We start from the raw sequence: 54352 nt of genomic DNA on the forward strand, positions 1-54352 counted from the left end.
AAGCCAGGTTCCTCGAACTGCAAAAAGCCAGCAAATCATGGCTTGTCGCATCTCGAAATAGAACCCACCCAAGGGCAATGCATCCTTTAAATAATCTGTATTATGGAACATATGCGGGTCCGACCATTGCCGCACTTGTTCCGGCCCGCATCATTTTCCAGACTGACCTTGCCGCGACAAGGAGAACTTCATGGCTGTCTCACCGCCTGTCTGCGATTTCGGCACACCCTTGCATGATTTCCATCTGCCGGGAACCGACGGACGTTTCCACAGCTTGGAAGATGCACGAGGCCCGCGCGGCACGCTGGTCATGTTCATCTGCAACCATTGCCCTTATGTCCAGTCGATCATCGACAGGATCGTGCGCGATGCCAGGCAGATGCAGGCCGCCGGGATCGGCGTCGTGGCGATTTCCGCCAATGATGCGGACCAGTATCCGCAGGACGGTCCCGGCCCCATGAAGACCTTCGCCGATCGTCATGCATTCAGCTTTCCCTATCTTCATGACGAAACGCAGCAGGTCGCGCGCACCTTCGGCGCCGAATGCACGCCCGATTTCTTCGGCTACAACGCTGCCGGAGAGCTGCAGTATCGCGGACGTTTCGATTCCTCGGCCCGAACTGCCGGACCTGCGGATGCGCGGCGCGAACTGCTCGAGGCGATGCTGCAGATCGCCGAAACCGGCAAGGGACCTCGGCACCAGGTTCCATCAATGGGATGTTCGATCAAATGGAAAGCCGCATGAACGTCTGCCTTTCGCCCTGTCCCATCGTCTTCGACCTTGACGGAACGCTGATCGACAGCGCCCCCGACATCCATGCCTGCGTCAACACGGTGCTGGGGCAGCACCAGACGCCTCTGCTGACGCTGGATCAGGTCCGCAGCTTCATCGGCGGCGGCGTGGATGTGCTGTGGCAAAAGGTCATCGCCGCGCGGGAACTGCCCGACGACAGGAAGCCCGATTACATCGAAGCCTTCATGCTGTGCTACCAGAATGCCACGCAGATGACCCGGCTGTTCCCCGGCGTGACCGAAACCCTGGAACTGCTGGCGGCCCGAGGGCACCCCTTGGGGATCTGCACGAACAAGCCGCACGCGGTCACCAGGATCATCCTGGAGCATTTCGGAATCGCCCGCTTGTTCGGCTGCGTCATCGGCGGCGATTCGGTTCCTGAACGCAAGCCTCATCCCGCGCCCCTGCGGGCGGCCTTGGCCGAACTTGGGGCCGATCCGCAGCGTCCCAAGGCCTTCTATGTCGGTGACAGCGAATTCGACGCGGCCTGCGCGGGGGCGGTGCCGGTGCCGTTCCTGATCTTCACCCAAGGTTATCGCCAGGCGCCCTTGTCCGATCTGCCGCACCTGGCCTCCTTCGACCATTTCGCGGACCTGCCTGCCCTTGTCGAATTGCAGGCCGCAGCGTGATCAAGGCGCTGATCCGGACGGCATCCCGGGCCTGGTTGCGGGTGCTGCCCGACCTGATGGCCCCCCTGCCCGATCCGCTGGCGGCCATCCTTGCGCGCGCTTGACATTCCCCACCGCTTCGCCCCAATCGGGAGGTTGTCGTCACCAAAGGGCTTGTCATGGACCTGCGCCAGCTTACGCCGAACCTTGCCGTCGCGCCACAGATCGCCATCGAGGATGTGGCCCTGCTGGCGGCTTCGGGCTTCAAGACGCTGATCAACAACCGCCCCGATGACGAAGCGGGCGCCGTTGACCACCAGCTGATGGCCAAGGCGGCGGCGGATGCGGGGATGGGCTATCACTACCTGCCGTTCACACCGGGCCAGATCACCCCTGACCTGATCCAGGGCTTTGCCGCCGCGCTGGAAGGGGAAAAGCCCGCCCTCGCCTATTGCCGGTCGGGCAACCGCTCCACCGTCCTTTGGGCGCTGAGCCAGGCCGGCAAGCAGTCCGAGGACGAGCTTCTGTCCACCGCCGCCGATGCAGGCTATGACCTGTCCGGGATCGTGCCGCTGATGCGGTCGCTGGCGGGCGGCAACCGCTAGGCGGGAACGCCCAGGGCGCGCTTCACGTTCGCGGTCCAGCCCAGCAGGCGCAACTCGCCCGCCACGATGGCCGGGCGCTTCATGACGCTGGGCTTGGCCCCCATCATCACGACCGGATCGGCGGCGCGCTCGTCTTCGGACATCGCGCGCCATGTCAGGCTGGCGCGGTTGACGATCTTGTCGCCGAAATCGCTTGCCAGGGCCGCGCGTTCCTCATCGGTCAGCGGCTGCTTCTGGACATCGCGGAACGCGACCGTCCAGCCGTGGCTTTCCAGATTGGCCTGCGCCTTCTGGCAGGTCGAACAATGCGCAAGCCCGTAAAGGGTCAGGGTCCCGCCCATCAGACGAAGGGCACCAGCGGCACGCCGCAGGCGGACAGCGTCAGAAGGGCGGCAAGGGCAAGAAGCAGTTTCACGGCAGATCCATTGGTCAGGAGTTTACCATCTTATCCGCACCCTGCCCTGCGCCTTCAAGTCACAAATCGCCCGCAGGCCCATGCTTGTGCAGGCTGCGGCGGACCTGCCGCATCGCCCACCACACGACCAGCACCGCCACGGGCGTCAGGCCCGCGATCAGATAGGCCTTGTCCACGTGCAGCTTGGCCGCGACCGGATACAGCGCATAGGACAGCAGCCCCACGACGTAATAGCTGATGGCCACGACCGACAGCCCCTCGACCGTGTGCTGCAGGCGCAGTTGCAGGTCGGCGCGGCGGTCCATGCGCTCCAGCAGCAACTGGTTCTGGGCCGAGCGTTCGACATCGACCCGGGTGCGCAGCAATTCGCCCGCCCGCGCGGCGCGTTCCAGCATCGTCTTCAGCCGCGTCTCGGCCGAGGCTGCCGTGCGCATCGCCGGCTGATAACGGCGGCGCATGAATTCCGTCAGCATCTGGCGGTCCCGAAAGCGGCTTTCGCGCAGGGCGGTGATGCGGTCCATCACGATGGCCTCGTATGCCTTGGTCGCGCCGAAGCGGAAGGAATGCTGGACCGCCTGCGCCTCGAGTTCGGCCGATACCGCCAGCAACTCATGCAGGACGGTTTCAGCCGGGCGGTCCTCGTCCGTCATGCCCTCGACGATGGCGGACAGGCGCGGCTCAAGCTCGTTCAGGCGGTTGCCAAGGTTGCGGGTCCGGCCAAGGCCCAGCATGGACATCGCGCGATAGGTTTCCAACTCGACCAGACGATGAACGACGCGGCCAATGCGGCCTTCGCCCACGCCGGGCCGCACGAACAGCGCGAACCGCATCCAGCCGTCCGCGTCGATCCTGAAATCGCCCGCGATCAGGGCCGCTTCCTCCAGCACCCAGACGGCAGTCAGGCTGTCGCGGGCAAACCAGGTGCCGATGCGGTCCAGCGCCTCGGCAGGATCCTCGGGCAGCAACTCGATCTGCACCATGACGGCAGCCACGCGCTTGCCGGGCGCGGCCTGCTGCCAGTCCTGCGGAAAGATGGCGGCGGCGCTCGGGTCAAAGGGCCGGATCGGCAGGCCCGGCGTCAGCGCCATGTAGGTCACGAATTCCGTATGGCTTTCCCATTTCAGGTCATGGCGGCCCAGCTTGCCCTGGTAATGGCTTTGGCTGGGATCGGGGCGCGGCCCGCCATGCCGGCTGGTCAGCTGCGTCAGATGCGCCAGATCCGCGCCCCGGTCGCGGTTGGCCGCGTCGCGCGGCTCCTTGAAGGCGACGAAGACGCAGGTGGCCGGGGCGGACAGGCGGGGCGAGGGCCGGGCGTGCAGTTCGTTGACAAGATCGTATCGCAACGGATGTTCAAGTTCCGGCCCCACGGCGTTCTTCCCTTCATGGCCGGGTCGAACCGGCGTGCCCGATGCGGAAAGGGGCGCGATTGCCCGCGCCCCGTGCCCTTGTTCCGCTGGCCGATCACTCGATCATCGGCAGCAGCTTGTTCAGGCTGTCCTTGGCATCGCCATAGAACATGCGGGTGTTTTCCTTGAAGAACAGCGGGTTCTCGATCCCGGAATAGCCGGTGCCCTGGCCGCGTTTGGACACGAACACCTGCTTGGCCTTCCAGACTTCCAGCACCGGCATCCCGGCGATGGGGCTGTTCGGATCGTCCTGCGCCGCCGGGTTCACGATGTCGTTCGAGCCGATCACGATCACCACGTCGGTATTCGGGAAATCCTCGTTGATCTCGTCCATCTCCAGCACGATGTCATAGGGCACCTTCGCCTCGGCCAGCAGCACGTTCATGTGGCCCGGCAGACGCCCCGCGACCGGGTGGATGGCAAAGCGCACCGTCTTGCCCGCCGCGCGCAGCTTGCGGGTCAGCTCGCTGACCGCGCCCTGCGCCTGCGCCACCGCCATGCCGTATCCCGGCACGATGATCACGCTGTCGGCGTCGTTCAGCGCCGCCGCCACGCCCTCGGCGTCGATGGCGATCTGTTCGCCGGTGATTTCCGCCGCCGGTCCCGTCTCGCCGCCGAAGCCGCCCAGGATCACGCTGACGAAGTTGCGGTTCATCGCCTTGCACATGATGTAGGACAGGATCGCACCGCTTGAGCCGACCAAGGCACCCACCACGATCAGCAGGTCGTTGCCCAGGGTAAAGCCGATGGCCGCCGCCGCCCAGCCGGAATAGCTGTTCAGCATCGACACGACGACCGGCATGTCGGCCCCGCCGATGCCCATGATCAGGTGATAGCCGATAAAGAAGGCCAGCAGCGTGATCAGGATCAGCCAGAAGATCGCCGGGCCGACCCCGGTGAAGTAGAGGATGCCCAGCAGCACCGACAGCGCCAGCGCGCCCGCGTTCAGCATGTGTCCGCCCGGCAGCTTCTTCGGCTTGCCGTCCACGCGGCCCGCCAGCTTGCCGAAGGCCACGACCGATCCGGTAAAGGTCACGGCGCCGATGAAGATGCCCAGGAAGACCTCGATCTTCAGCATGGCGATCTCGGCGGGGGTCTTGTGGGCCAGCACGGCGGCAAAGCCGTGAAAGACCTGCACGCCGCCCTCGGCCTTGGCGCGCAGCACGCGGGCCAGTTCGATCTGGGCGTTGAAGCCCACGAAGACCGCGGCCAGGCCCACCAGCGAATGCATGGCGGCGACAAGCTGCGGCATTTCCGTCATCTGCACGCGCTGCGCCACGACCCAGCCGATGGCCCCGCCGATGGCGATCATGACCAGCGACAGCAGCCAGTTGCCCGCCCCCGGCCCGAACAGCGTCGCCAGGACGGCCAAGGCCATGCCGACGATCCCGTACCAGATCGCGCGCTTGGCGCTTTCCTGTCCCGACAATCCCCCCAGCGAGAGGATGAACAGCACGGCTGCGACCACATAGGCCGCGGTGGTGAATCCGTATTCCATTGCTGTCCCCTTACGACTTCTGGAACATGGCAAGCATCCGGCGCGTGACCATGAAGCCGCCGAAGATGTTGACGCCCGCCATCAGCACGGCCAGCGCGCCCAGCAGGACGACCCACCAGCTGCCCGACCCGATCTGCATCAGCGCGCCCAGGATGATGATGGAACTGATCGCGTTGGTGATCGCCATCAGCGGCGTGTGCAGCGAATGGGCGACGTTCCAGATCACGCGGAAGCCGATGAAGCAGGCCAGCACGAAGACGATGAAGTGCTGCATGAAGCTGAAGGGCGCAACCAGACCGATCAGCAGCAGGACAACCGCGCCCACCGCCAGCAACCCGACTTGCCGGCGTGTTTCGCCCTTGAAGGCCAGGGCCTCGGCGGCGCGGCGTTCTTCCACCGTCAGGGCCTTGGGCTTTTCCTTGGGCTTCTGCGCCGCGATGGCCGCGATCTTGGGCGGCGGCGGCGGCCAGGTCACGTCGTGATCGCGCGTGACGGTCGCGCCCCGGATCACGTCGTCTTCCATGTTGTGCTGGATCACGCCGTCCTTCCTGGGCGTCAGGTCGGACAGGAAATGGCGGACGTTGTTGCCGTAAAGCTCGGACGCCTGGGCACCCATGCGCGACGGAAAGTCGGTATAGCCGATGATCGTCACGCCGTTTTCGGTCACATGGCGTTCGTCGGGAATGGTCAGGTCGCAGTTGCCGCCGCGTTCGGCGGCCAGGTCCACGATCACGCTGCCGGGCTTCATCGCCTCGACCATGTCGCGGGTCCACAGCTTGGGTGCATCGCGGCCGGGGATCAGCGCGGTGGTGATCACCACGTCCATCTGCGGCGCAAGCTCGCGGAACTTGGCAAGCTGCTTTTCGCGGAACTCGGGGCTTGAGGGCGCGGCATAGCCGCCCGTCGCGGCGCCGTCCTGCGCCTCGGCGAAGTCGAGATAGACGAACTCGGCCCCCATCGACTCGATCTGCTCGGCCACCTCGGGGCGCACGTCGAAGGCATAGACCTGCGCGCCCAGGGACACCGCCGTGCCGATGGCGGCAAGGCCAGCAACGCCCGCGCCCACGACCAGCACCTTGGCCGGCGGCACCTTGCCCGCCGCCGTCACTTGGCCCGTGAAGAAGCGGCCGAAGTTGTTCGCGGCCTCGATCACCGCGCGATAGCCCGCGATGTTGGCCATCGACGACAACGCGTCCATCTTTTGCGCGCGGCTGATGCGCGGCACCATGTCCATGGCGATGGCGGTGATGCCCTGTTCCTTGGCAAGGGCCAGCATCTCGGCATTCTGGGCGGGATAGAAGAAGCTGATCAGCGTCTGCCCCGGCTGCATCTGCCGGATCTCGCCCTCGGCAGGCTGGCGCACCTTGGCCACCACATCCACCGACCGGATCAACTCGGCCGCCGTCGGCACCACCGTCACGCCGGCGGCGCGATAGCTGTCGTCCGAAAACCCGGCCCGCGCCCCCGCGCCGCTTTCGACAAAGACCTCGTGCCCCAGTTTCGTCAGGTGCCCGGCAGAGGATGGCGTGATCGCAACCCGTGCCTCACCCTCGAAACTTTCCTTCAACGCGCCAATCTTCATGGCTGTGTTGTCCCCCCGCTCGTTCCGTTTCGGTTGGGTGACAGATAGCACCGCGAAAGATTTGTTCACAAGTCTGCGAATTGACCTTGCGGGACGAATGTCTGGGGCGCGCGACGCGACAAAAGAAAACGCCCGAGGGATGACCCCCCGGGCGGAAGACGCAAGGCCTGTGTCTGCCTCAGTTCGCCGGAGCGGGCGTGGCAGGTGCCGGAGTGGCAGGCGCCGGGGTGACAGGGGCCGGAGTCGTGGTGGCTGCCGGCGCGTTATCGACGGTGACGGCGTCGTCCACGGCCTCGCCCGCATCGCTGGCCGCCTGGGCCGCGGCGTTCGCAGCATTGTCTGCAGCCTCGCTGGCGGCGTTCGCGGCGTCCTGGGTCGCGGTGCCCACGGCATCGGCGGCATTGTCGGCAGCCGAGGCCGCGCTTTCAGCCGCATTCTCGGCCGCATCGGCGGCGTCCTGCACGGCGCCTCCGGTTGCCGCGGCGGCATTTTCGGCCGCGTTTTCGGTCGCTTCGGTGGCGCTTTCGGCGGCATCCTCGGCATCGGCTGCCGCGGCTTCGGCGTCAGCGGCGGCCTCGCTGGCCGCGCCCGTGTCGCCGCCCTCGGTGGTGGTCACGGTGGTGGTGTCGCCATCGACGGCCGCGGTGTCGTCGCCGGTGAACCGCTGCAGCACGAAATAGGCCAGCGCCAGCGCCAGAAGGACGCCGATGATCAGCGGCAGGGGCGAAGAACGACGTTCGACCGGCTCGACATAGGTTTCGTTGCGCACAAGCGGATCCACCGGCTTGGTGCGGTTCGGATCGTTCGGGTCATGGGTCATTGCTGGCCTCCAAGTCCAAGGTTGGCAAGCCGGTTCAGTGTCGCCAAAGCTGCGGTCTTCCCACAACCCTTGCCATCGGCCAGGCTGCATAGGGTAAACCAGCCGACTTGCGACCCGGCCTTCGTGCGACTAACACATTGGACAGGATGAAGTTCCGCCCGGCGGAGCAGCTTTCTTCATGCCGAGGATGCGATGACCCAGACCAACGGCCAGACTGTGCAATATCTTGCCGACTACCGGCCCTATCCCTTTGTCCTGTCGGCGACGCGGATGACCTTCGACCTGAAGCCGACGGCCACCCGGGTCCGCACGGCCCTGTCCCTGGCGCCCCGCGATCCCGGCGCGCGGCAGGATCTGGTCCTCGACGGCGGCAAGGGGGTGGAGCTTCTGTCCCTGACCATCGACGGCCAGGCGCCCGACGCCGCCCATGTCACCCGCCAGGACGAGACGCTGACGATCGCCGCAGCCGCCCTGCCCCCGCACCCCTTCCTGCTGGAAACCGAGGTTCGGATCGACCCGTCGGCCAACACCGCGTTCGAGGGCCTCTATATCTCGAACGGGATGTTCTGCACCCAGTGCGAGGCCGAGGGGTTCCGCCACATCACCTTCTATCCCGACCGCCCCGACGTGATGGCGACCTTCCACGTCACGGTCGTCAGCGACCTGCCGGTGCTTCTGTCGAACGGCAACCCCGTGGGCCAGTCCCAGGGCCGCGCCGAATGGCACGATCCCTGGCCCAAGCCGTCCTACCTGTTCGCGCTGGTCGCGGGCGATCTGGTGGCGGTCAGCGACAGCTTCACCACCCGGTCGGGCCGCAAGGTGGCGCTGAACGTCTGGGTCCGTCCGGGCGATCAGGACCGCGCGGGCTTCGCCATGGAATCGCTGATCAAGTCGATGAAATGGGACGAGGATGTCTATGGCCGCGAATACGATCTGGATGTCTTCAACATCGTCGCGGTCGATGACTTCAACATGGGGGCCATGGAAAACAAGGGGTTGAACATCTTCAACTCGAAACTGGTCCTCGCCAGCCCCGAAACCGCGACCGACGGCGATTACGAACGGATCGAGGCGGTGATCGCCCACGAATACTTCCACAACTGGACTGGAAACCGCATCACCTGCCGCGACTGGTTCCAGTTGTGCCTGAAAGAAGGGCTGACGGTCTTCCGCGACCAGCAGTTCACCTCCGACATGCGGTCGGCCGCCGTCAAGCGGATCGAGGATGTCCAGGCCCTGCGCAGCCGCCAGTTCCGCGAGGACCAGGGTCCGCTGGCCCATCCCCCGCGCCCGGACCGGTACGAGGAGATCAACAACTTCTACACCGCGACCGTTTATGAAAAGGGCGCCGAGGTGATCGGGATGCTCAAGCGCCTCGTGGGCGACGACGGCTATCGGCGGGCGCTGGATCTGTATTTCGACCGCCACGACGGCGACGCCGCCACCATCGAGGATTGGCTGAAGGTGTTCGAGGACGCGACGGGCCGCGACCTGGCCCAGTTCAAGCGGTGGTACACCGACGCCGGCACCCCGCCCCTGACCATGGCCGAGGATTGGCGGGACGGCACGCTGACCCTGACCTTCACGCAAGACACGCCCCCTACACCCGGCCAGCCGGAAAAGCTGCCCCGCGTGATCCCGATCGCCGTGGGCCTGATCGGTCCCAACGGCGACGAGGTCGCGCCCACGCAGGTTCTGGAGATGACCGAGGCCCGCCAGTCCTTCCCCTTCGACGGGTTAGGGGCGCGCCCGGTCGTGTCCGCCCTGCGCGGCTTTTCCGCCCCCGTGATGCTGTCGCGCCCGCTGGACGACGCCACCCGCGCCTTCCTGCTGGCGCACGACACCGACCCCTTCGCCCGGTGGGAGGCTGGGCGCGACCTGGCCCTGTCCGCCCTGACCGCAGCCGCGCAGGGCCAGGCCAGCAGCGGCGATTACGTCGAAGCCATCGGCCGCCTGATCGCGGACGAGGACGCCGATCCCGCCTTCCGTGCCCTCTGCCTCAACCTGCCGGGAGAGGAGGAGATCGCCACCCGCCTGTCGTCCGCGGGGATCACTCCCGATCCCGACGCGATCCATGGGGCGCGCGAAGCCTTGGCCCGCCGGATCGCCGAGGCGCATCTGGATCTGTTGTCGCGCCTTTATGACGACATGACGGTGGCCGGACCCTATCGCCCCGATGCGGCGGACGCGGCGCGCCGGTCGCTGCGCAATGCCGTGCTGGCCCTGCTGACCCGCATCGACGGCGGCGAACGGGCCGAGATCCTGTTCGGCGTCGCGGGCAACATGACCGAACGGATGGCCGCACTGACCGCCCTGCTGCGGCGCGGGCGCGGGCAGGCGGAACTGGCGGCCCTGCATGACCAGTTCGCCGACAACCGGCTGGTCATGGACAAGTGGTTCGCGGTTCAACCCATGGCCGCGCCCCCCGCGCAGGCCGCCGCCATGGCCCGCGCACTGTCGCAGCGCAAGGATTTCGACTGGAAGAACCCCAACCGCTTCCGCGCGCTGATCGGCGGGCTGTCGGCCAACCATGCCGGTTTCCATGCCGCCGACGGGTCGGGCTATGACTTCACCGCCGACTGGCTGATGCGCATGGATGCGGTCAACCCCCAGATCGCCGCGCGCATGTCCACGGCCTTCGAGACCTGGACCCGCTATGACCCCGGCCGCCGCGCCAAGGCCCTGGCCGCCCTGGAACGAATCGCCGCCGTCCAGGGTTTGAGCAAAAACACCCGCGAGATGGTGTCGCGGATGATCGCCGCAGGCCGATGATGCCGCTTGCGGACGCCCGCGCGCCCGGGCAGAAAGGCCGGAATGACTGACAGACACGCCGACGCCAAGGCCGAGATGCAGGCCCGTCTGGACCCGCTGATCGCCGAGCGGGCGCCCTGGCTTTATTCCGGCAAGCCCCATCACCGGCTGGCGAAATGGGCCATGATGGGCCTTCTGCGCTATCCCACCACCATCCGTCTGGGGGCCGAGTTCCGCGACGCCCCCACACCCGAGATCATGCGCCGCATGACCGACCTGATCGTCCGCGATGTCCGGGTCGAGGGGATGGAGCATATCCCCGCCATCGGCCCTGCCCTGATCGTCGCCAACCATCCGACCGGCATCGCCGACGGGATCGTCGTCCACGCCCTGATGTCGCATCTGCGCGACGACCTGTTCATCTATGCCAACCACGACATGATCCGCGTGCTGCCCCAGACCGCCGACCTGATCGCGGGCGTGGAATGGCGCGTGGAAAAGCGCAGCCACGCCAAGACCAAGGCCACGATGGACTATACCCGCGAAGCCTTGGCGGCGGGACGGATCGGGCTGATCTTCCCTTCGGGCCGGTTGGCGAAACGCCACGGCCTGCGGCTTCACGAACGCCCCTGGATGGCCAGCGCCGCGATGATCGCGCGCAAGTTCGGGGTGCCGATCATCCCCATGAACATCCGTGCCCGCAATTCGGCGCTGTTCTATCTGCTGGACGCGATCCACCCCACGCTGCGCGACGTGACCCTGTTCAACGAGGTGCTGAACAAGCGCCGCCAGCCCTATCGCATCACCGTGGGCGCGCCCATCGACCCGGCCACGCTGCCCAAGGGCGAGGACGCGATCACCGTCCTGCGTGACAGCGTGCTGGCCCTGCCCGCGCCCGGTCCCGGTGCCGCGCGCCTGACGCAGGATCGCGGCAGGGCGCGGCTGGTGCGCGGGTCCGAAGGCCTGGCCTAGCCCCCCCCCTCAGATCGCGGTCTTGCGGCTTTCCTCAAGATAGATCTCGCGCAGGCGCGTGGCGACCGGTCCCACCTGCCCCGTCCCGATGGCCGCGCCGTCGATTTCCACCACCGGCATCACGAAGGCGCTTGCCGAGGTGATGAAGGCCTCGTCCGCCTCTTGTGCCTCGGCAATGGTGAAGCTGCGTTCCTCGACCTGCATCTGCGCCTCGGCCGCGAAGCGCAGCACGGCGGCGCGGGTGATGCCGTGCAGGATGTCGTTCGACAGCGCGCGGGTCACGATGGTGCCGTTCCTGACGATATAGGCGTTGTTGCTGGTGCCTTCGGTCACCATGCCGTCCTCGACCATCCAGGCGTCGTCCACGCCGCGGGCCTTGGCCTCCATCTTGGCCATGGACGGGAACAGCAGCTGCACCGTCTTGATGTCGCGGCGCGCCCAGCGTTGGTCCTCGATGCTGATGACGCGCCAGCCGGTCTTCGCTGCGGGTGCATCCGCCAGGCCTGGCTTGGATTGCGTGAACATCACCACCGTGGGCCGGGTGCCCGCCGGGGGATAGGCGAAATCGCGGTCGCCCGGATTGCCGCGCGTGACCTGCAGATAGATCATCCCGTCGATGATGGCGTTCTGGTCCACCAGGGCGCGGAACGCCGCCAGGTAATCCTCGTCGGACAGCGGATTGTCCATCGACAACTCGCCCAGCGACCGCTTCAGCCGGACAAGATGGCCCTGGAAATCCAGCAGCTTGCCGTCGAGGACGCTGACCACCTCGTAAACGCCATCGGCCATCAGGAAGCCCCGGTCGAAGATCGAGACCGTGGCCTGATCCTCGGGCAGGAAAGTGCCGTTGACATAAACCGTGCGCGTCATGATGTCCCCCGTGGCCGCATTTTGTCGGCGTGGTCCTGCGCCCAAAGCGCGGCTTCGTCAAGACAAACCAAACTGCGGGCTTGATGCTGCGGATGCGAAACAATATTGCTTGGCGGGACGCAAATCTTTTCGGAACGGATCCCATGAGCTTTCGCACCCAACCCCTGCCGCCTGCCCGCCTGAACCGCTGCCAACTGTTCGGACCCGGTTCGCGGGAAAGCCTGTTTCAGAAGATGGCGAAGTCTGCCGCCGACGTGATCAACCTGGATCTCGAGGACTCGGTCGCCCCTGACGACAAGGACCGGGCGCGCAAAAACATCATCCAGGCTATCGGCGACATCGACTGGGGCGACAAGACGCTGTCGGTCAGGATCAACGGGTTGGACACCCCCTTCTGGTATCGCGACGTGGTGGACCTGCTGGAACAGGCGGGCGAGCGGCTGGACCAGATCATGATCCCCAAGGCCGGTAACGCCAGCGACATCTATGCCGTGGACGCCCTGGTCACCGCCGTGGAACGCGCCAAGGGACGCACGAAGCGCATCGCCTTCGAGGTCATCATCGAAAGCGCGGCCGGCATCTGCCATGTCGAGGAGATCGCGGCATCCTCCCCCCGGATGCAGGCGATCAGCCTGGGGGCGGCGGATTTTGCGGCCTCGATGGGGATGGCGACCACCGGGATCGGCGGGACGCAGGAGAATTACTACATGATCCGCGAGGGCCAGAAATACTGGCCCGATCCCTGGCATTGGGCGCAGACCGCAATCGTCGCCGCCTGCCGCACCCACGGGCTGCTGCCGGTGGACGGTCCCTTCGGCGATTTCAGCGACGCGGATGGCTTCGTGGCGCAGGCCCGCCGGTCGGCCACGCTGGGCATGGTCGGCAAATGGGCGATCCATCCCAGCCAAGTCGCGCTGGCGAACGAGGTCTTCTCGCCCAGCGACGCCGCCGTGACCGAGGCGCGCGAGATTCTGGCCGCAATGGAAAAGGCCAAGGCCGAGGGCGCGGGGGCCACGGTCTACAAGGGGCGGCTGGTGGACATCGCCTCGATCAAGCAGGCCGAGGTGATCGTGCGCCAGGCGGAACTGATCGGGGGGTAGAGCAATCGCTCTGGACTGGCGAAGGCCATCGCCTTCGCCACGCGATGCCATTTCAACCCGAACCGCCGGGCCTCAAAGGCCCGGCCAGCGCCCGCCCGCCCCCAGGCGGGCGCTTCACGCCCCCCTCGGGTCGGGCGCTGGCCTTCCGTGGTCGCGGGGCTGCACCGTCCTTGGTGGCAATGTCGGTCAGAGGGCGGGGGAAACGCAGTGCGTTTCCTGATCCCGCCCGCTCCGCCAACTCTCGTTGGTAAGCAGTCATGGACCTACGGCCTTCTCAGCTTCCTGAACGCCGCCGAGGCCCCCCACCCCGCGAACACCGCCACCCCCAGCGACATCAGCCCGTAGAGGAACGGTTGATCGAAAGCCAGGCGATATAGCCAGCGTTCCACGCCCACCTTGCGCACGTTGATGGGGGCCACGAAAACGTCGATCACCTGCCCGTTGCGCAACAGGAAGATGCGCGTCTTGTAGGCGCCCTCGACCAGGTTCGCGGGCAGGCTGACATCGGCGCGGAACAGCGTCTGGTCGATCAGCGACACGCTGCCCTCGTCCAGGCGATACAGCCCCTCGTCCTGGCGCAGGCGGACCAGCGCCTCGGTAAAGGGCACGGCGCTTTCGACCGCGACCTCGCCCGCGAAGGCGCGCATCGCGTGGGCCAGCGAGATGCGATAGCGGTTATCCCATTCGGGCAGCAGGATGTCGTCCAGCGCGGCCGAGGTCGCCACGGCATAGAAACCCGGTGCCGCCCCGATCCTGACCGCCTCGGCATTGATCCAGATGCCCGCCTTGCGTTCCTTGCGCCAGACGGTGACGCCGCTCGATGGCGCCTCGACCGTGACGATCACCTGAAGGGGCGGGCCTGCGGGGATCGGCGTCTCGCGCTTGATCGCGCCATAGATCAGGATTTCGGATCCGTTGAAGCTGGCGGTGATGGCGACGGAGTCGCTGGACAGGCCCGCAACGACGGTTTCCTCGGGCGGGGGGTCGGCGGTGGGCGCGGCCCGGATCGGCAGGTCATCGGCATCGGGTTGCGGCACCAGGGACTGCGCGCTTGCCGTGCAGGCCAGCACCAGCAGCATCAACGCCACCAGTCCCCGCATCAGCCGATCCCCGGCTGGATGGCATAAAGATCGTCGGGCGTCAGGAACAGGTCCAGCGCCAGCTTGCCGCAGACCGCCAGCACCAGCAGCGCCAGCAGGATGCGCAGCTGTTCCGCCCGCAGCCGCGCCCCCAGGGTGGTGCCGAACTGCGCCCCCACCACGCCGCCGATGATCAGCAGCACTGCCAGCATCATGTCCACGGTGTTGTAGCTGACGGCGTGCATCAGCGTCGTGAAGGCGGTGACGAAGGTGATCTGGAACAGCGAGGTGCCGACCACGACCTTGGTGGGCATCCCCAGCAGATAGATCATCGCGGGCACCATGATGAAGCCGCCGCCCACCCCCATGATCGCCGCCAGCACGCCCACGGCCAGCCCCACCAGCAGTGGGGGAAAGACGCTGATATACAGGCCGGATGCGCGGAACTTGACCTTGACCGGCCAGCGGTGAACCCAGTTGTGCTGGTGCAGCCGCCTGCGGTGGCCGGGCTTTGATGACCGGCGCAGCGCGCGGATGCTTTCCTGCAGCATCATTGCCCCGATCAGGCCCAGGAACACGACATAGCACAGTTGCACGACCAGATCGACCTGGCCCACCTGTTGCAGGATCGTGAAGACCCAGACCCCCATCCAGGATCCGACAAGGCCGCCGGCCAGCAGCACGCCGCCCATGCGGAAATCCACGCTCTTGCGCTTCACATGCGCCAGCACGCCCGAGACCGAGGACGCGACGACCTGGTTCGCGCCCGTCGCCACAGCGATGGCGGGCGGGATGCCGATGAAGAACAGCAAGGGCGTGATCAGGAAGCCGCCGCCGACGCCGAACAGCCCGCTCATCAGGCCGACCAGCCCGCCAAGCCCGACCAGCACGAACGCGTTGACCGACACCTCTGCAATGGGAAGAAAGATCTGCATGTTCCACGCGCCGCCTGCGTCATGGGGAAGGATGCAACGGCCCGGCAGTCCCGTCAAACCGCTTTCCTGTTCCTTCGGGCCAGCCGGCGCTTGAAGCGCGTGCATGGCCCGGCTAATCAGGAACGAAGACGTGAACGGGCGCTGCTTTTCGGCGCAAGACCAGCGGGCCGGACAATGCGCATCTTGATCACCAATGACGACGGCATCAACGCCCCCGGCCTCCGGGCGCTGGAGGAGATCGCGGCCACCCTTGCCGGTCCGGGGGGCGAGGTCTGGACCGTCGCCCCCGCCTTTGAGCAATCGGGCGTCGCCCATTGCATCAGCTATTCCCACCCCACCATGGTCGCGCGCCTGGAGGAACGCCGCTATGCGACCGAAGGCAGCCCCGCCGACTGCGTGCTGGCCGCCGTGGGCGACATCATGGCGGACGCGTCCCCCGACCTGGTGCTGTCGGGCGTGAACCGGGGCAACAACTCGGGCGAGAACGCGATGTATTCCGGCACCATCGGCGGCGCGATGGAGGCCGCGCTGCAAGGCCTGCCCGCCATCGCGCTGTCGCAATACCTGGGACCAAGGACATCGGGCCTGGCCGATCCGTTCGAGGGCGCGCGCCGGCATGGCGCCGCCGTCATCCGCCGCCTGCTGGATCATGGCGACTGGACCTCGGACGCGGATTTCCGGTTGTTCTACAACATCAACTTCCCCCCTGTCCCCGCCGCATCGGTGCGCGGCACGCGTGTCGTCCCGCAGGGGCGCCGGCAGGGCACGAAATTCGGCGTCGTGCCCTATACCGCGCCCAATGGCCGCCGCTTCATGTGGGCGGCGGGCGGCGCGCAGGACGCCCCGGCCCGGCCCGGCACCGATGTCGCGGTGAACATGGACGGCTTCATCTCGGTCACGCCGATGCGGGCGGACCTGACCTGCCATGCCTCGTTGCGGGACATGGCAAGCCTGTTCGACGACGACACCCATGAGGCCGCGATCCCATGACCGTCGATCACCCCGACGAGGCGGACGACCCGGCCGAGCGCAAGATGCGCTTTCTGTTCCAGCTGCGCTCGCGCGGGGTGACCGATCCGCGCGTGCTGGCGGCGATGGAACGGATCGACCGCGGGCTGTTCGTGCGTGGCCAGTTCGCCGACCGCGCGTACGAGGACACGCCGCTGCCGATCCCCTGCGGGCAGACGATCAGCCAGCCCTCGGTCGTGGGGCTGATGACGCAGTCGCTGAACCCCGGCCCGCGCGACACCGTGCTGGAAATCGGGACGGGTTCCGGCTATCAGGCGGCGGTCCTGTCGGGGCTGTGCCGCCGCGTCTATACCGTGGACCGCCACCGCCGCCTTGTGCAGGAAGCCGAGGCGATCTTCCGCCATCTGGGCCTGTCGAACATCACGGCCCAGGTCGCAGACGGGTCGCGCGGGTTGCCCGACCAGGCGCCCTTCGATCGCATCCTTGTCACCGCCGCGGCCGAGGATCCGCCCGGCCCCTTGTTGGCACAGTTGAAGATCGGCGGTATCATGGTCGTCCCGGTGGGACAGTCCGACGCGGTCCAGACCCTGATCCGCGTGACCCGGACGGAAGCCGGCTTCGATTACGATGAATTGCGGCAGGTGCGATTTGTTCCGCTGGTGGAAGGGTTGGGACAGACATGACCCCGATCTGCGGTGCGGCAGGCTAAGGACGACAAGACGATGAGCAGGACTTTCGGAACGACCGCCAGGGCCGGGGCGGCGGCGCTTCTTCTGGCCTCGTGCGGGGCGACGGGCTTTGATCCCGACCTGCGCGGCTGGATGCCCGGCTCTCTCAGCACGGCGGATGCGGCCGCCCGCGCCGCGCCGCGTCCGCAGCCCGACAGCCGGGGCATCATCAGCTTTCCCGCCTATCAGGTCGTGATCGCCCGGAACGGGGACACGCCCGCCGTCATCGCCCGCCGCCTCGGCATCGACGCCGACCGCCTGGCCCGGCACAACGCCTTGCCGCCGACGGCCCCGCTTGCCGCCGGGCAGACGCTGGTTCTGCCGCAGCGGGTCGGGGCGGCGCCAGCCCCCGGCGGCAGCATGATCAGCGATCCCTTCGCGGGCAAGCCCGCGCCGGTTCGCGGCGCTGCCGCCCCTGCGCCAGCGGCAAGCCCCGCGCCCGCGACCTCGGCCAATCCGGCGCAGCATACCGTGGCCGCGGGCGAGACGGCCTGGTCCATCGCGCGGAAATACGATGTCGGCGTGCAGGATCTGGCCGTCTGGAACGGGTTGCCCGTCAGCATGTCGCTGCGCGTGGGCCAGCGGCTCGTCATCCCCGTGTCGGGACAGAAGCCGCCAAATGCGGCGGCCGTCATCACCATGCCCGGCAGCGGCAGCCCGACCCCGCGCCCGCCCTCGGCCGCCGAACCCTTGCCGTCCGAGGACACGACCCCCGCCGCCGCGCCCGGTCCCAAGGCGCCCGCGACCGACCTGGGCGCGACGCGGACCGCGGCATCGGCCGGGGGGCGGTTCCAGATGCCGGTGTCGGGGTCGATCATCCGCGTTTACGAAAAGGGCAAGAACGACGGCATCGACATCTCGGCCACCGCAGGGACGGCGGTGAAGGCCGCAGGCCGGGGCACGGTGGCGGCCGTCACCAAGGATACCGGCGGCGCGCCCATTGTCGTGATCCGGCACGACGGCAACCTGATGACGGTCTATACCGGGCTGGACGGGCTGGACGTGGCCAAGGGCGACAGCGTGTCCGCCGGCCAGTCCTTGGGCAATGCGGGCCGGGGCGGGTTCGTGCATTTCGAGGTGCGCCAGGGCTTCGACAGCGTGGACCCCGAGAAGTACCTGAACTGACCGAACGGAACGCCTGCCCCTGCCGGACGTTGGCCTGCGGTGACCAAGCCAATGGAGGAAAGGCATGGACCATTCCGAACACCCCCGGCTCTTGCCGGACGAATTGACCGACGCGGTCCTGACGGGCGCCACGATCTATGGCCCGGGCGACGACACCGTGGGCACCGTGTCGCATGTGCATGGATCGGGCAGCAGCGCCCAGGTGGTGATCGACGTGGGCGGCTTCCTGGGCATCGGGTCCAAGCCGGTTCTGGTGCCAGCCTCGGACCTGGACCTGATGCGCGACGGCGATGGCGTCGTCCACGGCGTGTCGCGCTGGTCCCGCGAAGACCTGAAGGCCCTGCCCGAACATACCGACTGACCCGGCCGGGCGGCGGTTGCGCCTGCCGCCCGTCACACGGTGTCGAGGTAAAGCTCCACCGTTTCCTCGTCCGACAGCTCCGCCATGTAGTGCAGTTCCTGCCGCTTGGTCATGACGAAGTTCTCGATCAGGTGGCTTGGGAAGATCCGCCGCATCTCGGGGCATCCGTGAAAGGCGTCGATCGCCTCGCCCCAGGTGCCGGGCAACTGGTCCAGCTTCTGGTCATAGGCATTGCCCTTGAAGGGTGCGGGCGCTTCCAGCTTGTCGAGGATCCCGTTCAGCGCCGCCCCCAGGATTGCTGCCACGGTCAGATAGGGGTTCACGTCGCCGCCCGCCACCCGATGCTCGATCCGCCGGGCCTTGGGACTGGAGGACGGGATGCGGATGGCGGCGGTGCGGTTCTCGTAGGCCCAGCCGATGCCTGTGGGCGCATGGGCGTTCGGGACCAGCCGGTCATAGCTGTTCTCATGCGGCGCGAACAGCAGCGTCGATCCCGACATCGCGCGCAGGCATCCGGCAACCGCATGGCGCAACTGCTCGGTCCCCTCGTCCCCGCCATTGTCGAAGATGTTGCGGCCCGACCGGTCGAGGATCGAGAAATGCATGTGCATCCCGTTTCCAGAGAACGTCTCATAGGGCTTGGCCATGAAGCTGCCGGCAAAGCCGTATTGCCGGGCGATGCCCTTGACCAGCATCTTGAAGAACCAGGTGTCGTCCGCAGCCTTCAGCGGGTCGGGCTGGTGCATCAGGTTGATCTCGAACTGGCCCGGCCCGGCTTCGGAAATCGCGGTGTCGGCGGGAATGTCCATCGCCTCGCAGGCGTCGTAAAGCGTGGTGAAGAACTGGTCAAAGGCGTCCAGCGCGCGCAGAGACAGAACCTCGCCCCCGGTGCGGCGCTTGCCGGAACGCGGGCTTGGCGGGACGCGCAACTGGCGGCCCGAATCGTCGATCAGGAAGAATTCCAGTTCCGTCGCCACGACCGGGGTGAGGCCAGCTTCCTTGTAGCGTTCGACCACGCGGGCCAGCGCCTGGCGGGGATCGCCCTCGTAGGGGCGGCCATCCAGATGGAACATCCACAAGGGCAGAAGCGCGGTCGGCGCGTCCAGCCAGGGCATGGGCAGGAAGCCCCGTTCGGTCGGCAGCAGCAATCCGTCGGGATCGCCGATCTGGAAGACCAAGGGGCTGTCCTCGACATCCTCGCCCCAGATGTCCAGGTTCAGGACGGAAAAGGGAAACTTCGTCCCCTCCTCCAGCAGCTTGCCGGCATAGCGGGCGGGAATGCGCTTGCCGCGCGCGACCCCGTTCAGGTCGGCTGCGGCCACGCGGATGGTCTTGACCTCGGGGTGTTCTTTCAACCAGTTCATGACGCTACCGGATCACCTGCGGACGATACTTGATGCGCCCCGCCGCGCCGGGCAAGTGGCGGTTCAGGCGCCGGTTCACGATGCCGAACAATCCGATCAGCGCAAGGGTCGAGACGATGAAATATCCCGCCACGATCGGATAGGCCACAAAGGGGTTGAAGGTCTGGCCCGCGAAATAGCTGGCGTAATACAGGCTGTCGCCGCGCTGCTGGAAGGCCGGGAAGCCCGAAAAGAACACCAGCGTGGTGGCGTGGAACAGGAAGATCGCCTCGTTGGTATAGGACGGCCAGGCCAGGCGCAGCATGGTGGGCCACAGCACGCGGCGGAACTTGGTCCAGCCGGTCATGCCATAGGCCTCGGCGGCCTCGATGTCGCCCTTGGGGACCGCCATCAGCGCGCCGTGGAAGATCTGGGCGGAATAGGCGGCGGTGTTCAGCATCAGCACGATCAGCGCGCCCGCCCAGGCCTTGGCCAGCCAGCTTGTCGCGACGGTCATGCCGAAGATTTCGATCCCCGAACGGGGCAGCAGGACCAGCGCCTCGTAGGCCAGGAAGAACTGGATGAACAGCGGGCTGCCCCGGAACAGGAAGATGAAGCCGTCGGCGGGCTTGCGCAGCCAGGGGTTCGTGCTGGTCTTGGCCAGCGCCAGGGCGGTCGCCAGGAAGAACCCGAACAGCAGCGCGAAAAAGGCGAAATACAGGTTCCAGATCAGCCCCGACCCGATCAGCGTGACCTGCTGGCACAGCGTGAAATCCGTGCGCGGCAGCAGCCGTTCGCCGATACCCAGCGACCGCAACCCGTAATCCAGGATCGTCTGCGCGCAGGTCATGGTGCGACGGCCTTGCGCTGCGCCTCGCCGGCCATGGTGGCCTGCCCCCGGGTCAGGCGCGCGGTCACCCGGTCCAGCACCCGTTCGGACACCCAGGTCATCAGCAGATAGAACACCAGCACGGCGATGAAGTAATACAGCCGCCAGTCGGGATGCGGATAGGCGAATGACGATGTCTTGGCCCCGCCCAGTTCGCGCGCCCAATAAACGATGTCCTCGATCCCCAGCAGGAACAGCAGGGGCGTGGCCTTGATGAGGATCATCCACAGGTTCGACAGGCCCGGCAGCGCATAGGTCCACATCTGCGGCACAAGGATCCGGCGCGAGATCTGGCGGGGCGTCATGCCGTAAGCCTCGGCCGTTTCCAGTTGGGCGCGGGGCACGGCCTGCATCGCGCCATACAGGACGTTCGCGGCAAAGGCGCCGAAGACGACCGAAAAGGCGATCACGGCCAGGGCCATGGCATAGATGTCGTGGATCCATTCGGGACTGGTGGACAAGGGCAGCTTGGCCGCCGCGCAGACCACGAAATCGTTGCCTTGGCGGACCGGCGCGTCGCTGTCGCACAGCGCCTGGTGGCGCAGCCATTCCAGGCCCTGGTCCAGCGCGATGGGCACGAACAGGAAGAACACGATGTCGGGCACCCCCCGCACCATCGAGGTGTAGAGCTTGCCCAGCCACCGGACCGGCGCGATCCGCGACCGCGACGCCATCGCGCCGCCGTAACCGAACAGCAGCGCGATGGGCGCGGTGATCGCCAGCAGCAGCAACACCACCCCGAAGCTGGCATAGAACAGCATGTGCGTGCCGGTCGTCAGATAGCATGACAACCAGGCAAGCCCGTCCAGCACCGAAGGGTCGCCGCAAAAGGAAAACATCATCCGTCCCGGTGGGGACCGCGGGTCGTCCCGCGGCCCGTCAGATCATTCGTAGGTCTGCGCGTCGTCGCCGAAATGCTTCTTGATCAGCGCGTTCAGGCTGCCGTCTTCCTTCATCGCGGTGATGGCGGCGTCGAATTTCTCGCGCAGCTCGGTGTCGGACTGGCGCAGGCCCACGCCGATGCCTTCGTCCAGGCTGACCTGTTCGCCCACGAAGACCAGATCGTCGCTGTCTTCGACGAACGGGCGCATCACCTCGTGGTCGCCAAAGCCCGCGTCGGCCTCTCCGTTGCGGATGGCGGCCAGCACCTGGTCGATGTTGGGGAATTCCAGCATCGTGGCGCCGGTTTCGGCGATGTGGGACGCCTGCACGGTGCCGGTCTGAACGGCGATCACGCCGCCTTCCAGATCGACGCCTTCCTGCAACGCGACATAGGACGAGGGCGCGGGCGGCAGGTAATCCTGGGTGAAGGCGATGACGGCCTTGCGTTCGTCGTTGATGCTCATCGCGGCCATGATCGTGTCATAGTTCGACGACACCAGGTTCGGGATGATCGAATCCCAGTCGTTCTTGACCCAGGTGCATTCCAGAGCCGCGCGCTTGCACAGCTCGTCGCCCAGTTCGCGTTCAAAGCCCGCGACCTCGCCCGCCTCGTTGATGAAGTTGTAGGGGGGATAGGCGCCCTCGGTCCCCATGCGGACGGTCTGGGCCAGGCCCATGCCCGCGGTCAGGGCCAGGGCGGTCGCGGCAAGCAGCAGTTTCTTCATTGTCACGTCGTCTCCTGTTGGTCGTCTTTGTCAATGCGCCATCGAGGCGCTGAGGAACTGGCGAAGCCGGTCGGTTTGCGGCGCGCCGAACAGCCGGTCGGGGGGGCCTTCCTCGGCGATCAGGCCCTGGTGCAGGAAGACCACGTGGTCGCTGACATCGGCGGCCAGGCGCATGTCGTGGGTCACGATGATCATGGTGCGGCTTTCGCCCGCCAGATCCTTGATGACGCGCACGACCTCTTGCTGCAATTCGGGGTCCAGCGCGCTGGTCGGTTCGTCGAACAGCAGCGCCTTGGGGTTCATGCACAGCGCGCGGGCGATGGCCGCGCGCTGCTGCTGGCCGCCGGACAGTTGCGCGGGATATTTCGCGGCCTGGTCGGCGATGCCCACCTTGTCCAGCAGCGCGCGGGCGCGGGCCTCGACCGTTGCCCGGTCTTCGCGCAGAACCGTCACGGGCGCTTCCATGACGTTTTGCAGGATCGACATGTGGGACCACAGGTTGAACTGCTGGAAGACCATCGACAGGTTGGTGCGGAACCGCATCACCTGCGCGCGGTCGGCGGGCACGCGGGACATGCCCTGCCCCCGCCAGCGCACGGGTTCGCCTTCAAAGCTGATCTCGCCCGCCTGGCTGTTTTCCAGAAGGTTGCAGCAGCGCAGCAGCGTGGACTTGCCGGAACCCGACGACCCGATCAGGCTGACCACATGCCCGCGCGGCGCGGTCAGGGACACGCCCTTCAGCACCTGGACCGACCCATAGGCCTTGTGCAGCCCCTGGATCTGGATCACGGGCGCGGTGTCGGAAAGGGCGTCTTTGTCGTTCATCATCGGCGCATTGGGCGATAATCCCCGCGCTTTTGCAACGGGGTCTGCAAGGCAACCTGCCGATAAACGCAGGTTGCCGCAGCGTCAGACGATCTCGACCGCGTATTTCTCGATCACGGTGTTGGCCAGCAGGCCTTCGCACATCCGCGCGACCTCGACCCTGGCGGTCTCGGGGTCGGTCGCCTCCAGGTCCAGTTCGATCAGCTTGCCCTGGCGCACGCCCGTGACGCCCTGATGGCCAAGGCCGCCAAGCGCGTGGCGGATCGCCTCGCCCTGCGGATCCAGGACGCCATCCTTCAGCATGATCGTGACACGGGCTTTCATGGCGCTTTCCTTCAGTTGATCGTGGCCGATTTCAGGCTGGTGGTGTTGGCGGGCATCAGGCCCAGGCGGCGCGCCACCTCGGTATAGGCGTCGGTCAGGCTGCCCAGGTCGCGGCGGAACACGTCCTTGTCCAGCTTTTGCCCGGTCTTCATGTCCCACAACCGGCAGCTGTCCGGGCTGATCTCGTCGGCCACGATCAGGCGCATGAAGTCGTTGTCCCAGACACGCCCGATCTCGATCTTGAAGTCGATCAGCTTGATGCCCACGCCATAGAAGACGCCCGACAGGAAGTCGTTGACGCGCAGCGCGAGGCTGACGATGTCGTCCAGATCCTGCTGGGTCGCCCAGCCGAAGGCGATGATGTATTCCTCGGACACCATCGGGTCGCCCAGCTCGTCGTTCTTGAAGCTGTATTCGACGATGGGACGGGGCAGCAGCGTGCCTTCCTCCAGCCCGAGGCGCTTGGAAATGGACCCGGCGGCGAAGTTGCGCACGATCACTTCCAGGGGAACGATCTCGACCTGGCGGATCAGTTGCTCGCGCATGTTGATGCGGCGGATGAAGTGGTTGGGGACGCCGATGTTCGTCAGTCCGTTCATGAAGAACTCGGACAGGCGGTTGTTCAGGACGCCCTTGCCCTCGATCACGGCCTTTTTCTGCGCGTTGAAGGCGGTCGCGTCGTCCTTGAAATACTGGACCAGCGTGCCAGGTTCAGTGCCTTCGTAAAGGATCTTCGCCTTGCCTTCATAGATCTTCTTGCGGCGCGGTGCCATGGCGGGCGTCCTTTCGCATGTCCCTTATCCCACGCGCCTTACCTTACAAGCGGCACCGGGGGCAATACAGAGGCTTGCAAGCGCAGGCGGGCAGGATAAGCTTTCACCAAGCCAAAACCGGAGGCCACCATGAACACCACCTTCGACGACCGTGAACGCGGCTACGAATCCAAGTTCGCCCATGACGAGAGCCTGCGCTTCAAGGCCGATGCGCGCCGCAACCGCCTGGTGGGCGAATGGGCCGCGGGCCTGCTGGGCAAGCAGGGCGACGATGCCCGGGCCTATGCCCTGAGCATCGTGACCTCGGACTTCGAGGAACCGGGCCATGAGGATGTCTTCCGCAAGCTGTCGGCGGATCTGGACGGCAAGGCGACCGAGGCGGAAATCCGCGCCAAGATGGCGGAACTGATGACGGTCGCCCGCCACCAGATCATCGGCGAAGCCGACTAGCGAATCCCGGCAAGCGGGGCGCATGACGACATTCGGGGGGCCGTCCGGCCCCCTTTTCATGCAGGCATGGCCGCGGCCTCGGCCCGGGGATAGCGCAGCGCCATGGTGATGCCGCGCGACAGGTTCAGGGCCATCAGCGCGGCCCATAGCCCGTGGTTGCCCCAGACGGGCGGCAGCAGCAGGACCGCGGCCCAGAAGACCAGCGCCGACCGGATCATAGCCACCCGCATGTCCCGCGTCAGCGTCGCGCCGATGAAGATGCCGTCCAGCATCCAGGCGCCCACGCCGATCAGCGGCGCAAGCCCCAGCCAGGGCAGGTAACGGCGCGCCTCGGCCCGCACCTCGGGCGAGGTCGTCAGCGCGTCGATGATCGCGCCGCCTCCGAACCAGAAGGCCAGCGCCAGGGCCACCGCCCCGCCGACGCCCCAGGCCGATGTCAGGACCGAGGCGCGCCGGACGCCGCCCGGCCTGCGCGCGCCGACCGCCTGGCCCACCAGACTTTCGGCGGCAAAGGCAAAGCCGTCCAGGGCATAGGCGGTGATCGACAGGAATTGCAGCAGCACCTGGTTCGCGGCCAGGGTCACGTCCCCCTGCCCTGCGCCCAGGAACACGAAGGCGGTGAAGCTGGCCTGCAGCAGGACCGACCGGATCATGATGTCGCCGTTCACGCGGGCCAGACGGGCCAGCTTTTCGCGCGAGAAAAGCCCCGCCGCCCCCAATCCCTGCGCCATGGCCTCGCGGGTCATCCACAGCCCCAGGGCCAGCCCGCACCCTTCCGACAGCAGCGTGGCCGCAGCTACCCCCGGCACGCCAAGGCCAAGCCCCAGCACGAACCAGACCGACAGGACCACGTTCAGCCCGTTCTGCACTAGTTGCAGCAGCAGGACCGACCTTGCCCGCTCGACCGCGATCAGCCAGCCGGTAATGGCGTAAAGCGCGATGGTGGCGGGCGCGCCCCAGATGCGGATCGTCAGGTAATCGCGCGCCAGCCCCTCGACCGCAGCCGAGGCCGGGGCGATCCGGAAGGCGGCGCGCAGGATCGCGCCCTGGAACAGGATGAAGAACGCCCCGGCAATCGCCGCGATGGCCAGCGCCCGCAGCAGATGCGCGCCGCCTTCGGCCCCATCGCCCGCCCCCCGGGCCTGAGCGACAAGGCCCGAGGTTCCCATCCGCAGGAACCCGAAGACCCAATAGATCGAGGTCAGGACCACCGCGCCGACGCCGACCGCGCCGATCGCCTCGGGGCGGCCCAACTGGCCGATGACGGCGGTATCGACCAGCCCCAGCAGCGGCACCGTGGCGTTCGACAGCACGATGGGCACGGCGATCGCCAGCACCCGCCGGTGCGTCAGCCTGTCCATCCCGGCCCGCTCAGCCCTGCGGGATCAGGAAATGCCCGGTCGCCTGCGCCAGCAGCCGGGCGCGGTTGTCCTGCCAGGCCTCGACCTGCACGGACGCATAGCGCCGCCCCGACCGGACCACCCTGGCGCGGGCATAGGCATCGCGCGGCAACCCGCTGCGCAGGTAATCCACGGTGATGTCGATGGTTTTCGGCAGGCGCGGCGGGCTGATCATCATCGCCGCGTCGGGAACGGTGCGGCCGGATTCCATGTCCTCCCACATGGCCGTCCAGGCCAGTTCGATGATCGCGGCCGTTTCCAGGAATGCCGCCGTCACCCCGCCATGCAGCGCGGGCAGCAGCGGATTGCCGATCAGCTTTTCGTCATAGGGCAGGATCGCGGTCAGCTCGTCCCCGCGCCGGTCGAAGCGGATGCCCAGCCAGGCCAGATAGGGCACGCCCCCGACCAGGGCAGACAGCGCCGAATCGCGGCGCGACTTGATCCGGTGCAGCGGTTCGCGACGGTCCATCATGGCCTACCTTTCCACCGTGAAGGCGCCGGTCGCGGCGGCGACCGGGTTGTCCGTATTCTCGTCCAGGGCGACCGCGCGGACAAAGGCCACGGACCGCGTGATGTGATAGCATTCGGCGCGGGCCGTGATCCGCTGTCCCTTGGTGGCCCCCCGCATGTAGTCGATGCGCAGGTCGATGGTCGCCGTCGATGCCGGCCCCGAGGGATGGGCCATGACCGCCGCCCCGCAACAGGTGTCCATCAGCGCGGACACGACCCCGCCATGCACCACCCCGCTGCGCGGATCGCCCACCAGGTGTTCCGCCCAAGGCATGCTGATCGTGGCCGATCCCGCGCCCAACGCATCGACCCGCATCCCCAGGGCGCGGGCATGGGGGATCGCCTCGATGAACTGCTGCGCGATTCGCGTCTGGTCGCTGTCCATCGCCTTGCCATCTTCCGTCATGCCCGCCACTTTCCTGTTTCGTGCCACGCTATCCGCGAGAGGCTTTCCCCCTCAAGCCCGGAAACAAACGTTTTCGCCCAGGTTGAGAAGCGCCTTGCGACAAGCTAGCCTTTCGGAAACGCCGAAAACAGGAGGCGCGAATGCCGGGCGAGCAGACGATCAGCTTCAAGGACATGTGCGCGCGCTTCGACGTGACCCCCCGCACGTTGCGCTATTACGAATACATCGAGCTTCTCAGCCCCCGAAAGGAAGGCCGCGCGCGCTTTTATGGCCCGCGCGAGATCGCCCGCATGACGCTGATCCTGCGCGGCCGCCGCTTTGGCTTCTCGCTGGAGGAAATCCGGCAATGGCTGCTGATCTATGAACAAAAGGGATCGCGCGAACAGTATCAGGTCTGGCTGGACCTGGCGGACCGGCAGTTGAAGGTGCTGGACGGCCAGATCGCCGACCTGAGGGCGGCCCATGCCGATTTGCAAGCTTTGCGCGAAACCGTGGCGCAAGAGTTGAGCAAGATGGGTTGACCGGGCGTCATGCATCGCCTTGACTTCACCCTGTGACGCGGCGTCTCGCTTACGTTCGCGTCAACTTGGCCCTATATCCATGGTCAAGGACAGCAGACGGTGAACGAGGAGGAACCGCGATCCATGTCCGACGAGCTGATGACGATTCGCCAGATGTGCGATGCGTTCGAGGTCACCCCCCGCACGCTGCGTTTCTATGAAGCGCGCGAGCTGATCTTTCCCGAACGTCGCGGGCAGCATCGCCTGTACGACCGCCGGGACCGGGCGCGCCTGACGCTGATCCTGCGCGGCAAGCGGTTCGGCTTCAGCCTCGAGGAAATCCGCCAGCTGCTCGAGCTTTACGAACCGGGCGGCGCGAACAAGGCGCAGATCGCCGCGGCCATCTCGGTCGGGCGCCAGCGTCTTGCGGACATGGAACGCCAATATGCTGAACTGAGCGAGGCGATCGTCGATCTCAAGTCACAGCTTTCCGAAGCAGAAATCCGTCTGTCTGCCGCGTCCAGAGAAACGATCACAGGGTAGCGCCATGACGATCTACAATCCGCCGGTCCGCGACATGCAGTTCGCGTTGCATGACGTTCTGAAACTGTCGCGATCCGGCCTGCCGGGCCACGAGGATCTGGATCCCGACTTTACCGAGGCCATCCTGGACGCCGCCGGCAAGCTGGCGGCCGAGGTTCTGGCGCCCTTGAACGCCGTGGGCGACCGGCAGGGCTGCCGGTTGGAAAACGGCGTGGTGCGCACGCCCGACGGTTTCGACCGGGCCTTCCGGGCGATGAAGGAGGGCGGCTGGACGGCGCTTGACTGCGATCCCGAATACGGCGGCCAGGGGATGCCCTATGTCCTGGGCGTCGCCACGGGCGAGATGTTCGTGTCGGCCAACATGGCCTTCAACATGTACCAGGGCCTGACCCACGGCGCCTATTCCGCCATCCACGCCCACGGGACCCCCGAGCAGAAGCAGACCTATCTGCCCAGGATGGTCAGCTGCGACTGGACCGGCACCATGAACCTGACGGAACCGCACAGCGGCACCGACCTGGGGATCCTGCGCACCAGGGCGGAACCGCAACCCGACGGCAGCTACCTGATCACCGGGCAAAAGATCTTCATCTCGGCCGGCGATCACGACCTGGCGGAAAACGTCATCCACCTGGTTCTGGCCAAGGCGCCTGGCGGGGGCGAGGGTACCAAGGGCATCAGCCTGTTCATCGTGCCGAAGTTCCTGGTGAACCCGGACGGCACCCTGGGCGAACGCAACGGCGTGTCGGTCGGCAAGATCGAGGAGAAGATGGGCATCCACGGCAACGCCACCTGCGTCATGAACTATGACGGCGCGAAAGGCTGGCTGCTGGGCGAGTTGCACAAGGGGATGCGCGCCATGTTCACCATGATGAACGAGGCGCGCCTTGGCGTCGGCCTGCAGGGCTATGCCTGCGCCGTGCCCGCCTATCAGAACGCCGTCGCCTATGCCAAGGACCGCCTGCAAGGCCGTGCGGTGACGGGCGCGCAGAATGCCGCAGGCGCGGCGGACCCGCTGATCGTCCACCCCGACATCCGCCGCAGCCTGATGGACCAGAAGTCGTTTCTGGAAGGCGCCCGGATGCTGGCCCTCTGGGGGGCGCACCTGATCGACAAGGGGCACAACGGCGATGCGGATGCCGAGGGCCTGGTGTCCCTGCTGACCCCCGTCATCAAGGGCTTCCTGACCGACAAGGGGTTCGAGACGGCGGTGCTGGCCCAGCAGGTCTTCGGCGGCCACGGCTATATCGAGGAATGGGGCATGTCGCAATTCGTTCGCGATGCCCGGATCACCATGATCTATGAAGGCGCGAACGGCGTGCAGGCGCTGGATCTGGTCGGCCGCAAGCTGGCGCAGGACGGCGGCAAGCACGTCATGGCCTTCTTCGAGATGGTCAAGGCCTTCTGCAAGCAGCACGGCGACGGCGCCATCGCCGCCGATTTCGTCGCGCCGCTGAAGGCCGCGTCCAAGGATCTGCAGACCGCCGCCATGTTCTTCATGGAACGCGGCATGAAGAACCCCAACGACGCGCTGTCGGGCAGCTACGACTTCATGCACCTGTTCGGGCATGTCTCGCTGGGCTTCATGTGGGCGCAGATGGCGGTCGCGGCGCAGGCAGCCCTGGACGCGGGCCAGGGCGACGCGGCTTTCCTTAAGACCAAGCTGGCGACCGGGCGCTATTACATGAAGCGGCAGTTGCCGATGACCGCGACGCATCTGGCGCGCATCCAGTCGGGGGCCGAGCCTGTGATGGAGCTGGAGGCGGAGGCGTTCTGAGCCTGCATCGTTGCCCCGGCTTCACGGGCAGGAGCCTCCGGCGGGGATATTTAAGTGAAGAAGAAGCGGCATTTCCGGCCTGCGCGCGGCCATCGGCATCAATGGCGCAGGCCGGAAACTTCTCCTTCAGCGGTCATCGGCTTCCCAGCCTGTACCGCAAGACTGACGCTAGAACGGAAAGGTTGAAGAAGGATTAAGGCGTTCCTTCTTCTTCATGAAAATATCCCGCGGGGGTCCGGGGGCGCGAAGCCCCCGGCGTTGGAGGATCACGATGACCGCGCAACTCTGGTGCTTTGGCGAATCGGGCAATGCCTACAAGGCGGCGCTGACCATGGAACTGGCGGGCCATCACTGGGCACCAGTCTACGTCGATTTCTTCAACGGCGAGGCGCGCAGCCCCGCCTTCCGCGCCCTCAACCCCATGGGCGAGGTGCCGGTCTTTCGCGAGGACGGCCTGACCCTGACCCAATCCGCCGTGATCCAGCTGCACGTCGCCGAACGCACCGGCAGGTTCATGGGGTCCGACCGCAACGAAACGCTGCGCTGGCTGATGTTCGATAACCACAGGCTGTCGGGCCAGGCCGGTCCCGCTCGGTTCCTGCTGAACTTCCTGCCCGCAGGCAAGCGCCCGGCAGGTGCTGCGGAATACCTGCAAGGGCGGCTGAAGGCGGCCTACAAGGTGCTGGACGACCACTTGTCCACGCGCGACTGGATCGCCGACAGCGCCCCCACCATCGCCGACTTCGCCTGCTGCGGATACCTGTTCTATCCCGAGCCTTTCGGCTTCGACCGCAAGGACTGGCCCCATATCGACCGCTGGCTGGACGCGATCAGCGCCCTGCCCGGCTGGAAACACCCCTATGATCTGATGCCCGGCAACCCATCCGACCGGGCGCCCAAGGAGGACGCATGACCGACGCATTCATCTATGACGCTGCCCGCACCCCGCGCGGCAAGGGCCGCCCCGACGGCAGCCTGCACGAAGTCACCGCGCTGGCGCTGTCCGCCCGCCTGCTGAACGCCGTCAAGGAACGCAACAACCTGGAAGGCCACGCGGTCGAGGACGTGATCTGGGGCAACGTCACCCAGGTCAAGGAACAGGGCGGTTGCCTGGCGCGATCCGCCGTGCTGGCGTCCGACCTGGACGAACGCATCCCCGGCCTGTCGATCAACCGCTTCTGCGCCAGCGGGATGGAGGCCGTGAACCTCGCCGCCAACCAGGTCAAGGCCGGCGCAGGCAGCGGCTATATCGCCGGCGGGGTCGAGATGATGGGCCGCGTCCCCATGGGCAGCGACGGGGCGGCCATCGCCGTCGATCCCAGTCTGGCGATGAAGACCTATTTCGTGCCGCAGGGCATCAGCGCCGACATCATCGCAACCGAATACGGCTTTTCGCGTGAGGAGGCCGACAAGCTGGCCGTGGAAAGCCAGCGGCGCGCGGCGGCAGCCTGGCAGGAAGGCCGCTTTTCCCGCTCCATCGTGCCGGTCAGGGACCAGAACGGCCTGACCATCCTGGACCATGACGAATACATGCGCCCCGGCACCACCATGGAGGATCTGGCCAAGCTGAAGCCCGCCTTCAAGGACATGGGCGAGATGATGCCCGGCTTCGACAAGGTGGCGATGCTGAAATATCCGCATCTGGACCGCATCGACCACATCCACCACGCGGGCAACAGTTCCGGCATCGTGGACGGCGCGGCGGCGGTCCTGATCGGGAACGAGGAATTCGGCCGCATCCATGGCCTGCGCCCCCGCGCCCGGATCCGCGCCACCGCCAAGATCGGCACCGACCCCACCATCATGCTGACCGGCCCCGTCCCCGTGACCGAGAAGATCCTGGCCGACAGCGGCATGTCCATCGGCGACATCGACCTGTTCGAAGTGAACGAGGCCTTCGCCGCCGTGGTCCTGCGCTTTATGCAGGCCTTCCAGGTCGATCCCGGCAAGGTGAACGTCAACGGCGGCGCGATGGCCCTGGGGCATCCGCTGGGCGCGACGGGCGCGATCATTATCGGCACCCTGCTGGACGAGCTGGAACGGCAGGACAAGGAAGTGGGCCTCGCCACGCTGTGCATTGCGTCCGGCATGGGCGCGGCCACGATCATCGAGCGGGTGTGATGCGCAAGCTCGACCTTGCCGCCGTGCCCGTGAAGACCGGCTCGATCTATCCCGCGCCCTATGCGGCGATGATGGCGGGACGGTCCAGCCTGCGCTTGGGCCAGGCGGCGGGGCTGACGCAGTTCGGCGTCAACCTGGTCACGCTGGAACCCGGAGCGATGTCCTCGCTGCGCCATTGGCATCGGGCCGAGGACGAGTTCGTCATGGTGACCCAAGGCGAATGCGTCATGATCACCGATGACGGCGAGGAGACCATGCGTCCGGGCGATTGCGTGGGCTTTCCTGCCAACACGCCGGACGGCCACCACTTCGTCAACCGCAGCGATGCGCCCGCCCGCTTTCTCGTGATCGGCAGCAAGGCGGCCGAGGAAGTGGCGACCTATTCCGATGTCGATCTGGTGCTGGTCCTGAAGGACGGGACGGCGACCTATACCCACAAGGACGGGCGGCCCTATGCGCCCGAGGGAGAGAACGAATGACCGATTTCACCATGCAGAAGGACGCCGACGGCGTCGCCGTCATCACCTGGGACGTGCCCGGCAAGTCGATGAACGTGCTGTCGCTGGACGGCGCATCCGAACTGAACACGCTGATCGACGACGCCTTGGGCGATCAGGCCGTGAAGGGCATCGTCATCACCAGCGGGAAAAAGGACTTCGCCGCCGGGATGGACCTGAACGTCATCGCCGGCATGAAGGCGGGTGGCGCGCAGCAGGTCTTCGACGGGATCATGTCGCTGCACCATGTCCTGCGCAAGATCGAGCGGGCGGGCATGGATCCCAAGACGCTCAAGGGCGGAAAGCCCATCGCCGCCGCCCTGCCCGGCACGGCGCTCGGCATCGGGCTGGAACTGCCGCTGGCGACGCACCGCATCTTTGCCGCCGACAATCCCAAGGCCAAGATCGGCCTGCCCGAGATCCTGGTCGGCATCTTCCCCGGCGGCGGCGGCACGATCCGGCTGTTGCGCAAGCTGGGGGCCATGGCCGCCGCGCCTTACCTGCTGGAAGGGAAGCTGTCGGACCCGAAGAAGGCCAAGGCCGCAGGCCTGATCGACGAGGTGGTCGCCGATCCCCTGGCCGCCGCGCGCGACTGGGTGCTGAACGCCACGGACGCCGATCTGGTCAAGCCCTGGGACCAGAAGGGCTACAAGATGCCGGGGGGCGAACCTTACCACCCGGCGGGCTTCATGACCTTCGTCGGCGCATCGGCCATGGTGAACGGCAAGACCATGGGCGTCTATCCCGCCGCCAAGGCGCTGCTGTCGGCGGTCTATGAAGGGGCGCAGGTGCCTTTCGACACCGCGCTGAAGATCGAGGCCCGGTGGTTCACCAACGTGCTGATGAACCCCTCCTCCACGGCGATGATCCGCAGCCTGTTCATCAACAAGGAGGCCTTGGAAAAAGGCGCGAACCGCCCCGAGGCGCCGGACCAGTCGGTCAGGAAGGTCGGCATCCTGGGCGCGGGGATGATGGGCGCGGGCATCGCCTATGTCAGCGCCATGGCGGGGATCCAGGTGGTGCTGATCGACGCGAAGCAAGAGGCTGCGGACAAGGGCAAGTCCCATTCCGAAGGCCTGCTGGACAAGGCGATCAGCCGCAAGAAATCGACCGAGGAGAAGAAGGCCGAGGTGCTGGCCCGCATCACCGCCACCACGGATTATGCCGCGCTTGAGGGCTGCGACCTGATCGTGGAGGCGGTGTTCGAGGATCCCGCCGTAAAGGCCGAGGTCACGAAAAGGGCCGAGGCGGTGATCCCCGAGGACGCGATCTTCGCCACCAACACCTCGACCCTGCCCATCGGCGACCTGGCCCGCGCCAGCGCCCGGCCCGAGCAGTTCATCGGCATCCACTTCTTCAGCCCCGTGGACAAGATGAACCTGGTCGAGATCATCAAGGGCCAACAGACCGGACCCCGCGCGGTGGCCAAGGCGCTGGATTTCGTGCGCCAGATCCGCAAGACGCCCATCGTGGTGAACGACGCGCGGTTCTTTTACGCCAACCGCTGCATCATCCCCTATATCAACGAAGGCATCCGCATGGTGGCCGAAGGGGTCAGCCCCGTGCTGGTCGAAAACGCCGCCAAGATGATGGGGATGCCGCTGGGACCGCTGCAACTGGTCGATGAAACCTCCATCGACCTGGGCGTGAAGATCGCCAAGGCCACGCGCGCGGCGATGGGCGACGCCTATCCCGACGGCGCGGTGGACGAGGTGCTGTTCTGGATGGCCGACCAGGGCCGCCTGGGGCGCAAGTCGAACGCGGGCTTCTATGCCTATGGCGACGACGGCAAGCGGCAGGGGCTTTGGGACGGGCTTGCGGCGCGCTATCCGCAGGCCGAGGATCAGCCGGACCTGACCACCGTGCAGCACCGCCTGATGTTCGCCCAGACCCTGGAAGCCGTGCGCGCCTTCGAGGATGGCGTGCTGGAGGACATCCGCGAAGGCGATGTCGGCGCGATCCTCGGCTGGGGCTTCGCGCCCTGGACCGGCGGGCCGTTCGCCTGGCTGGACATGCTGGGCGCCGCGCGCGCGGTCCAGATCTGCGACCGGCTGGCGGCGGATCACGGGGATCGTTTCGCCGCGCCCAGGCTGCTGCGCGCGATGGTGGACAGCGGGCAGGGATTCTATGACCGCTACGGCAGCGGCAAGAAGGCCGCCTGATCCTTGGCGCCCCGGCTGCAAGGCCGGGGCGCTACAGCGCCATGTCGTCGCGGTGGACCAGGGCGGCGCGGGCGGTATAGCCCAGGATCGCCTCGATTCGGTCGGACCGGTGGCCCGCGATGCGCCGCGCCTCGTCGGCGGTATAGCGGGTCAGGCCCGTCGCCAGCGTCTGCCCTGACGGCCCGGTGATCGCCACGGGATCGCCCCGCCCGAATTCGCCCACGACCGTGCGCACGCCTGCGGGCAGCAGCGACTTGCCCCCTTGCAGCGCCATGACCGCGCCTTCGTCCACCACAAGCGCGCCCTTGGGCTTCATCGCGGCGATCCAGCGCTTGCGGGCAAGCTGCGGGTCGCTTTCGGCCAGGAACCAGCTGCACCGCGCGCCGTTCGCCACCGCCGACAAGGGGCGCATCACCGACCCTTCGGCAATCGCCATGGCGCAGCCCCCGGCGATGGCGGTGCGCGCGGCCATCAGCTTGGTCTTCATGCCGCCCTTGGACAGGCCCGAGACAGGATCGCCGCCCATCGCCTCGATCTCGGGCGTCAGCTGTTCGATCACGGGCAGGTGGCGGGCGGTCGGGTCGGTCTTGGGATTGGCGGTGTAAAGCCCGTCCACGTCCGACAGCAGCAGCAACTGGTCCGCGCCGCAGGTCACGGCGATCTGGGCTGCCAGCCGGTCGTTGTCGCCGAAGCGGATCTCGTCCGTCGCCACGGTGTCGTTCTCGTTGACGATGGGCACCACGCCCAGGGACAGCAGCGTCTGCATGGTGGCGCGGCTGTTCAGGTAACGGCGCCGGTCCGCGCTGTCCTCCAGCGTCAGCAGCACCTGCGCGGTCGTAACGCCATGGGGAGCCAAGGCTTCCTCATAGGCGCGCGCCAGTCGGATCTGGCCCACGGCGGCGGCGGCCTGCGCCTGTTCCAGCGGCAGCGCGCCCAGGGGCAGGCCCAGCACCCGGCGGCCAAGCGCGATGGACCCGGACGACACCAGCACCACGTCGCAGCCCCGCCCGCGCCATAGGGCCACGTCGTCGCACAAGGCCCGCAGCCAGTCGCCGCGCAGTCCGTTTTCGTCCACCAGCAGCGCGGATCCGACCTTGACGACCAGCCGCCGCGCCCCCGTCAGGGTCGGGCTTAGGGTTGCCATGGCGCCTCGGGGTCGTCCTTCGCGGTCTGGCGGGACGGCTCGATCTGGGTCCACAGCGCGCGCAGAACCTCGGTCACGCCCAGCTTCGCCACGCCCGACATCAGCAGGACCGGGCCGCTAATCTCGCCCTCCAGTGCCGCCTTGCGTTCAGCAATCGCCTCGTCGTCCATGGCGTCGATCTTGTTCAGCGCCGTGACGCGCGGCTTTTCCATCAGGACCGGGGAATAGGCCTCAAGCTCGGTCAGGATGGTGCGGGCGTCCGTCGCCACATCGTCCGAGGTGCCGTCCACCAGGTGCAGCAGCACGCGGGACCGTTCGACATGGCCCAGGAACTGGTCGCCCAGGCCCCTGCCCTCGCTCGCGCCCTCGATCAGGCCGGGGATGTCGGCCATGACGAATTCATGATTGTCGATGCCCACCACGCCCAGGTTCGGATGCAGCGTGGTGAAGGGATAATCCGCGATCTTGGGGCGCGCATTCGACACCGCCGCCAGGAAGGTCGATTTCCCGGCATTGGGCAGCCCCACCAGCCCCGCATCCGCGATCAGCTTCAGCCGCAGCCAGATCGTGCGTTCCACCCCCGGCTGGCCCGGATTGGCGGTGCGCGGGGACCGGTTGGTCGAGGTCTTGAAATGCAGGTTGCCCCACCCGCCATTGCCGCCGCGCGCCAGCAGCACGCGCTGGCCGGGTTCGGTCAGGTCGGCGACGACGGTTTGCTCGTCCTCCTCCAGGATCTCGGTTCCCACGGGCACCTTCAGCACGACATCGTCCGCCGACTTGCCGGTCATCTGGCTGCCCATGCCGTGCTGGCCGGATTTCGCGAAGAAATGCTGCTGATAGCGAAAGTCGATCAGCGTGTTCAGCCCCTCGACCGCCTCGGCCCAGACATCGCCGCCATTGCCGCCGTCGCCGCCGTCGGGACCGCCGTATTCGATGAACTTCTCGCGCCGGAAGGACACGCAGCCCGCGCCGCCGCCACCCGAGCGGATATAGACTTTGGCGAGGTCGAGGAATTTCATGGCGGCAGGCTCCTGGTTCAAGGGGATGCGATACGCCCACTGGTGCCCTGGTTCAAGACCCGCAAACTTCTTGCCAGAGTCAAGCACCGTCAGCACACTTGGCCCAGGGGGCCGCAAGCGCCCCGATTCTGTGGAGAATGTTCATGTCCGGCAAGGCCATCGCGGAATTCATCGGCACCTTCATCCTCGTGTTCTTCGGCGTGGGTTCCGCCGTCCTGATGGGCGCGGAAATCGGCTTCCACGGCATCGCCATGGCCTTCGGCCTGTCCATCGTGGCTGCGGCCTATGGCCTGGGCGCGATCTCGGGGGCGCAGTTGAACCCGGCGGTGTCGCTGGGCTTCCTGACCTCGGGGCGGATGGGGATGGGCGATTTCGTCACCTATTGCATCGCGCAGATCCTGGGGGCGGTGGCGGCCGCGGCGGTGATCCTGGTCATCGCCTCGGGCAAGGCGGATTATTCCGTGGCGCAGAACGGGTTGGGCCAGAACGGCTGGGGCGTGGGTTATAACGGCGGCTACACGCTGCTGGCGGCGCTGGTGTTCGAATTCGTGGCGACCTTCCTGTTCGTGACCGTGATCCTGGGCGCCACGCAGACCGACGCGCCGGCGGGCTTTGCCGGGCTTGCCATCGGGCTGACGCTGGCGGGGATCCACCTGGTCGGCATCAACGTGACGGGCGTGTCGGTGAACCCCGCGCGGTCGATCGGGCCTGCGGTCTTCGCGGGCGGGCAGGCGCTGTCGCAACTGTGGCTGTTCATCCTGGCGCCGCTGGCGGGCGGGGCCGTGGCGGGCGCGCTGCATGGCGCGGGCATCACCCGTTCGCCCCACGTCAAGCCGCGCGGCTGAGGGCCTGGCCCTTTTTCCGCAAGCCTCCGGTCCCTAGATGAAAGGGACAGGAGGCCCCCGATGATCCATTTCGACAACAGCTATGCCCGCCTGCCGCAGGGCTTCTTTGCCCGCGTGGCGCCCACGCCCGTGGCCGAACCCCGCCTTCTGGCCCTGAACGAGGGGCTGGCGCACCGGCTGGGCCTGGATGCGGACTGGCTGGCCAGCCCCGAGGGCGTGGCGATGCTGGCGGGCAACGCGGTGCCCGCAGGGGCCGAACCCATCGCCCAAGCCTATGCCGGCCATCAGTTCGGCGGCTTCGTTCCGCAACTGGGCGACGGCCGCGCGGTCCTGCTGGGAGAGATCAAGGCCCCCGACGGCGTGCGCTTCGACATCCAGCTGAAGGGCAGCGGGCCGACGCCCTTTTCGCGGCGCGGCGACGGGCGGGCCTGGATGGGTCCGGTTCTGCGCGAATACGTCGTCAGCGAATTCATGCACGCGATGGGCGTGCCCACCACCCGCGCCCTGGCCGCCGTCGCGACGGGTGAAACCGTGTGGCGCGAAACCGGCCTGCCCGGCGCGGTCCTGACCCGCGTGGCCGCCAGCCATATCCGCGTCGGCACCTTCCAGTATTTTGCGGTGCGCGACCGGACCGATGCCCTGGCCGCCCTGACCGATCACGTCATCGCCAGGCATTATCCAACCGCGAACGGCCCGCTGTCGCTGCTGGATCACGTCGTGGCGCGGCAGGCGGAAACCATCGCGCACTGGATGGCGCTTGGCTTCATCCACGGGGTGATGAACACCGACAACATGGCGGTGTCGGGCGAAACCATCGACTATGGTCCCTGCGCCTTCATGGATGTCTATCACCCCGACACGGTGTTTTCGTCGATCGACCGGGGCGGGCGCTATGCCTGGGCGCAGCAGCCGCAGATCGCGGTCTGGAACCTGGCGCAGCTTGCCACCAGCCTGATCCCCCTGATGGGCGAACGCGACGCCGCCATCGAGGCCGCGACGAAATCCGTTCACGGCTTCGCGCCGCTGTATCAGGCGGCATGGATGCGGCGGTTCGGCGAAAAGCTGGGCCTGACCGAGGCGGCGGACGTGCAGCCCCTGGCCGAGCGCCTGCTGACCCTGATGGCCGGGCAGCGCGCGGACTTCACCCGCGTTTTCGCCGGTCTGTCCGACGGCAGCGCCCGGGACGAGTTCATCGAGCGGGATGCCTTCGACGCCTGGGCCGCCGACTGGCGGGCGCAGGATCCCGACCCGGACCTGATGCGCCATGCGAACCCCGTCCGCATTCCACGCAACCACCGGATCGAGGAAGCCATCGCCGCTGCCGTGGCGGGCGACCTGGACCCTTTCCATCGCCTGTTCGACGCCGTGACGCATCCGCGCGAAGCCCGCGCGGATTGGGACGACCTGGCAGTTGCCCCGCTGTCCGAGCAGATCGTCCACCAGACCTTCTGCGGCACCTGATCAAATCGCGGGCAGCTGCGTGATCCCCTTGCGGCTGCCCTGCCTCCCGCTATCTTGCGACCAGCATCGAAAGGCGGCATGTCCCTGTTGAGACTGGCAAGTTACAATCTGCACAAATGCCGCGGGCTGACCGGCCCGCACGCGCCGGAACGCAACCTTGCCGTCATCGCCGCGCTTCAGCCCGACATCATCGCCTTGCAAGAGGTCGATTTCCGCCTGGGCGCCCGCCCCGAGGCCCTGCCCCGCAGCCTGATCCACGAGGCCACGGGCTTGGTGCCGGCGAACATGACGACCACGGGCGAAAACTCGCTGGGATGGCACGGGCAGACGATCCTGATGCGGCCGGATCTTGCCGAACAGGCGGTGCTGCGCCGCCTGCCCCTGCCGGGGATCGAGCCGCGCGGGGCGGTCGTCCTGCGCCTGCCCCGGCTGACGGTGATCGGCGTGCATCTGGGCCTGGCGCGGTCCTCTCGCCGCGCGCAACTGGCGCGGATCACCGCGCAGGCCGCGCGGATCGCGGACGACAACATCGTCCTGATGGGCGACTTCAACGAATGGCACGACAGCCGGGGCCTGGAATCGCTGGCGGGGTTCCGCGTCATCGCGCCCGGCCCGTCCTATCCCGCGCCCCTGCCCCAGTTCCGCTTCGACCGCATCGCCATGTCGCAGCACCTGAAGCTGCTGAAGCATGGCGTCTTTACCGGTGCCCAGGCCCGCGAGGCGTCCGACCACCTGCCCATCTGGGCCGAGATCGAGCAGCCCTGAGAAGCAGAGGTCCGGCAGGCGAATGTCCAGTGGACATTCGCCCGGACCGATTGCCCGGAGGCGCAAGCCGCAGGGCAAGGGGCGCGCGGCCAGACCAGACATCCGCAATCCGGCCGCGCCTGACTGGGCGGGCGCGGTTATCGCGCCTGCCAAGGGGCAGGCAGGCGCGGCCGGATTTGTCGCGGGACAAATCCGGCAATCCCCTGGCCCAAGTTTCGACTTCCGACCTGCCCCCGCGGCAGCTATGAAGACGCCGACACGAAACATCAGGGGGCACCCATGACCGCCATCATCGACATTTTCGCGCGAGAGATCCTGGACAGCCGCGGCAACCCGACCGTCGAGGTCGATGTGACGCTGGAAGACGGCACCATGGGCCGGGCGGCGGTGCCCTCGGGGGCGTCCACGGGCGCGCACGAGGCGGTCGAAAGGCGCGACGGCGACAAGGCCCGCTACATGGGCAAGGGCGTGCTGGAGGCCGTGGCGGCCGTCAACGGCGAGATCGCCGAGAACCTGATCGGCGAGGACGCGACCGAGCAGCGCGCCATCGACATGATGATGTGCGATCTGGACGGCACCCCCAACAAGGGCCGGCTGGGCGCGAACGCCATCCTGGGCGTGTCGCTGGCAGTGGCCAAGGCCGCAGCCGATGCCACCAACCAGCCGCTGTATCGCTATGTCGGCGGCACGTCGGCGCGGATCCTGCCGGTGCCGATGATGAACATCATCAATGGCGGCGAACATGCCGACAACCCCATCGACATCCAGGAATTCATGATCATGCCGGTGTCTGCGGAAAACATCCGCGACGCCGTGCGCATGGGATCCGAGGTGTTCCACACGCTGAAAAAGGAACTGTCTGCGGCGGGCCTGGCGACCGGCGTGGGCGACGAGGGCGGCTTTGCCCCGAACCTGTCCAGCACCCGCGATGCCTTGGACTTCATCCTGCGCGCGGTGGAAAAGGCAGGCTACAAGCCCGGCGACGACATCATGCTGGCGCTGGACTGCGCCGCGACCGAGTATTTCAAGAACGGCCGCTACGAATTTGCGGGCGAAGGCAAGTCGCTGACCTCGGCCGAGAACGTCGATTACCTGGCCGCGCTCTGCGCCGACTATCCGATCCTGTCGATCGAGGACGGCTGTTCCGAGGATGACTGGGACGGCTGGAAGCTACTGACCGACCGGCTGGGCGGCAGCGTGCAACTGGTGGGCGACGACCTGTTCGTGACCAACCCGGCGCGCCTTGCGGAAGGCATCGCCAGGGGCTGCGGCAACAGCCTGCTGGTCAAGGTCAACCAGATCGGCACCCTGTCGGAAACGCTGGACGCGGTGCGCATGGCGGATCGTGCCGGTTACACCAGCGTCATGTCGCACCGTTCGGGCGAGACCGAGGATGCGACCATCGCCGACTTGGCGGTCGCCACCAACTGCGGCCAGATCAAGACCGGCAGCCTTGCCCGGTCCGACCGGCTGGCGAAATACAACCAGCTGATCCGCATCGAGGAGATGCTGGGCGCCACCGCGGAATACGCCGGGCGCAGCATCCTGCGCTGACTGCAGGCAAGCCCGCTGCCAGCGCCGCCCCTGGAACAGCCGGGCGGCGTCATTTTTTCCGGCCCTCGCGCGCTCGCCACTCGACAGGCGGCAATCACGGGCTAAACTGCGGTCATTCGGGGCAAGGCCCCGGCGGGCAGCAATCGTGATGCCCTGATCGGAGGAGAGTTCATGAAAGATTCCAAGACCCTGCACCGCAGGTCGTTTTTGACCAAGGCCTCGGTCGGCGGCGTCGCGGCTGCGGCGGGCGCCACCTTGGCGGCACCGGCCATCGCGCAGGAAGCGCCCACCATCAACTGGCGGTTGGCCTCGTCCTTCCCGAAGTCGCTGGACACGATCTATGGCGGCGGCGCGGAACTGTCCGAGCGCCTGAAGGAAGCCTCGGACGGCAAGTTCAACATCCAGGTCTTTGCCGCCGGAGAGATCGTGCCGGGTCTGGACGCGATCAACGCCGCTGCCGACGGGACCGTCGAATCCGCGCATTCGGTCGGTTACTACAACTGGGGCAAGGATCCGGCATTCGCCTGCGGGGCCGACCTGCCCTTCACCTTCAGCGCGCGCGCGAAGAACGCCTATAACTATCAGGGCGGCGGGATCGACCAGTACAACCAGTTCCTGGAAACGGTGGGCCTTGTCGGCTATCCTTGCGGCAACACCGGCGTCCAGATGGGCGGCTGGTTCCGCAAGGAAGTGAACACCCTGGCCGACATGCAGGGCATCAAGATGCGCATTTCCGGCCTGGCCGGGCGCGTGGTGGAAAAGCTGGGCGTGGTCCCGCAGCAGATCGCGGGCGGCGACATCTATCCGTCGTTGGAAAAGGGCACCATCGACGCCGCCGAATGGGTCGGCCCCTATGACGACAACAAGCTGGGCTTCCAGAAGGTCGCGCCTTATTATTACTATCCCGGCTTCTGGGAAGGCGGGCCGACGGTCAGCTTCTTCGTCAACAAGGCCAAGTTCGACGAACTGCCCGACAGCTACAAGGCGCTGCTGCGCACCTGCTGCCAGGCGACAGACCAGAACATGCTGGCGAAATACGACTACAAGAACCCGACCGCGCTGAAGGAACTGGCTGCCTCGGGTGCGCAGTTGCGGACCTACAGCGAGGAAATCCTCACCGCCGCCTTCGCCGCCGCGAACGAGGTTTATGCCGAGATCTCGGCCCAGAACGAACACTTCAAGCGGCAATACGAGGCGCAGTTGCAGTTCCGCGACGACTGGTATCTGTACAACCAGACAGCGGAATACACCTTCGACACCTTCATGATGATCCAGCAGCGCAACGGCAAGCTTGCGCCCACGCAAGGCTGATCGTCATCGCTTCGTGACAAAGGGAAAGGCCGGGCATCTCGCCCGGCCTTTTTCGGTTCAGTTGCTGCCGCCCAGGCCGGGCGGCGGACCGCCCAGGCCAAGCCCGCCTTGCGCGGGCGCAGGCTGGGGCGTGGCCGGGGCAGCGCCCTCTGCCGGTGCCGGTATGGCAGGCGCAGGGGCACCAAGGCCCGCCGGGGGCGAACCCAGACCCGGTGGCGTGCCGCCCAGGCCGCCCGAGGGCGCCGACGTGCCACCACCTGCCGGGGCCTGCCCGAACGGCGAACCGCCGAGGCCACCGCCCAAGCCGCCGCCCAGACCGCCGCCCAATCCACCGCCAAGGCTGCCCGAACCGCCCGACGGGATCTCCAGCCGGACGTTCGAGGCATCGACCGGCGCGCCCTTGTAATGCATGACCAGCCCGGGAAAGGCGATCACCACGCCGATCATCACGATCTGGATGAAGACGAACGGCACCGCGCCCCAATAGATCTGGCCCGTCCGCACCGGCTCCATCGTCAGGCCGGTCACGCGGTCCTTGTAGGGGGCCTTGGGCGCGACCGATCGCAGATAGAACAGCGCGAAGCCGAAGGGCGGATGCATGAAGCTGGTCTGCATGTTCACGCCCAGGATGATGCCGAACCAGATCAGGTCGATCCCCAGGCTTTCCGCCGCCGGGGCCAGCAAGGGAACGATGATGAAGGCCAGCTCGAAGAAGTCGAGGAAGAAGGCCAGCAGGAAGACCAGAAGCGAGACGGCGATCAGGAAGCCCAGCTCGCCCCCCGGCAGCGAGGTCAGCAGATGTTCGACCCACAGGTGGCCGTTGACGCCATAGAAGGTCAGCGAAAAGACCCGCGCCCCGATCAGGATGAACATCACGAAGGCCGACAACCGCGTCGTCGCCCAAAGCGCCTGCCGTATCACGTCCATGCTCAGCCGGCGCTTCATGCCGGCCATCACCAGGGCGCCCACGGCCCCCATGGCGCCGCCCTCGGTCGGGGTGGCGATGCCCAGGAAGATCGTGCCCAGCACCAGGAAGATCAGCGCCAGCGGCGGGATCAGCACGATGATGACCTGCTGGGCCAGACGCGACATGGCGTTCAGGCCCGAGGTCTTGTCCAGAAGGGCCACGACATAGATCAGCCCGACCGCCGCGACCAGGCCCCAGATCGGCGCGTCCGCGGCATGGGTCGGGCCAAGCCAGCGGGCCGTCAGCCAGAAGACGCCCCCCGCCACCAGCAGCGCCACGATCAGCGAGGTCACGCCCGAGCCGAGCGTCCGCGCCTCTTTTGGAAGGGCGGGCACGGAATGGGGCCGGATGATCGACATCGTGAAGATGTAGAGCATGTAGAGACCCGTCAGCACCAGCCCGGGGATCATCGCGCCCTTGTACATGTCGCCCACCGACCGGCCCAACTGGTCGGCCAGCACGATCAGCACCAAGGACGGCGGGATGATCTGCGCCAGCGTCCCCGACGCGGCGATCACGCCCGATGCCACGCGCCGGTCATAGCCGTATCGCAGCATGATCGGCAGCGAGATCAGGCCCATGGCGATCACGGACGCCGCGACGACGCCCGTGGTCGCCGCCAGCAGCGCGCCCACGATGATCACCGCATAGGCAAGCCCGCCCCGGACCGGGCCGAACAACTGGCCGATCGTGTCCAGCAGATCCTCGGCCATGCCGGATTTTTCCAGCACGATGCCCATGAAGGTGAAGAAGGGGATGGCCAGCAACGTCTCGTTGGCGACGACCCCTCCGAAGAAGCGGTCGGGCAGCGCGCCCAGAAGCGGCCAGGACAGGTTGATGGATCCGCCCGACAGCGGTGCGAGTTCCACCCCGACGACGAAGAACAGAAGGCCGTTGGCGGCCAGCGCGAAGGCCACCGGATAGCCGATCAGCAGGAAGACGATCAGCGAAACGAACATGATCGGCGCCATGTTCTGCGCGATAAGTTCCATCATTTGCGGATGTCCTCGCGCGGTTTATCGACCGGCAGGTCGGTCAGCGGGTGGTTCGGATCGGCAAAGCCCGCCTGTTGCAGCAGCTCCTCGTCCAGGTCCAGGGGGGCATGATGGCCCATCGGCATGTTGTAATCGGGGATGAGGCCGCGCATCACGGCGATCTTCTTGATGATTTCCGAAATGCCCTGCAGCAGCAGCAGCACGAAGCCCGTGAACAGCAGCGCCTTGGCGGGCCACAGCATCAGCCCGCCCGCGTTCATCGACATCTCGCCCGTGCGCCAGGACCGGGACAGCCAGGGCCACATCAGCCACAGGCTCAGCAGGACGAAGGGCATCAGGAAGAAGACATGGCCCAGCAGTTCGATCCAGTGCTGGACCCGGCGCGGCCAGGCGCCGAACAGGATGTCGATGCGAATATGTTCGTTTTCCAGCAGCGTATAGGCCGCCGCCAGCAGGAAGGCCGCGCCATACAGATACCACTGCAATTCCAGCCAGGCGTTCGACGAAATGCTGAAGGCCTTGCGGATGATGGCATTGGTGGCGCTGACGAAGATCGCCAGAAGGATCAGCCAGGACACGTTCCGGCCGATCACGGTATTGAGGCGGTCGATGCCGCGCGACAGGGCCAAGAGGCCACCCATTGAAAACCCTCCCTCTGGCCGGCCCTTGTCGATCCGGCCAGCCCGTTTGTCCCTGGGGTATGCGCGAAGGCCGGAAACCGGTCAAGAATTTCGGTAACTTGGCCGTTACGTCACCCTTGAAAGGGCAGTTCGGCAGCAGGCGGCTGCCGCCTTGGGGTCAGCCGATCACAAGACGGCCCGGCCCTGCAACTGCGCGTCCGATCACCGCCGCCTCGGCAAAGCCGTGATCGCGGAAGATCGCCAGGGCCGCGTCCGCCTGATCCTCGGCGCAGGCGACCAGCAGCCCGCCGCTGGTCTGCGGATCGGTCAGCAGCGCGTGGTCGATGTCGGCGAATCCCTCGGGCAGCAGAACGTCGTCGCAATAGCTGGCCCAGTTCCGCCCCGACGCGCCCGTCACATGGCCCGAACCCGCCAGTTCCCGCACCCCGGTCAACAGCGGCACGGCGGCCCAGTCCAGCCGCAATTCGCAGCCCGACCCCCGCGCCATTTCCAGGGCATGGCCCGCCAGGCCGAAGCCCGTCACGTCGGTCATCGCGTGAACCCCCGCCAGCCGCGCCAGATCCGGCCCCGGCGTGTTCAGCCTGGTCGTGGCGGCGATCATCGCGCCGTAGCCATCATCGGACAGCGCCCCTTTCTTCAGCGCCGCCGACATCACGCCGACGCCCAAGGGCTTGCCCAGGATCAGCACGTCGCCCGGACGCGCGCCCGAATTGCGCTTCACATGCGCCGGATCGACCAGGCCCAGGGCCACCAGGCCATAGATCGCCTCGACCGAATCGATGGTGTGGCCGCCGCCGATGGGAATCCCCGCCTCGCGGCAGGCCATGGCGCCGCCTTCCAGGATGCGGGCGATGGTTTCGCCGGACAGCGTGTTGATCGGCATTCCCACCAGCGACAACGCCATGATCGGCGTGCCGCCCATCGCGTAAACGTCGCTGATCGCGTTCGTCGCGGCGATGCGCCCGAAATCCAGCGGATCGTCCACGATGGGCATGAAGAAATCCGTCGTCGCCACCAGCGCCTGCCGGTCGTTCAGCAGGTAAACGGCGGCGTCGTCCGAGGTCTCGATCCCCACCAGCAGCGCCTCGGGGACCGGCAGCATCGCCGTGCCGCGCAGCAGCCCGGTCAGCACCCCCGGCGCGATCTTGCAGCCGCAGCCGCCGCCGTGGGACAGGGATGTCAGGCGCGGTTCGGTCTTGTGCTGGTCGTCCATCGGGGCCTCCGCTTCGGTTCGCGCCACGCTATCACCCGCAAATCGCATCTTCAACGGAACGCGGTTTGCGCATAGGACGGCGGGGCAAGGAGAGAACCCATGCTCAAGACCCGCATCATTCCCTGCCTGGACGTGGCCGATGGCCGCGTCGTCAAGGGCGTCAACTTCGTGGACCTGATCGACGCGGGCGATCCCGTGCAGGCGGCCAAGGCCTATGACGCCGCCGGAGCGGACGAGATCTGCTTCCTGGACATCCACGCCACGCACGAAAACCGGGGCACCATGTTCGACCTGGTGACGCGGACGGCGGAACAGTGCTTCGTGCCGCTGACCGTGGGCGGCGGCGTCAGGACGCACGAGGACGTGCGGGCGCTGCTGCTGGCCGGGGCCGACAAGGTCAGCTTCAACTCTGCCGCCGTGGCCGACCCCGACGTGGTGGCCCAGGCAGCCGACCGCTTCGGCAGCCAGTGCATCGTGGTCGCCATCGACGCCAAGACCGTCGCGGAGGGCCGCTGGGAAATCTTCACCCACGGCGGCCGCAAGCCCACCGGCATCGACGCCGTGGAATTCGCCCGCATGGTCGAGGCTAAGGGCGCGGGAGAGATCCTGCTGACCTCCATGGACCGCGACGGCACCCGGGCGGGCTTCAACATCCCCCTGACCCGCGCCATCGCGGACGCGGTGAACATTCCCGTGATCGCCTCGGGCGGGGTCGGCACGCTGAATCACCTGGTCGAAGGCGTAACCGAGGGTCATGCCAGCGCGGTCCTGGCCGCCTCGATCTTCCATTTCGGCACCTTCACCATCGCCCAGGCCAAGGCCCACATGGCCGCCGCCGGCATCCCGGTGAGGCTGGCATGAGCGCGATCCACGATCTGGCCGCCACCATCACCGCGCGCCAATCCGCAAGCCCGGACGACAGCTGGACCGCCAAGCTGCTGGCCAAAGGTCCCGAAAAATGCGCCGAGAAGTTCGGCGAGGAAGCCGTCGAGGCGATCATCGAGGCCGTCAAGGGCGACCGCGCCCGCCTGACGGCGGAGGCCGCCGACGTGATCTTTCATCTGCTGGTGATGCTGGCCGCGCGCGGCGTGACCCTAGCTGACGTGGAGGCGGAACTGGACCGCCGCGCAGGCACCTCGGGGATCGCGGAAAAGGCGGCGCGGCCGTCGTGATCGGACAAGCCCGTCTCACACCCTTTCCCTTGGCGGGGCTTGGGGTCTATAAGCGGGCAAATTGTTGCGGCCGGGCCGCGACCGAAGAAACATGGCAGAGGACCGCATGAGCAACGATTCCCGGAACGGCAAGCATCACGAAGGCGACGTGGCTTTCATCCAGTCTCTGGCGGAATTGCTGAACTCCAGCGAACTGTCGGAACTGTCGGTGAAACGCGAATATGGCGAACACGACCGCCTGACGGTCAGCCTGTCCAAGCACGCGCGCCAGGTGACCTATGCCGCGGCCCCGGTTGCCGCAGCCCCCGCCGCCCCCTCGGCTGCCCCCGCCGCGCAATTGCCCGCCGTTTCCGAGGATCCGGCCAGCCTGCCCGGCGCCGTGACCTCGCCCATGGTGGGCACCGCCTACCTGTCCGCCGAACCCGGCGCCGCACCCTTCGTCCAGATCGGCCAGACCGTCGCCGAAGGCGACACCCTGCTGATTGTCGAGGCGATGAAGACCATGAACCACATCCCCGCCCCCCGTGCGGGCACCGTCAAGCGCATCCTGATCGACGACGGCACCCCGGTCGAATTCGGCGCGCCCCTGATGGTCGTCGAGTAAGCCATGTTCGACAAGATCCTGATCGCCAACCGGGGCGAGATTGCCCTGCGCGTGATTCGCGCCTGCCGCGAGATGGGCATCCAGTCCGTCGCGGTCCATTCCACCGCCGACGCCGACGCGATGCATGTCCGCATGGCCGACGAATCCGTCTGCATCGGTCCCGCGCCGTCCTCGGCCAGCTACCTGTCCATGCCCGCCATCATTTCCGCCTGCGAGATCACGGGCGCGCAGGCGATCCATCCGGGCTATGGCTTCCTGTCGGAAAACGCCGCCTTCGTGCAGATGGTGGAAGACCACGGCATCACCTTCATCGGCCCGCGCGCGGAACATATCCGCATCATGGGCGACAAGATCACCGCCAAGGACACCATGAAGGCGCTTGGCGTGCCCTGCGTGCCGGGCAGCGACGGCGGCGTCGATGACGTGGACCAGGCCAAGCGCGTGGCGGCCCAGATCGGCTATCCGGTCATCATCAAGGCCACCGCAGGCGGCGGCGGGCGCGGCATGAAGGTCGCCCTCGACGAGGCGGGCCTTGAGGTCGCCTTCCGCACCGCCCGGGCCGAGGCCAAGGCCGCCTTCGGCAACCCCGATGTCTATCTCGAGAAATACCTGCAAAGGCCGCGCCACATCGAAATCCAGGTCTTCGGCGACGGCAAGGGCCGCGCGGTCCACCTGGGCGAACGCGACTGTTCGTTGCAACGCCGCCACCAGAAGGTGCTGGAGGAAGCCCCCGGTCCGGCGATCACGGCAGAGGAACGCGCCCGCATCGGCCAGATCTGCGCCGATGCCGTGTCCCGGATCGGCTATTCCGGGGCCGGCACCATCGAGTTCCTGTACGAGGACGGCGAGTTCTACTTCATCGAGATGAACACCCGCCTTCAGGTCGAACATCCGGTGACCGAGGCGATCTTCGGCGTGGACCTGGTCCGCCAGCAGATCCTGGTCGCATCGGGCGCCGCCATGGAATTCCGCCAGGAAGACCTGACCATCCGCGGCCATTCGATTGAGGTTCGGATCAACGCCGAAAAGGTGCCGGGCTTCTCGCCCTGCCCGGGCCGGATCACCCAGTATCATGCGCCAGGCGGCCTTGGCGTGCGGATCGATTCCGCGCTTTACGACGGCTATTCGATCCCGCCCTATTACGACAGCCTGATCGGCAAGCTGATCGTGCATGGCCGCGACCGCCCCGAGGCGCTGGCCCGCCTGGACCGCGCCTTGGGCGAGCTGATCGTGGACGGCATCGACACGACCGTCCCGCTGTTCACGGCTTTGCTGAAGGAACCCGACATCCTTGCAGGCAACTACTCGATCCACTGGCTGGAACGCTGGCTGGATCAGAAGTTCGGCTGATCCGGGACCATGCTGACGCCCGCGCAATTGCTGAAAGGCTATGCGCGCGGCGTCTTTCCCATGGCCGAAAGCGCCCATGACCCGCGCCTTTACTGGTATGATCCGCCGCTGCGGGGGATTCTGCCGGTGGGCAGGGTCCATGCCTCGCGATCCTTGCTGCGGGATCTTCGCAAGGGGGGGTGGTCGGCGCATCTGGACGGCGATTTCGACGCCGTCGTGGGGGCCTGCGCGGATCGTGAGACGACCTGGATCAACGCGCCTTTGATGGGGCTTTATCATCAGCTTCACGGCGCGGGCCACGCCCATGCCCTGGAAATCCGGCACGAGGGCGTCTTTGCGGGCGGCATCTTCGGCGTGACCCTGGGGGCGGCCTTCTTCGGGGAATCCATGGTTTCAGCCCGGACCAACGGCTCCAGAATGGCGCTGCTGTGGATGTCCAGCCACCTGGCGCGCTGCGGCTTCACCCTGTTCGACACGCAATTCCTGACCCCGCACCTGGCCCGCATGGGCGGCCGGGAAATACCGCGAGAGCATTATCACCGGCTTCTGGCCAATGCCTTGGCCCGACGCGCCGATCTGATGGCGCATCCCCTGCCCTCAGGGGATCAGCTTTGGCAGGAAATCACCCAGACATCATAGCGGGCATCATCCAGCGCCGACAACGCGGGCGAGGACGCGATCATCCAGCCGCTGAACCGCATGACGTTCTGCGACATGTCCGCGATGGTCAGTTGCGCATAGGCGTCCGAACTGGGATCACCCGCCGGATAGCGGCATTCGCCAAGCCGGATTTCCAATCGGCCATAACGGACAGCCTCGCCCACCTGAACGGGAAGGTCCGTCGTGCGGCCAGAGATCTTGTCAAGGCCGCGCAGCAACGCCCCGTCGGCCCGCGCGACCTGCTGCGCACCGGCGGGCGTGGCAAGGGCGGCCAGCAGCAGGGCGATGCGGATCACGGCTGGTCCCCTTCGTCCTGCGCCTGGCTGTCCACGAACTTCATCATCAGCGACAGCAGGCTGACGGCGCCCTGCACATCCTCGATCTCGTCCCCCGGAGCAAGGTTCTCGGGACTGCCGCCCGGCTGGATCAGGATATAGGCGCCGCCAAGCAGCCCGTCCGTCTGGATCAGCGCAGCACTGTCCGCCGGCAAGGCGATGTTGCCGGGAATCGTCAACCGCGCATCCGCCATATAGGTGTCGGGATTCAGCTGGACATCCGACACGCGGCCGACGCGGACCCCGGCCAGACGGACCTCGGTGCCCACGGCGACGCCGTCCACATCGGGAAACGAGGCGCGGACCTCATAGCCGGTTTCCCGGGCAAGACCCTCGCCAAAGCCCCAGACCAGAAACCCGGCGGCGGCAAGCAGCACCGCGGCACCGGCCAGCAACTCGGCCCGATGCTCGATCCCGGTCGTCATCTATTCCGGCTGCCAGGCGTCATAATCGCGCCGCACGGGCTGCTCGGCATGATACAGCGAGCCTTCGGGATAATAGGCGCCCGTGGTCCCGGTCTGGTTTTCCTTGTGCGGCTTTTCCCAGGACTTGTGCTGCAAGGGCGCCTTGGTCGGGGGTTCGTTCCAGGTGTGGTGCAGCCAGCCATGCCATTCCGGGCTGACCCGGCTGGCCTGCGATTCCCCGCTGAAGATCACCCAGCGGCGCGACCCGTCCTTGTTCTGGTAGAAGATGTTGCCCTCGGCATCCTCGCCGACCTTGATGCCGTTCCGCCAGGTCCAGAACTGGGTGTTGATCGTCTGGCTGTTCCACCAGGTCAAAACGCGAAGCAGGAAGGACATAAGCTGGAACCTCTTGGTCTTTGGCTGGCAAAGCTATGGCGCAAAGCGCGGCGAAGATCCAGCCTGCCCGTGCAGCGGCGGCATGGCAAAGGGCCTTGCGGCCCCCGCCTCAGCCTGCCGAGGCCGTTTCCTTTTTCGGATCCGAATGGATCAGCAGCGGCTTGACCGCGGGGTTGTCCACCGCCTCGTCGTTCACCACGACCTCCTCGACGCTGTCCATGCCGGGAAGCTCGAACATGGTGTCCAGCAGGATGTCCTCCATGATCGACCGCAGGCCCCGCGCGCCGGTCTTGCGCTTGATGGCGCGCTTGGCGATGGCCTGCAGCGCGTCCTCGGTAAAGGTCAGTTGCACGCCTTCCAGGTCGAACAGGCGCTGATACTGCTTCACAAGCGCGTTCTTCGGCTTGGTCAGGATGATGATCAGGGCTTCCTCGTCCAGGTCGGTCAGCGTGGCGATCACCGGCAGACGGCCGACGAATTCCGGGATCAGGCCGAATTTCAGCAGATCCTCGGGTTCCAGTTCCTTGAACATCTCGCCCACGCCGCGGTCGTCGTTGTCCTTGACCGAGGCGCCGAAACCCATCGCCGTGCCCTTGTTGCGCTGCGCGATGATCCGTTCCAGGCCCGCAAAGGCGCCGCCGCAGATGAACAGGATGTTCGTGGTGTCCACCTGCAGGAATTCCTGCTGCGGATGCTTGCGCCCGCCCTGCGGGGGAACGGACGCGACCGTGCCCTCCATGATCTTGAGCAGCGCCTGCTGCACGCCTTCCCCGGACACGTCGCGGGTGATCGAGGGGTTGTCGGACTTGCGGGTGATCTTGTCCACCTCGTCGATATAGACGATGCCGCGCTGCGCCCGTTCGACGTTGTATTCGGATGCCTGCAACAGCTTGAGGATGATGTTCTCGACATCCTCGCCCACGTAACCGGCCTCGGTCAGGGTGGTGGCGTCGGCCATGGTGAAGGGCACGTCCAGGATCCGCGCCAGGGTCTGCGCCAGCAGCGTCTTGCCGCAGCCGGTCGGGCCGATCAGCAGGATGTTCGACTTGGCCAGCTCGATGTCGCCCTTGGTGCCGTGGTTCAGCCGCTTGTAGTGGTTGTGGACGGCCACCGACAGGACGCGCTTGGCGTGTTCCTGGCCGATCACGTAATCGTCCAGCACCGCGCAGATTTCCTTGGGCGTCGGCACCCCGTCGCCCGATTTCAGCCCCGAGGATTTCGTTTCCTCGCGGATGATGTCCATGCACAGTTCCACGCATTCGTCGCAGATGAACACGGTGGGTCCCGCGATCAGCTTTCGCACCTCATGCTGGCTCTTGCCGCAAAAGCTGCAATAGAGCGTGTTCTTGCTGTCACTGCCGGACTGGTTCGCCATCGTCCACGTTCCTTGATTGCCACAGGCCTTCCGGCCTGCAGGCGGCACCCGTCGCCCTGTGCCGCATCTGAATTGGTCCGCGGCGGACAGGCCGCCACGGGGTATGCCCTTTATGTTAGGGTTGACGCGCGCCCGTCACAATCCCCAACAAGTCTATTTCTTCTCGGGTTCCGCCTTGCCGCGCGGCGCGACGACTTCGTCGATCAAACCCCAGTCCTTTGCCTCCTCGGGCGACATGAAGCGGTCACGCTCCAACGCTTCCTCGACTTCGGGCAGGTCGCGACCGGTGTGCTTGACGTAAATCTCGTTCAACCGGCGCTTCAGTTTTTCGGTTTCGCGCGCATGGATCAGGATGTCGGTGGCCTGCCCCTGGAACCCGCCCGAGGGCTGGTGGACCATCACCCGGCTGTTGGGCAGCGAATAGCGCAGCCCCGGCTCGCCCGCGGCCAGCAGCAGCGACCCCATCGACGCGGCCTGCCCCACGACCAGCGTGGACACGCGCGGCCGGATATACTGCATCGTGTCATAGATCGACAGGCCCGAGGTCACGACACCGCCGGGACTGTTGATGTACATGCTGATGTCCTTGTTCGGATTTTCCGCTTCCAGGAACAGCAATTGCGCGCAGATCAGGGTGGACATGCCGTCATGGACCGGTCCCGAGACGAAGATGATCCGTTCCTTGAGCAGGCGCGAGAAGATGTCGTAGGCCCGTTCCCCGCGCGAGGTCTGTTCGACCACCATGGGAACGAGGGTGTTCATGTAGAATTCTGCCGGATCGGTCATCGTCTGTCCTTGCCTTGTGTCCCTGCTTGCGCGATTCGTCAGGGCGCTGATCCCATCTGTTAGCCGCGAAAGGTTGACAGAGTCTTAGTAACGGGCAAGGTCCGCCGCAAGGCATGGAACGAACTTCGCCCGCACGGGCCGCAGGAGGAACGCGTGAAGCTGATCGTCGGCCTGGGCAATCCCGGCGCGAAATACGCGGCGAACCGCCACAATATCGGCTTCATGGCCGTGGACCGGATTGCCGCCGATCACGGTTTTTCGCCGTGGAAGGCGCGTTTTCAAGGCCTTGTGTCCGAAGGGCGGCTTGGGGCCGAACGCGTCGTGCTGCTGAAGCCGCAGACCTTCATGAACCTGTCGGGCCAGTCCGTGGGCGAGGCGATGCGCTATCTGAAGCTGACCCCCGCCGACGTGATCGTGATGCATGACGAGCTGGACCTGGCCCCCGGCAAGTGCCGTGTCAAGCAGGGCGGCGGCCATGCGGGCCATAACGGGCTGCGGTCCATCCACCAGCATGTCGGCGCGGAATACGGCCGCGTCCGCCTGGGGATCGGCCATCCCGGCCACAAGGACCGGGTCGCGGGTCATGTGCTGTCGGACTTTGCCAAGGCGGA

Annotated in this window: 57 protein-coding genes (1 of these 57 cut by a window edge); 29 read left to right on the top strand and 28 right to left on the bottom strand. The window is 66.7% G+C overall.

Annotated features, from left to right (window positions below; genetic code table 11):
• The first annotated feature begins 190 nt into the window (after nt 1–190).
• The 3 genes from GIY56_RS03415 (at nt 191) to GIY56_RS03425 (ending at nt 2006) form a co-directional block, all read left to right on the top strand.
• Nucleotides 191–745, top strand: a complete 555-nt coding sequence (locus tag GIY56_RS03415) for a thioredoxin family protein (RefSeq protein ID WP_154763427.1) — start codon at nt 191–193, stop codon at nt 743–745.
• The gene (gene gph / locus GIY56_RS03420; protein WP_154763428.1) at nt 742–1422 is read left to right on the top strand and encodes a phosphoglycolate phosphatase; all 681 of its coding nucleotides are present in this window, start codon (nt 742–744) and stop codon (nt 1420–1422) included. The genes GIY56_RS03415 and gph overlap by 4 nt, the downstream gene beginning before the upstream one ends.
• Nucleotides 1423–1580: 158 nt before the next feature.
• The gene (locus GIY56_RS03425; protein WP_154763429.1) at nt 1581–2006 is read left to right on the top strand and encodes a TIGR01244 family sulfur transferase; all 426 of its coding nucleotides are present in this window, start codon (nt 1581–1583) and stop codon (nt 2004–2006) included.
• Here the strand turns inward: GIY56_RS03425 and GIY56_RS03430 are convergent.
• From GIY56_RS03430 to GIY56_RS03450, 5 genes are all read right to left on the bottom strand, one after another.
• Complete coding sequence (locus GIY56_RS03430) at nt 2003–2347, bottom strand: arsenate reductase family protein (protein WP_154763430.1); 345 nt, start codon at nt 2345–2347, stop codon at nt 2003–2005. The genes GIY56_RS03425 and GIY56_RS03430 overlap by 4 nt on opposite strands.
• Before the next feature lie 133 nt (nt 2348–2480).
• Nucleotides 2481–3788, bottom strand: coding sequence for a DUF3422 family protein (locus GIY56_RS03435; protein ID WP_328288425.1), 1308 nt, complete (start codon nt 3786–3788; stop codon nt 2481–2483).
• 94 nt (nt 3789–3882) lie between these two features.
• The gene (locus GIY56_RS03440; RefSeq protein WP_154763432.1) at nt 3883–5325 is read right to left on the bottom strand and encodes an NAD(P)(+) transhydrogenase (Re/Si-specific) subunit beta; all 1443 of its coding nucleotides are present in this window, start codon (nt 5323–5325) and stop codon (nt 3883–3885) included.
• Nucleotides 5326–5335: 10 nt separating this feature from the next.
• On the bottom strand, nt 5336–6907 hold the full coding sequence (locus tag GIY56_RS03445) for a Re/Si-specific NAD(P)(+) transhydrogenase subunit alpha (protein ID WP_154763433.1): 1572 nt from the start codon (nt 6905–6907) through the stop codon (nt 5336–5338).
• A 178-nt stretch (nt 6908–7085) separates the two neighbouring features.
• Nucleotides 7086–7727 (bottom strand): hypothetical protein, encoded by a 642-nt coding sequence (locus GIY56_RS03450; RefSeq protein WP_154763434.1) that lies wholly within the window; start codon nt 7725–7727, stop codon nt 7086–7088.
• A gap of 192 nt (nt 7728–7919) precedes the next feature.
• On the opposite strand from GIY56_RS03450, the gene pepN reads away from it, so the two are divergent.
• Nucleotides 7920–10499: an aminopeptidase N gene (pepN, locus tag GIY56_RS03455; protein ID WP_154763435.1), complete on the top strand. Its 2580-nt coding sequence runs from the start codon at nt 7920–7922 to the stop codon at nt 10497–10499.
• A gap of 42 nt (nt 10500–10541) precedes the next feature.
• Nucleotides 10542–11450 (top strand): 1-acyl-sn-glycerol-3-phosphate acyltransferase, encoded by a 909-nt coding sequence (locus GIY56_RS03460; protein WP_230312267.1) that lies wholly within the window; start codon nt 10542–10544, stop codon nt 11448–11450.
• A gap of 9 nt (nt 11451–11459) precedes the next feature.
• On the opposite strand, the gene GIY56_RS03465 is transcribed toward GIY56_RS03460, so the two are convergent.
• A complete protein-coding gene (locus GIY56_RS03465; protein WP_154763436.1) occupies nt 11460–12320 on the bottom strand; it encodes a D-amino-acid transaminase in 861 nt (286 codons plus the stop codon).
• Between the two features lie 143 nt (nt 12321–12463).
• On the opposite strand from GIY56_RS03465, the gene GIY56_RS03470 reads away from it, so the two are divergent.
• On the top strand, nt 12464–13420 hold the full coding sequence (locus tag GIY56_RS03470) for an L-malyl-CoA/beta-methylmalyl-CoA lyase (protein ID WP_154763437.1): 957 nt from the start codon (nt 12464–12466) through the stop codon (nt 13418–13420).
• A 263-nt stretch (nt 13421–13683) separates the two neighbouring features.
• Here GIY56_RS03470 and GIY56_RS03475 read toward each other — a convergent pair whose 3' ends face one another.
• The gene (locus tag GIY56_RS03475) at nt 13684–14520 is read right to left on the bottom strand and encodes a TIGR02186 family protein (protein ID WP_154763438.1); all 837 of its coding nucleotides are present in this window, start codon (nt 14518–14520) and stop codon (nt 13684–13686) included.
• On the bottom strand, nt 14520–15434 hold the full coding sequence (locus tag GIY56_RS03480; RefSeq protein ID WP_154763439.1) for a sulfite exporter TauE/SafE family protein: 915 nt from the start codon (nt 15432–15434) through the stop codon (nt 14520–14522). The genes GIY56_RS03475 and GIY56_RS03480 overlap by 1 nt, the downstream gene beginning before the upstream one ends.
• 174 nt (nt 15435–15608) lie before the next feature.
• Here GIY56_RS03480 and surE point away from each other — a divergent pair, with 174 nt between their 5' ends.
• From surE to GIY56_RS03500, 4 genes are all read left to right on the top strand, one after another.
• Nucleotides 15609–16424: a 5'/3'-nucleotidase SurE gene (gene surE / locus GIY56_RS03485; RefSeq protein WP_154763440.1), complete on the top strand. Its 816-nt coding sequence runs from the start codon at nt 15609–15611 to the stop codon at nt 16422–16424.
• The gene (locus tag GIY56_RS03490) at nt 16421–17086 is read left to right on the top strand and encodes a protein-L-isoaspartate(D-aspartate) O-methyltransferase (RefSeq protein WP_154763441.1); all 666 of its coding nucleotides are present in this window, start codon (nt 16421–16423) and stop codon (nt 17084–17086) included. The genes surE and GIY56_RS03490 overlap by 4 nt, the downstream gene beginning before the upstream one ends.
• A gap of 39 nt (nt 17087–17125) precedes the next feature.
• Nucleotides 17126–18256, top strand: a complete 1131-nt coding sequence (locus GIY56_RS03495; protein ID WP_154763442.1) for a LysM peptidoglycan-binding domain-containing protein — start codon at nt 17126–17128, stop codon at nt 18254–18256.
• Nucleotides 18257–18320: 64 nt separating this feature from the next.
• Nucleotides 18321–18617, top strand: coding sequence for a PRC-barrel domain-containing protein (locus tag GIY56_RS03500; protein WP_154763443.1), 297 nt, complete (start codon nt 18321–18323; stop codon nt 18615–18617).
• Nucleotides 18618–18649: 32 nt separating this feature from the next.
• Here GIY56_RS03500 and GIY56_RS03505 read toward each other — a convergent pair whose 3' ends face one another.
• The 7 genes from GIY56_RS03505 to purC all read right to left on the bottom strand — a co-directional run bounded on the left by GIY56_RS03505 (nt 18650) and on the right by purC (nt 24378).
• Nucleotides 18650–19981 carry a glutamine synthetase family protein gene (locus GIY56_RS03505; RefSeq protein ID WP_154763444.1) on the bottom strand — a complete coding sequence of 444 codons (1332 nt, stop codon included), beginning with the start codon at nt 19979–19981 and terminating at the stop codon, nt 18650–18652.
• Nucleotides 19982–19985: 4 nt separating this feature from the next.
• Nucleotides 19986–20810 carry an ABC transporter permease gene (locus GIY56_RS03510; protein WP_154763445.1) on the bottom strand — a complete coding sequence of 275 codons (825 nt, stop codon included), beginning with the start codon at nt 20808–20810 and terminating at the stop codon, nt 19986–19988.
• Complete coding sequence (locus GIY56_RS03515) at nt 20807–21688, bottom strand: ABC transporter permease (RefSeq protein ID WP_154763446.1); 882 nt, start codon at nt 21686–21688, stop codon at nt 20807–20809. The genes GIY56_RS03510 and GIY56_RS03515 overlap by 4 nt, the downstream gene beginning before the upstream one ends.
• Nucleotides 21689–21733: 45 nt before the next feature.
• Nucleotides 21734–22456: a transporter substrate-binding domain-containing protein gene (locus GIY56_RS03520; protein ID WP_154763447.1), complete on the bottom strand. Its 723-nt coding sequence runs from the start codon at nt 22454–22456 to the stop codon at nt 21734–21736.
• A gap of 30 nt (nt 22457–22486) precedes the next feature.
• Nucleotides 22487–23284: an ABC transporter ATP-binding protein gene (locus GIY56_RS03525; protein ID WP_407946939.1), complete on the bottom strand. Its 798-nt coding sequence runs from the start codon at nt 23282–23284 to the stop codon at nt 22487–22489.
• 81 nt (nt 23285–23365) lie between these two features.
• Nucleotides 23366–23605: a phosphoribosylformylglycinamidine synthase subunit PurS gene (gene purS, locus GIY56_RS03530; protein WP_154763448.1), complete on the bottom strand. Its 240-nt coding sequence runs from the start codon at nt 23603–23605 to the stop codon at nt 23366–23368.
• A gap of 11 nt (nt 23606–23616) precedes the next feature.
• Nucleotides 23617–24378, bottom strand: a complete 762-nt coding sequence (gene purC, locus GIY56_RS03535) for a phosphoribosylaminoimidazolesuccinocarboxamide synthase (protein WP_154763449.1) — start codon at nt 24376–24378, stop codon at nt 23617–23619.
• Between the two features lie 129 nt (nt 24379–24507).
• On the opposite strand from purC, the gene GIY56_RS03540 reads away from it, so the two are divergent.
• Nucleotides 24508–24828, top strand: a complete 321-nt coding sequence (locus GIY56_RS03540) for a DUF1476 domain-containing protein (RefSeq protein WP_154763450.1) — start codon at nt 24508–24510, stop codon at nt 24826–24828.
• Nucleotides 24829–24884: 56 nt separating this feature from the next.
• Here the strand turns inward: GIY56_RS03540 and GIY56_RS03545 are convergent, their stop codons facing one another.
• Genes GIY56_RS03545 through GIY56_RS03555 form a run of 3 tightly spaced genes read right to left on the bottom strand, consistent with a single transcriptional unit; the run spans nt 24885 to nt 27144 of the window.
• Nucleotides 24885–26189, bottom strand: a complete 1305-nt coding sequence (locus tag GIY56_RS03545) for an MATE family efflux transporter (RefSeq protein ID WP_154763451.1) — start codon at nt 26187–26189, stop codon at nt 24885–24887.
• Nucleotides 26190–26199: 10 nt separating this feature from the next.
• Nucleotides 26200–26700, bottom strand: a complete 501-nt coding sequence (locus GIY56_RS03550) for a PaaI family thioesterase (RefSeq protein ID WP_154763452.1) — start codon at nt 26698–26700, stop codon at nt 26200–26202.
• A gap of 3 nt (nt 26701–26703) precedes the next feature.
• Complete coding sequence (locus GIY56_RS03555) at nt 26704–27144, bottom strand: PaaI family thioesterase (RefSeq protein WP_154763453.1); 441 nt, start codon at nt 27142–27144, stop codon at nt 26704–26706.
• Between the two features lie 140 nt (nt 27145–27284).
• On the opposite strand from GIY56_RS03555, the gene GIY56_RS03560 reads away from it, so the two are divergent.
• From GIY56_RS03560 to GIY56_RS03590, 7 genes are all read left to right on the top strand, one after another.
• Nucleotides 27285–27665: a MerR family transcriptional regulator gene (locus GIY56_RS03560; RefSeq protein WP_154763454.1), complete on the top strand. Its 381-nt coding sequence runs from the start codon at nt 27285–27287 to the stop codon at nt 27663–27665.
• A gap of 123 nt (nt 27666–27788) precedes the next feature.
• Complete coding sequence (locus GIY56_RS03565) at nt 27789–28187, top strand: MerR family transcriptional regulator (RefSeq protein ID WP_154763455.1); 399 nt, start codon at nt 27789–27791, stop codon at nt 28185–28187.
• Between the two features lie 4 nt (nt 28188–28191).
• Complete coding sequence (locus GIY56_RS03570) at nt 28192–29964, top strand: acyl-CoA dehydrogenase C-terminal domain-containing protein (protein ID WP_154763456.1); 1773 nt, start codon at nt 28192–28194, stop codon at nt 29962–29964.
• Nucleotides 29965–30235: 271 nt separating this feature from the next.
• Nucleotides 30236–30877, top strand: a complete 642-nt coding sequence (locus GIY56_RS03575) for a glutathione S-transferase family protein (RefSeq protein ID WP_154763457.1) — start codon at nt 30236–30238, stop codon at nt 30875–30877.
• Entirely contained in the window at nt 30874–32085 is a 1212-nt protein-coding gene (locus GIY56_RS03580; RefSeq protein WP_154763458.1) for an acetyl-CoA C-acetyltransferase, read from the top strand. Before GIY56_RS03575 ends, GIY56_RS03580 begins: the two co-directional genes overlap by 4 nt.
• The gene (locus GIY56_RS03585) at nt 32085–32564 is read left to right on the top strand and encodes a cupin domain-containing protein (protein ID WP_154763459.1); all 480 of its coding nucleotides are present in this window, start codon (nt 32085–32087) and stop codon (nt 32562–32564) included. The genes GIY56_RS03580 and GIY56_RS03585 overlap by 1 nt, the downstream gene beginning before the upstream one ends.
• The gene (locus GIY56_RS03590; RefSeq protein WP_154763460.1) at nt 32561–34744 is read left to right on the top strand and encodes a 3-hydroxyacyl-CoA dehydrogenase NAD-binding domain-containing protein; all 2184 of its coding nucleotides are present in this window, start codon (nt 32561–32563) and stop codon (nt 34742–34744) included. The genes GIY56_RS03585 and GIY56_RS03590 overlap by 4 nt, the downstream gene beginning before the upstream one ends.
• A 31-nt stretch (nt 34745–34775) precedes the next feature.
• On the opposite strand, the gene proB is transcribed toward GIY56_RS03590, so the two are convergent.
• Together proB and obgE are read right to left on the bottom strand one after the other, a co-directional pair.
• Nucleotides 34776–35888, bottom strand: coding sequence for a glutamate 5-kinase (gene proB, locus GIY56_RS03595; RefSeq protein WP_154763461.1), 1113 nt, complete (start codon nt 35886–35888; stop codon nt 34776–34778).
• A complete protein-coding gene (obgE, locus tag GIY56_RS03600) occupies nt 35876–36907 on the bottom strand; it encodes a GTPase ObgE (protein ID WP_154763462.1) in 1032 nt (343 codons plus the stop codon). Before obgE ends, proB begins: the two co-directional genes overlap by 13 nt.
• 143 nt (nt 36908–37050) lie before the next feature.
• Here obgE and GIY56_RS03605 point away from each other — a divergent pair, with 143 nt between their 5' ends.
• From GIY56_RS03605 to GIY56_RS03625, 5 genes are all read left to right on the top strand, one after another.
• A complete protein-coding gene (locus tag GIY56_RS03605; RefSeq protein WP_154763463.1) occupies nt 37051–37752 on the top strand; it encodes an aquaporin in 702 nt (233 codons plus the stop codon).
• A 60-nt stretch (nt 37753–37812) separates the two neighbouring features.
• Complete coding sequence (locus GIY56_RS03610) at nt 37813–39213, top strand: protein adenylyltransferase SelO (protein WP_154763464.1); 1401 nt, start codon at nt 37813–37815, stop codon at nt 39211–39213.
• A gap of 78 nt (nt 39214–39291) precedes the next feature.
• Nucleotides 39292–39978: an endonuclease/exonuclease/phosphatase family protein gene (locus GIY56_RS03615; protein WP_154763465.1), complete on the top strand. Its 687-nt coding sequence runs from the start codon at nt 39292–39294 to the stop codon at nt 39976–39978.
• Nucleotides 39979–40257: 279 nt separating this feature from the next.
• On the top strand, nt 40258–41532 hold the full coding sequence (gene eno / locus GIY56_RS03620; RefSeq protein WP_154763466.1) for a phosphopyruvate hydratase: 1275 nt from the start codon (nt 40258–40260) through the stop codon (nt 41530–41532).
• Nucleotides 41533–41721: 189 nt separating this feature from the next.
• The gene (locus tag GIY56_RS03625) at nt 41722–42843 is read left to right on the top strand and encodes a TRAP transporter substrate-binding protein (protein ID WP_154763882.1); all 1122 of its coding nucleotides are present in this window, start codon (nt 41722–41724) and stop codon (nt 42841–42843) included.
• Nucleotides 42844–42900: 57 nt separating this feature from the next.
• Here GIY56_RS03625 and GIY56_RS03630 read toward each other — a convergent pair whose 3' ends face one another.
• The 3 genes from GIY56_RS03630 to selD form a co-directional block, all read right to left on the bottom strand.
• Entirely contained in the window at nt 42901–44805 is a 1905-nt protein-coding gene (locus GIY56_RS03630; RefSeq protein ID WP_154763467.1) for a TRAP transporter large permease, read from the bottom strand.
• On the bottom strand, nt 44802–45446 hold the full coding sequence (locus tag GIY56_RS03635) for a TRAP transporter small permease subunit (RefSeq protein ID WP_154763468.1): 645 nt from the start codon (nt 45444–45446) through the stop codon (nt 44802–44804). The genes GIY56_RS03630 and GIY56_RS03635 overlap by 4 nt, the downstream gene beginning before the upstream one ends.
• Nucleotides 45447–45603: 157 nt before the next feature.
• Nucleotides 45604–46659: a selenide, water dikinase SelD gene (gene selD, locus GIY56_RS03640; protein ID WP_154763883.1), complete on the bottom strand. Its 1056-nt coding sequence runs from the start codon at nt 46657–46659 to the stop codon at nt 45604–45606.
• A 99-nt stretch (nt 46660–46758) separates the two neighbouring features.
• On the opposite strand from selD, the gene hisF reads away from it, so the two are divergent.
• The 5 genes from hisF to aat all read left to right on the top strand — a co-directional run bounded on the left by hisF (nt 46759) and on the right by aat (nt 50424).
• A complete protein-coding gene (gene hisF / locus GIY56_RS03645) occupies nt 46759–47520 on the top strand; it encodes an imidazole glycerol phosphate synthase subunit HisF (RefSeq protein ID WP_154763469.1) in 762 nt (253 codons plus the stop codon).
• Nucleotides 47517–47831, top strand: a complete 315-nt coding sequence (locus tag GIY56_RS03650; RefSeq protein WP_154763470.1) for a phosphoribosyl-ATP diphosphatase — start codon at nt 47517–47519, stop codon at nt 47829–47831. Before hisF ends, GIY56_RS03650 begins: the two co-directional genes overlap by 4 nt.
• Nucleotides 47832–47937: 106 nt before the next feature.
• Nucleotides 47938–48435 (top strand): acetyl-CoA carboxylase biotin carboxyl carrier protein, encoded by a 498-nt coding sequence (accB, locus tag GIY56_RS03655; RefSeq protein WP_154763471.1) that lies wholly within the window; start codon nt 47938–47940, stop codon nt 48433–48435.
• A 3-nt stretch (nt 48436–48438) separates the two neighbouring features.
• Complete coding sequence (gene accC, locus GIY56_RS03660; protein ID WP_154763472.1) at nt 48439–49785, top strand: acetyl-CoA carboxylase biotin carboxylase subunit; 1347 nt, start codon at nt 48439–48441, stop codon at nt 49783–49785.
• A 9-nt stretch (nt 49786–49794) separates the two neighbouring features.
• Nucleotides 49795–50424 carry a leucyl/phenylalanyl-tRNA--protein transferase gene (gene aat, locus GIY56_RS03665; RefSeq protein WP_154763473.1) on the top strand — a complete coding sequence of 210 codons (630 nt, stop codon included), beginning with the start codon at nt 49795–49797 and terminating at the stop codon, nt 50422–50424.
• On the opposite strand, the gene GIY56_RS03670 is transcribed toward aat, so the two are convergent.
• From GIY56_RS03670 to GIY56_RS03690, 5 genes are all read right to left on the bottom strand, one after another.
• Entirely contained in the window at nt 50391–50741 is a 351-nt protein-coding gene (locus tag GIY56_RS03670; protein WP_328288426.1) for a DUF2155 domain-containing protein, read from the bottom strand. The two genes, aat and GIY56_RS03670, sit on opposite strands and share 34 nt — an antisense overlap.
• Nucleotides 50738–51205, bottom strand: a complete 468-nt coding sequence (gene mlaD, locus GIY56_RS03675) for an outer membrane lipid asymmetry maintenance protein MlaD (protein ID WP_154763474.1) — start codon at nt 51203–51205, stop codon at nt 50738–50740. Before mlaD ends, GIY56_RS03670 begins: the two co-directional genes overlap by 4 nt.
• Complete coding sequence (locus GIY56_RS03680) at nt 51206–51580, bottom strand: NADH:ubiquinone oxidoreductase subunit NDUFA12 (protein ID WP_154763475.1); 375 nt, start codon at nt 51578–51580, stop codon at nt 51206–51208.
• 109 nt (nt 51581–51689) lie between these two features.
• Entirely contained in the window at nt 51690–52955 is a 1266-nt protein-coding gene (clpX, locus tag GIY56_RS03685) for an ATP-dependent Clp protease ATP-binding subunit ClpX (RefSeq protein ID WP_154763476.1), read from the bottom strand.
• A gap of 153 nt (nt 52956–53108) precedes the next feature.
• A complete protein-coding gene (locus GIY56_RS03690) occupies nt 53109–53741 on the bottom strand; it encodes an ATP-dependent Clp protease proteolytic subunit (RefSeq protein ID WP_154763477.1) in 633 nt (210 codons plus the stop codon).
• A 153-nt stretch (nt 53742–53894) separates the two neighbouring features.
• On the opposite strand from GIY56_RS03690, the gene pth reads away from it, so the two are divergent.
• On the top strand, nt 53895–54352 hold the 5' portion of the coding sequence (gene pth / locus GIY56_RS03695) for an aminoacyl-tRNA hydrolase (protein WP_328288427.1). Its footprint extends 232 nt past the window's final position; only the first 458 of its 690 coding nucleotides appear in the window; it begins with the start codon at nt 53895–53897; the stop codon falls past the right edge of the window.

The organism is Paracoccus lichenicola, assembly GCF_009708075.1.
Lineage (GTDB): Bacteria > Pseudomonadota > Alphaproteobacteria > Rhodobacterales > Rhodobacteraceae > Paracoccus > Paracoccus lichenicola.

Excerpts from the sequence above, each read along its gene's own strand:
- GIY56_RS03415 (WP_154763427.1), top strand. The coding sequence starts at position 191 with ATGGCTGTCTCACCGCCTGTCTGCGATTTCGGCACACCCTTGCATGAT.
- gph (WP_154763428.1), top strand. The coding sequence starts at position 742 with ATGAACGTCTGCCTTTCGCCCTGTCCCATCGTCTTCGACCTTGACGGA.
- GIY56_RS03425 (WP_154763429.1), top strand. The coding sequence starts at position 1,581 with ATGGACCTGCGCCAGCTTACGCCGAACCTTGCCGTCGCGCCACAGATC.
- GIY56_RS03430 (WP_154763430.1), bottom strand. The coding sequence starts at position 2,347 with ATGGGCGGGACCCTGACCCTTTACGGGCTTGCGCATTGTTCGACCTGC.
- GIY56_RS03440 (WP_154763432.1), bottom strand. The coding sequence starts at position 5,325 with ATGGAATACGGATTCACCACCGCGGCCTATGTGGTCGCAGCCGTGCTG.
- GIY56_RS03445 (WP_154763433.1), bottom strand. The coding sequence starts at position 6,907 with ATGAAGATTGGCGCGTTGAAGGAAAGTTTCGAGGGTGAGGCACGGGTT.
- GIY56_RS03450 (WP_154763434.1), bottom strand. The coding sequence starts at position 7,727 with ATGACCCATGACCCGAACGATCCGAACCGCACCAAGCCGGTGGATCCG.
- pepN (WP_154763435.1), top strand. The coding sequence starts at position 7,920 with ATGACCCAGACCAACGGCCAGACTGTGCAATATCTTGCCGACTACCGG.
- GIY56_RS03460 (WP_230312267.1), top strand. The coding sequence starts at position 10,542 with ATGACTGACAGACACGCCGACGCCAAGGCCGAGATGCAGGCCCGTCTG.
- GIY56_RS03465 (WP_154763436.1), bottom strand. The coding sequence starts at position 12,320 with ATGACGCGCACGGTTTATGTCAACGGCACTTTCCTGCCCGAGGATCAG.
- GIY56_RS03470 (WP_154763437.1), top strand. The coding sequence starts at position 12,464 with ATGAGCTTTCGCACCCAACCCCTGCCGCCTGCCCGCCTGAACCGCTGC.
- GIY56_RS03475 (WP_154763438.1), bottom strand. The coding sequence starts at position 14,520 with ATGCGGGGACTGGTGGCGTTGATGCTGCTGGTGCTGGCCTGCACGGCA.
- GIY56_RS03480 (WP_154763439.1), bottom strand. The coding sequence starts at position 15,434 with ATGCAGATCTTTCTTCCCATTGCAGAGGTGTCGGTCAACGCGTTCGTG.
- surE (WP_154763440.1), top strand. The coding sequence starts at position 15,609 with ATGCGCATCTTGATCACCAATGACGACGGCATCAACGCCCCCGGCCTC.
- GIY56_RS03490 (WP_154763441.1), top strand. The coding sequence starts at position 16,421 with ATGACCGTCGATCACCCCGACGAGGCGGACGACCCGGCCGAGCGCAAG.
- GIY56_RS03495 (WP_154763442.1), top strand. The coding sequence starts at position 17,126 with ATGAGCAGGACTTTCGGAACGACCGCCAGGGCCGGGGCGGCGGCGCTT.
- GIY56_RS03500 (WP_154763443.1), top strand. The coding sequence starts at position 18,321 with ATGGACCATTCCGAACACCCCCGGCTCTTGCCGGACGAATTGACCGAC.
- GIY56_RS03505 (WP_154763444.1), bottom strand. The coding sequence starts at position 19,981 with ATGAACTGGTTGAAAGAACACCCCGAGGTCAAGACCATCCGCGTGGCC.
- GIY56_RS03510 (WP_154763445.1), bottom strand. The coding sequence starts at position 20,810 with ATGACCTGCGCGCAGACGATCCTGGATTACGGGTTGCGGTCGCTGGGT.
- GIY56_RS03515 (WP_154763446.1), bottom strand. The coding sequence starts at position 21,688 with ATGTTTTCCTTTTGCGGCGACCCTTCGGTGCTGGACGGGCTTGCCTGG.
- GIY56_RS03520 (WP_154763447.1), bottom strand. The coding sequence starts at position 22,456 with ATGAAGAAACTGCTGCTTGCCGCGACCGCCCTGGCCCTGACCGCGGGC.
- GIY56_RS03525 (WP_407946939.1), bottom strand. The coding sequence starts at position 23,284 with ATGATGAACGACAAAGACGCCCTTTCCGACACCGCGCCCGTGATCCAG.
- purS (WP_154763448.1), bottom strand. The coding sequence starts at position 23,605 with ATGAAAGCCCGTGTCACGATCATGCTGAAGGATGGCGTCCTGGATCCG.
- purC (WP_154763449.1), bottom strand. The coding sequence starts at position 24,378 with ATGGCACCGCGCCGCAAGAAGATCTATGAAGGCAAGGCGAAGATCCTT.
- GIY56_RS03540 (WP_154763450.1), top strand. The coding sequence starts at position 24,508 with ATGAACACCACCTTCGACGACCGTGAACGCGGCTACGAATCCAAGTTC.
- GIY56_RS03545 (WP_154763451.1), bottom strand. The coding sequence starts at position 26,189 with ATGGACAGGCTGACGCACCGGCGGGTGCTGGCGATCGCCGTGCCCATC.
- GIY56_RS03550 (WP_154763452.1), bottom strand. The coding sequence starts at position 26,700 with ATGATGGACCGTCGCGAACCGCTGCACCGGATCAAGTCGCGCCGCGAT.
- GIY56_RS03555 (WP_154763453.1), bottom strand. The coding sequence starts at position 27,144 with ATGACGGAAGATGGCAAGGCGATGGACAGCGACCAGACGCGAATCGCG.
- GIY56_RS03560 (WP_154763454.1), top strand. The coding sequence starts at position 27,285 with ATGCCGGGCGAGCAGACGATCAGCTTCAAGGACATGTGCGCGCGCTTC.
- GIY56_RS03565 (WP_154763455.1), top strand. The coding sequence starts at position 27,789 with ATGTCCGACGAGCTGATGACGATTCGCCAGATGTGCGATGCGTTCGAG.
- GIY56_RS03570 (WP_154763456.1), top strand. The coding sequence starts at position 28,192 with ATGACGATCTACAATCCGCCGGTCCGCGACATGCAGTTCGCGTTGCAT.
- GIY56_RS03575 (WP_154763457.1), top strand. The coding sequence starts at position 30,236 with ATGACCGCGCAACTCTGGTGCTTTGGCGAATCGGGCAATGCCTACAAG.
- GIY56_RS03580 (WP_154763458.1), top strand. The coding sequence starts at position 30,874 with ATGACCGACGCATTCATCTATGACGCTGCCCGCACCCCGCGCGGCAAG.
- GIY56_RS03585 (WP_154763459.1), top strand. The coding sequence starts at position 32,085 with ATGCGCAAGCTCGACCTTGCCGCCGTGCCCGTGAAGACCGGCTCGATC.
- GIY56_RS03590 (WP_154763460.1), top strand. The coding sequence starts at position 32,561 with ATGACCGATTTCACCATGCAGAAGGACGCCGACGGCGTCGCCGTCATC.
- proB (WP_154763461.1), bottom strand. The coding sequence starts at position 35,888 with ATGGCAACCCTAAGCCCGACCCTGACGGGGGCGCGGCGGCTGGTCGTC.
- obgE (WP_154763462.1), bottom strand. The coding sequence starts at position 36,907 with ATGAAATTCCTCGACCTCGCCAAAGTCTATATCCGCTCGGGTGGCGGC.
- GIY56_RS03605 (WP_154763463.1), top strand. The coding sequence starts at position 37,051 with ATGTCCGGCAAGGCCATCGCGGAATTCATCGGCACCTTCATCCTCGTG.
- GIY56_RS03610 (WP_154763464.1), top strand. The coding sequence starts at position 37,813 with ATGATCCATTTCGACAACAGCTATGCCCGCCTGCCGCAGGGCTTCTTT.
- GIY56_RS03615 (WP_154763465.1), top strand. The coding sequence starts at position 39,292 with ATGTCCCTGTTGAGACTGGCAAGTTACAATCTGCACAAATGCCGCGGG.
- eno (WP_154763466.1), top strand. The coding sequence starts at position 40,258 with ATGACCGCCATCATCGACATTTTCGCGCGAGAGATCCTGGACAGCCGC.
- GIY56_RS03630 (WP_154763467.1), bottom strand. The coding sequence starts at position 44,805 with ATGATGGAACTTATCGCGCAGAACATGGCGCCGATCATGTTCGTTTCG.
- GIY56_RS03635 (WP_154763468.1), bottom strand. The coding sequence starts at position 45,446 with ATGGGTGGCCTCTTGGCCCTGTCGCGCGGCATCGACCGCCTCAATACC.
- selD (WP_154763883.1), bottom strand. The coding sequence starts at position 46,659 with ATGGACGACCAGCACAAGACCGAACCGCGCCTGACATCCCTGTCCCAC.
- hisF (WP_154763469.1), top strand. The coding sequence starts at position 46,759 with ATGCTCAAGACCCGCATCATTCCCTGCCTGGACGTGGCCGATGGCCGC.
- GIY56_RS03650 (WP_154763470.1), top strand. The coding sequence starts at position 47,517 with ATGAGCGCGATCCACGATCTGGCCGCCACCATCACCGCGCGCCAATCC.
- accB (WP_154763471.1), top strand. The coding sequence starts at position 47,938 with ATGAGCAACGATTCCCGGAACGGCAAGCATCACGAAGGCGACGTGGCT.
- accC (WP_154763472.1), top strand. The coding sequence starts at position 48,439 with ATGTTCGACAAGATCCTGATCGCCAACCGGGGCGAGATTGCCCTGCGC.
- aat (WP_154763473.1), top strand. The coding sequence starts at position 49,795 with ATGCTGACGCCCGCGCAATTGCTGAAAGGCTATGCGCGCGGCGTCTTT.
- mlaD (WP_154763474.1), bottom strand. The coding sequence starts at position 51,205 with ATGACGACCGGGATCGAGCATCGGGCCGAGTTGCTGGCCGGTGCCGCG.
- GIY56_RS03680 (WP_154763475.1), bottom strand. The coding sequence starts at position 51,580 with ATGTCCTTCCTGCTTCGCGTTTTGACCTGGTGGAACAGCCAGACGATC.
- clpX (WP_154763476.1), bottom strand. The coding sequence starts at position 52,955 with ATGGCGAACCAGTCCGGCAGTGACAGCAAGAACACGCTCTATTGCAGC.
- GIY56_RS03690 (WP_154763477.1), bottom strand. The coding sequence starts at position 53,741 with ATGACCGATCCGGCAGAATTCTACATGAACACCCTCGTTCCCATGGTG.